Annotated in this window: 53 protein-coding genes, 2 tRNA genes and 3 pseudogenes (2 of these 58 running past the window's edge); 26 read left to right on the forward strand and 32 right to left on the reverse strand. The window is 49.8% G+C overall.

What is annotated here, in order from left to right; genetic code table 11:
- From M1D91_RS08675 to M1D91_RS08690, 4 genes are all read left to right on the forward strand, one after another.
- Positions 1–676: the 3' portion of a fimbrial biogenesis chaperone gene (locus tag M1D91_RS08675; protein ID WP_437434561.1), read on the forward strand. It extends 29 nt beyond the left edge of the window; 676 of the gene's 705 nt are visible here — the last part of the coding sequence; its start codon lies off the left edge, out of view; it ends in the stop codon at positions 674–676.
- A 22-nt stretch (positions 677–698) separates the two neighbouring features.
- Positions 699–1,751: a fimbrial protein gene (locus tag M1D91_RS08680; protein ID WP_437434560.1), complete on the forward strand. Its 1,053-nt coding sequence runs from the start codon at positions 699–701 to the stop codon at positions 1,749–1,751.
- Positions 1,752–1,994: 243 nt separating this feature from the next.
- The gene (locus M1D91_RS08685; RefSeq protein WP_457976167.1) at positions 1,995–2,723 is read left to right on the forward strand and encodes a fimbrial biogenesis chaperone; all 729 of its coding nucleotides are present in this window, start codon (positions 1,995–1,997) and stop codon (positions 2,721–2,723) included.
- A gap of 36 nt (positions 2,724–2,759) precedes the next feature.
- Complete coding sequence (locus tag M1D91_RS08690) at positions 2,760–3,803, forward strand: fimbrial protein (protein ID WP_457976169.1); 1,044 nt, start codon at positions 2,760–2,762, stop codon at positions 3,801–3,803.
- A 24-nt stretch (positions 3,804–3,827) separates the two neighbouring features.
- On the opposite strand, the gene M1D91_RS08695 is transcribed toward M1D91_RS08690, so the two are convergent.
- The gene (locus M1D91_RS08695; protein WP_437434459.1) at positions 3,828–4,064 is read right to left on the reverse strand and encodes a hypothetical protein; all 237 of its coding nucleotides are present in this window, start codon (positions 4,062–4,064) and stop codon (positions 3,828–3,830) included.
- 137 nt (positions 4,065–4,201) lie between these two features.
- On the opposite strand from M1D91_RS08695, the gene M1D91_RS08700 reads away from it, so the two are divergent.
- From M1D91_RS08700 to M1D91_RS08710, 3 genes are all read left to right on the forward strand, one after another.
- Entirely contained in the window at positions 4,202–4,852 is a 651-nt protein-coding gene (locus M1D91_RS08700) for a fimbrial biogenesis chaperone (RefSeq protein WP_437434458.1), read from the forward strand.
- Positions 4,853–4,879: 27 nt separating this feature from the next.
- Positions 4,880–5,917 (forward strand): fimbrial protein, encoded by a 1,038-nt coding sequence (locus M1D91_RS08705; RefSeq protein ID WP_437434457.1) that lies wholly within the window; start codon positions 4,880–4,882, stop codon positions 5,915–5,917.
- Between the two features lie 93 nt (positions 5,918–6,010).
- Positions 6,011–6,439 carry a DUF3574 domain-containing protein gene (locus M1D91_RS08710; RefSeq protein WP_437434456.1) on the forward strand — a complete coding sequence of 143 codons (429 nt, stop codon included), beginning with the start codon at positions 6,011–6,013 and terminating at the stop codon, positions 6,437–6,439.
- 35 nt (positions 6,440–6,474) lie between these two features.
- Here M1D91_RS08710 and M1D91_RS08715 read toward each other — a convergent pair whose 3' ends face one another.
- Positions 6,475–7,659, reverse strand: a complete 1,185-nt coding sequence (locus tag M1D91_RS08715) for a NupC/NupG family nucleoside CNT transporter (RefSeq protein WP_437434455.1) — start codon at positions 7,657–7,659, stop codon at positions 6,475–6,477.
- Between the two features lie 276 nt (positions 7,660–7,935).
- Here M1D91_RS08715 and efeU point away from each other — a divergent pair, with 276 nt between their 5' ends.
- The 4 genes from efeU (at position 7,936) to phoH (ending at position 12,579) form a co-directional block, all read left to right on the forward strand.
- Positions 7,936–8,769 carry an iron uptake transporter permease EfeU gene (efeU, locus tag M1D91_RS08720; protein WP_437434454.1) on the forward strand — a complete coding sequence of 278 codons (834 nt, stop codon included), beginning with the start codon at positions 7,936–7,938 and terminating at the stop codon, positions 8,767–8,769.
- Between the two features lie 53 nt (positions 8,770–8,822).
- Positions 8,823–9,950 (forward strand): iron uptake system protein EfeO, encoded by a 1,128-nt coding sequence (gene efeO, locus M1D91_RS08725; protein WP_437434453.1) that lies wholly within the window; start codon positions 8,823–8,825, stop codon positions 9,948–9,950.
- Between the two features lie 5 nt (positions 9,951–9,955).
- A complete protein-coding gene (gene efeB, locus M1D91_RS08730; RefSeq protein WP_437434452.1) occupies positions 9,956–11,242 on the forward strand; it encodes an iron uptake transporter deferrochelatase/peroxidase subunit in 1,287 nt (428 codons plus the stop codon).
- A 548-nt stretch (positions 11,243–11,790) separates the two neighbouring features.
- Positions 11,791–12,579, forward strand: a complete 789-nt coding sequence (gene phoH, locus M1D91_RS08735) for a phosphate starvation-inducible protein PhoH (RefSeq protein ID WP_437434451.1) — start codon at positions 11,791–11,793, stop codon at positions 12,577–12,579.
- Positions 12,580–12,870: 291 nt separating this feature from the next.
- Here phoH and M1D91_RS08740 read toward each other — a convergent pair.
- The 11 genes and pseudogenes from M1D91_RS08740 to M1D91_RS08790 form a co-directional block, all read right to left on the reverse strand.
- Positions 12,871–13,116: pseudogene (locus M1D91_RS08740) on the reverse strand (RHS repeat-associated core domain-containing protein); the annotation flags it as partial.
- A 160-nt stretch (positions 13,117–13,276) separates the two neighbouring features.
- Entirely contained in the window at positions 13,277–13,732 is a 456-nt protein-coding gene (locus M1D91_RS08745) for a hypothetical protein (RefSeq protein ID WP_437434450.1), read from the reverse strand.
- A gap of 143 nt (positions 13,733–13,875) precedes the next feature.
- Complete coding sequence (locus M1D91_RS08750; protein ID WP_457976173.1) at positions 13,876–18,120, reverse strand: RHS repeat-associated core domain-containing protein; 4,245 nt, start codon at positions 18,118–18,120, stop codon at positions 13,876–13,878.
- 32 nt (positions 18,121–18,152) lie between these two features.
- Entirely contained in the window at positions 18,153–18,437 is a 285-nt protein-coding gene (locus M1D91_RS08755; RefSeq protein ID WP_437434572.1) for a type VI secretion system PAAR protein, read from the reverse strand.
- Between the two features lie 707 nt (positions 18,438–19,144).
- Positions 19,145–19,591, reverse strand: coding sequence for a hypothetical protein (locus M1D91_RS08760; protein ID WP_457976175.1), 447 nt, complete (start codon positions 19,589–19,591; stop codon positions 19,145–19,147).
- Positions 19,592–19,940: 349 nt separating this feature from the next.
- The gene (locus M1D91_RS08765) at positions 19,941–20,942 is read right to left on the reverse strand and encodes a hypothetical protein (RefSeq protein ID WP_457976177.1); all 1,002 of its coding nucleotides are present in this window, start codon (positions 20,940–20,942) and stop codon (positions 19,941–19,943) included.
- Positions 20,943–21,072: 130 nt separating this feature from the next.
- Positions 21,073–22,026 carry a hypothetical protein gene (locus tag M1D91_RS08770; protein WP_437434569.1) on the reverse strand — a complete coding sequence of 318 codons (954 nt, stop codon included), beginning with the start codon at positions 22,024–22,026 and terminating at the stop codon, positions 21,073–21,075.
- A gap of 96 nt (positions 22,027–22,122) precedes the next feature.
- Entirely contained in the window at positions 22,123–23,709 is a 1,587-nt protein-coding gene (locus M1D91_RS08775) for a hypothetical protein (protein WP_457976179.1), read from the reverse strand.
- Between the two features lie 10 nt (positions 23,710–23,719).
- A complete protein-coding gene (locus M1D91_RS08780) occupies positions 23,720–24,547 on the reverse strand; it encodes a DUF4123 domain-containing protein (RefSeq protein ID WP_437434559.1) in 828 nt (275 codons plus the stop codon).
- Positions 24,547–26,504, reverse strand: a pseudogene (locus tag M1D91_RS08785) (type VI secretion system Vgr family protein). Before M1D91_RS08785 ends, M1D91_RS08780 begins: the two are co-directional and overlap by 1 nt.
- A 211-nt stretch (positions 26,505–26,715) precedes the next feature.
- Positions 26,716–27,081: pseudogene (locus tag M1D91_RS08790) on the reverse strand (type VI secretion system tube protein Hcp).
- 437 nt (positions 27,082–27,518) lie between these two features.
- Here M1D91_RS08790 and M1D91_RS08795 point away from each other — a divergent pair.
- Positions 27,519–27,986: a type VI secretion system contractile sheath domain-containing protein gene (locus M1D91_RS08795; RefSeq protein WP_437430229.1), complete on the forward strand. Its 468-nt coding sequence runs from the start codon at positions 27,519–27,521 to the stop codon at positions 27,984–27,986.
- A gap of 219 nt (positions 27,987–28,205) precedes the next feature.
- Complete coding sequence (gene tssF / locus M1D91_RS08800) at positions 28,206–30,038, forward strand: type VI secretion system baseplate subunit TssF (RefSeq protein ID WP_437430230.1); 1,833 nt, start codon at positions 28,206–28,208, stop codon at positions 30,036–30,038.
- Positions 30,039–30,487: 449 nt separating this feature from the next.
- Here the strand turns inward: tssF and M1D91_RS08805 are convergent, their stop codons facing one another.
- From M1D91_RS08805 to M1D91_RS08815, 3 genes are all read right to left on the reverse strand, one after another.
- On the reverse strand, positions 30,488–31,246 hold the full coding sequence (locus M1D91_RS08805; RefSeq protein ID WP_437430231.1) for a hypothetical protein: 759 nt from the start codon (positions 31,244–31,246) through the stop codon (positions 30,488–30,490).
- A gap of 435 nt (positions 31,247–31,681) precedes the next feature.
- Positions 31,682–31,769 (reverse strand) — tRNA-Ser (locus tag M1D91_RS08810).
- Positions 31,770–32,324: 555 nt separating this feature from the next.
- Positions 32,325–32,412, reverse strand: a tRNA-Ser gene (locus M1D91_RS08815).
- A gap of 271 nt (positions 32,413–32,683) precedes the next feature.
- Between M1D91_RS08815 and ghrA the strand changes: the two genes are divergently transcribed.
- From ghrA to M1D91_RS08835, 4 genes are all read left to right on the forward strand, one after another.
- Positions 32,684–33,622, forward strand: coding sequence for a glyoxylate/hydroxypyruvate reductase GhrA (ghrA, locus tag M1D91_RS08820; RefSeq protein ID WP_437430232.1), 939 nt, complete (start codon positions 32,684–32,686; stop codon positions 33,620–33,622).
- Between the two features lie 82 nt (positions 33,623–33,704).
- Positions 33,705–34,442, forward strand: a complete 738-nt coding sequence (locus M1D91_RS08825; RefSeq protein ID WP_437430233.1) for a phosphatase — start codon at positions 33,705–33,707, stop codon at positions 34,440–34,442.
- A 23-nt stretch (positions 34,443–34,465) separates the two neighbouring features.
- Positions 34,466–35,020 (forward strand): TorD/DmsD family molecular chaperone, encoded by a 555-nt coding sequence (locus M1D91_RS08830; protein WP_437430234.1) that lies wholly within the window; start codon positions 34,466–34,468, stop codon positions 35,018–35,020.
- A gap of 103 nt (positions 35,021–35,123) precedes the next feature.
- Positions 35,124–35,591, forward strand: a complete 468-nt coding sequence (locus M1D91_RS08835) for a DUF1097 domain-containing protein (RefSeq protein WP_437430235.1) — start codon at positions 35,124–35,126, stop codon at positions 35,589–35,591.
- 49 nt (positions 35,592–35,640) lie between these two features.
- On the opposite strand, the gene csgG is transcribed toward M1D91_RS08835, so the two are convergent.
- Genes csgG through csgD form a run of 4 tightly spaced genes read right to left on the reverse strand, consistent with a single transcriptional unit; the run spans position 35,641 to position 37,990 of the window.
- A complete protein-coding gene (csgG, locus tag M1D91_RS08840) occupies positions 35,641–36,474 on the reverse strand; it encodes a curli production assembly/transport protein CsgG (protein ID WP_437430236.1) in 834 nt (277 codons plus the stop codon).
- A 26-nt stretch (positions 36,475–36,500) separates the two neighbouring features.
- Positions 36,501–36,917 carry a curli production assembly/transport protein CsgF gene (gene csgF / locus M1D91_RS08845; protein WP_437430237.1) on the reverse strand — a complete coding sequence of 139 codons (417 nt, stop codon included), beginning with the start codon at positions 36,915–36,917 and terminating at the stop codon, positions 36,501–36,503.
- A gap of 28 nt (positions 36,918–36,945) precedes the next feature.
- A complete protein-coding gene (gene csgE, locus M1D91_RS08850) occupies positions 36,946–37,335 on the reverse strand; it encodes a curli production assembly/transport protein CsgE (protein ID WP_437430238.1) in 390 nt (129 codons plus the stop codon).
- Between the two features lie 4 nt (positions 37,336–37,339).
- Positions 37,340–37,990 (reverse strand): biofilm master transcriptional regulator CsgD, encoded by a 651-nt coding sequence (csgD, locus tag M1D91_RS08855; protein WP_437430239.1) that lies wholly within the window; start codon positions 37,988–37,990, stop codon positions 37,340–37,342.
- Positions 37,991–38,749: 759 nt separating this feature from the next.
- On the opposite strand from csgD, the gene csgB reads away from it, so the two are divergent.
- The 5 genes from csgB to M1D91_RS08880 all read left to right on the forward strand — a co-directional run bounded on the left by csgB (position 38,750) and on the right by M1D91_RS08880 (position 42,802).
- Positions 38,750–39,205 (forward strand): curli minor subunit CsgB, encoded by a 456-nt coding sequence (gene csgB, locus M1D91_RS08860; RefSeq protein WP_437430240.1) that lies wholly within the window; start codon positions 38,750–38,752, stop codon positions 39,203–39,205.
- 40 nt (positions 39,206–39,245) lie between these two features.
- Positions 39,246–39,686, forward strand: a complete 441-nt coding sequence (gene csgA / locus M1D91_RS08865; RefSeq protein ID WP_437430241.1) for a curli major subunit CsgA — start codon at positions 39,246–39,248, stop codon at positions 39,684–39,686.
- A 57-nt stretch (positions 39,687–39,743) separates the two neighbouring features.
- Complete coding sequence (gene csgC / locus M1D91_RS08870; RefSeq protein WP_437430242.1) at positions 39,744–40,073, forward strand: curli assembly chaperone CsgC; 330 nt, start codon at positions 39,744–39,746, stop codon at positions 40,071–40,073.
- 575 nt (positions 40,074–40,648) lie between these two features.
- Positions 40,649–41,191 carry an O-acetyl-ADP-ribose deacetylase gene (gene ymdB / locus M1D91_RS08875; RefSeq protein WP_437430243.1) on the forward strand — a complete coding sequence of 181 codons (543 nt, stop codon included), beginning with the start codon at positions 40,649–40,651 and terminating at the stop codon, positions 41,189–41,191.
- A 129-nt stretch (positions 41,192–41,320) separates the two neighbouring features.
- Positions 41,321–42,802, forward strand: a complete 1,482-nt coding sequence (locus M1D91_RS08880; RefSeq protein WP_437430244.1) for a phospholipase D family protein — start codon at positions 41,321–41,323, stop codon at positions 42,800–42,802.
- 20 nt (positions 42,803–42,822) lie between these two features.
- On the opposite strand, the gene mdoC is transcribed toward M1D91_RS08880, so the two are convergent.
- Positions 42,823–43,971 carry a glucans biosynthesis protein MdoC gene (mdoC, locus tag M1D91_RS08885; protein ID WP_437430245.1) on the reverse strand — a complete coding sequence of 383 codons (1,149 nt, stop codon included), beginning with the start codon at positions 43,969–43,971 and terminating at the stop codon, positions 42,823–42,825.
- A 275-nt stretch (positions 43,972–44,246) separates the two neighbouring features.
- Here mdoC and mdoG point away from each other — a divergent pair, with 275 nt between their 5' ends.
- The 3 genes from mdoG to M1D91_RS08900 all read left to right on the forward strand — a co-directional run bounded on the left by mdoG (position 44,247) and on the right by M1D91_RS08900 (position 48,600).
- Entirely contained in the window at positions 44,247–45,782 is a 1,536-nt protein-coding gene (mdoG, locus tag M1D91_RS08890; protein ID WP_437430543.1) for a glucans biosynthesis protein MdoG, read from the forward strand.
- Positions 45,775–48,303 carry a glucans biosynthesis glucosyltransferase MdoH gene (gene mdoH / locus M1D91_RS08895; RefSeq protein ID WP_437430246.1) on the forward strand — a complete coding sequence of 843 codons (2,529 nt, stop codon included), beginning with the start codon at positions 45,775–45,777 and terminating at the stop codon, positions 48,301–48,303. Before mdoG ends, mdoH begins: the two co-directional genes overlap by 8 nt.
- A 69-nt stretch (positions 48,304–48,372) precedes the next feature.
- Entirely contained in the window at positions 48,373–48,600 is a 228-nt protein-coding gene (locus tag M1D91_RS08900; protein WP_437430247.1) for a YceK/YidQ family lipoprotein, read from the forward strand.
- A gap of 1 nt (position 48,601) precedes the next feature.
- Here the strand turns inward: M1D91_RS08900 and M1D91_RS08905 are convergent, their stop codons facing one another.
- From M1D91_RS08905 to M1D91_RS08915, 3 genes are all read right to left on the reverse strand, one after another.
- Positions 48,602–48,976, reverse strand: a complete 375-nt coding sequence (locus M1D91_RS08905) for a MysB family protein (RefSeq protein ID WP_437430248.1) — start codon at positions 48,974–48,976, stop codon at positions 48,602–48,604.
- A gap of 81 nt (positions 48,977–49,057) precedes the next feature.
- On the reverse strand, positions 49,058–50,314 hold the full coding sequence (gene mdtG, locus M1D91_RS08910) for a multidrug efflux MFS transporter MdtG (protein ID WP_437430249.1): 1,257 nt from the start codon (positions 50,312–50,314) through the stop codon (positions 49,058–49,060).
- 148 nt (positions 50,315–50,462) lie between these two features.
- The gene (locus M1D91_RS08915) at positions 50,463–51,383 is read right to left on the reverse strand and encodes a Kdo(2)-lipid IV(A) acyltransferase (RefSeq protein WP_437430250.1); all 921 of its coding nucleotides are present in this window, start codon (positions 51,381–51,383) and stop codon (positions 50,463–50,465) included.
- A 214-nt stretch (positions 51,384–51,597) separates the two neighbouring features.
- Here M1D91_RS08915 and trhO point away from each other — a divergent pair, with 214 nt between their 5' ends.
- Positions 51,598–52,647 carry an oxygen-dependent tRNA uridine(34) hydroxylase TrhO gene (gene trhO / locus M1D91_RS08920; RefSeq protein WP_437430251.1) on the forward strand — a complete coding sequence of 350 codons (1,050 nt, stop codon included), beginning with the start codon at positions 51,598–51,600 and terminating at the stop codon, positions 52,645–52,647.
- A gap of 34 nt (positions 52,648–52,681) precedes the next feature.
- Here the strand turns inward: trhO and M1D91_RS08925 are convergent, their stop codons facing one another.
- The 8 genes from M1D91_RS08925 to M1D91_RS08960 form a co-directional block, all read right to left on the reverse strand.
- Complete coding sequence (locus M1D91_RS08925) at positions 52,682–53,257, reverse strand: YceI family protein (RefSeq protein WP_437430252.1); 576 nt, start codon at positions 53,255–53,257, stop codon at positions 52,682–52,684.
- A gap of 1 nt (position 53,258) precedes the next feature.
- A complete protein-coding gene (locus tag M1D91_RS08930; RefSeq protein ID WP_437430253.1) occupies positions 53,259–53,825 on the reverse strand; it encodes a cytochrome b in 567 nt (188 codons plus the stop codon).
- A 269-nt stretch (positions 53,826–54,094) separates the two neighbouring features.
- The gene (locus M1D91_RS08935; protein WP_437430254.1) at positions 54,095–54,211 is read right to left on the reverse strand and encodes a YceO family protein; all 117 of its coding nucleotides are present in this window, start codon (positions 54,209–54,211) and stop codon (positions 54,095–54,097) included.
- A gap of 53 nt (positions 54,212–54,264) precedes the next feature.
- Complete coding sequence (gene solA, locus M1D91_RS08940; protein WP_437430255.1) at positions 54,265–55,383, reverse strand: N-methyl-L-tryptophan oxidase; 1,119 nt, start codon at positions 55,381–55,383, stop codon at positions 54,265–54,267.
- 116 nt (positions 55,384–55,499) lie between these two features.
- A complete protein-coding gene (gene bssS / locus M1D91_RS08945; protein ID WP_437430544.1) occupies positions 55,500–55,754 on the reverse strand; it encodes a biofilm formation regulator BssS in 255 nt (84 codons plus the stop codon).
- 270 nt (positions 55,755–56,024) lie between these two features.
- Positions 56,025–56,270: a DNA damage-inducible protein I gene (gene dinI / locus M1D91_RS08950; protein ID WP_437430256.1), complete on the reverse strand. Its 246-nt coding sequence runs from the start codon at positions 56,268–56,270 to the stop codon at positions 56,025–56,027.
- 74 nt (positions 56,271–56,344) lie between these two features.
- Positions 56,345–57,391, reverse strand: coding sequence for a dihydroorotase (gene pyrC, locus M1D91_RS08955; RefSeq protein ID WP_437430257.1), 1,047 nt, complete (start codon positions 57,389–57,391; stop codon positions 56,345–56,347).
- Positions 57,392–57,503: 112 nt separating this feature from the next.
- Positions 57,504–57,671: the 3' portion of a lipoprotein gene (locus M1D91_RS08960; RefSeq protein WP_437430258.1), read on the reverse strand. 393 nt of this gene lie beyond the right edge of the window; only the last 168 of its 561 coding nucleotides appear in the window; the start codon falls outside the window, past its right edge — the gene reads right to left on this strand; it ends in the stop codon at positions 57,504–57,506.

Raw genomic sequence — 57,671 nt, forward strand, 5'->3', positions numbered from 1 at the left:
CTTTACCGTTTTTACCGTTCTTCATTTAGCCACCGCTCAGGCAGGCATTACGCTAAATGCCACCCGTGTGATTTACCCGGAAGGGAAAAAAGAGGTGACGCTCGGAATTAAAAATGATTCCTCCGCGCCGCGTCTTATTCAGGCGTGGATGGATGCGGGGGAAGGCAATAATGCTAAAACACCGTTTATTATTATCCCGCCGATTTTCCGTATCGACCCTGGCAAAGGGCAGTCGCTGCGTATTAGCTTTATTGGCGGCGAGATTCCCCGTGATCGGGAGTCGGTGTTCTGGATAAACGTGCTGGAGGTCAGCCCCACACCGCCGGGTAAGAAGGCCGGGACGCAGAACGTGATGCAGTTCCCGGTGCGCTCCCGGCTGAATCTGTTCTATCGGCCAGAGGGGTTGCCGGGGTCGCCAGAGGAGGCCGTTTCTATGCTGAAGTGGCGAATGCTAAAAAATAATAAAATTGAATGTGAAAACCCTACGGCATTTAACGTTTCTTTTCACAATGTAAGCTTCACAGGTGCCAGCAATCTTAAGCAAGGAGGGATGTGCCCATCCAGAGGAAGACTTGATTTTTCACTGGAAAATTACACCCCCACGGGAAAAATTTTTTTCACAGCGATTGATGATGAAGGTGGCTTTCACTTCCATCAGAAAAATTATTTGAATTAATAATTATGCTTTGGAGGGGAGTATGTTTTATTTTAATATGTGCTTAAGAACGGCCATCACCTTCTCATTATTTATGCTAATGACTCCGCAAATAATGGCTAAATGTTCTTTTGTAATTGGCAATAATGTGGTGAATAGTACAGCCACAGTATTGGAGGAATTTTCATTGCCAAGCAATACTACACCTGGTACAAAAGTGGGTAGCTTTGTTCTGATTCCTGCTGGTGGTAAAACTAAAATAACATGTAGCTCTTATGGACAGTATCACCGATATGATGGTGGTACTTCACAAGTGATCAACGGTATTCCTGTATTTACTACAAATATTAAAGGTCTTGGGGTGGCAATATCAACGACCGTATACGGGTTTTATGGAACACCGCAAGTCCGTTATGTCTCACACAATCCAGCCGATATTTACGCATCATCACCAGGCGCACCTACATATGATGCATTTATACCCGAGTATTCTCTCCAGTTTTATGTCATTGGCCCTATGCAATCTGGGGATGCATCTCTTAATCCTATAACTGTTGGTGAGTATGTGACAGAGAATATGGCACCTCTCAAGCTGGGAACCGATCAGTTAGAATTCGCCACTATTACCATTTCTGGTAATGTGAAGCTCAGGGCGTTTGCTTGTACTACACCGGATATCACCGTTGATCTTGGCAAACATGCCGCTGGCGATTTTGTTTCAATTGGGGCTACCAGCACCCCAGTGTCATTTGAATTCCGAATTAATAATTGCGATCCAGGGATAAATTCTGTGAACTACACTTTCAAGCCTGCCTCTGGGGTAACATTAGTCGGAACTGGTAACACTCAATACTTGACGCTTGACAGCAGTTCGACGGCAAGCGGGGTGGGGGTTCAACTGCTGAAAAACGACGGCATCACCGCCGTGCCGTTTAATACAAAAATCGTTGCACCGAATACTGGCGGCCCGAATGGTTATAACAAAACGACTGGCGGAAGTTTTTCTATCCCGATGAAAGCCCGCTACGTGCGCACCGGCACCATCATCGCCGGAACGGCCAATTCGGCGGCGGAATTTGTGATGACATATGAATAAGTGATTATTGCCGGGTAGAGATTTCTGAAAAATGGTTTCAGGCGATTTCTACCCGACATGTTATCCCTCTGATTTATTTTAGCTAAATAATCCTTCGGGTCCTCCTGCCAGTATGAATCTCAGGCCAGCAGGCTGGCCCGCCATCTCTTCTTTCGGTAAAATTCCCGGATACAAGATATTCTTATTGAAAGCTGCGTCCTCTATAACTGCGCGCCAGCGGCACGTTTTTCCAGGGAGGAAATCATGTCAGGACGCGCGCTCCGCTTTTTCTGCTTTACCGTTTTTACCGTTATTCATTTAGCCACCGCTCAGGCGGGCATTACGCCTGATGCCACCCGTGTGATTTATCCGGAAATCAGAAAAGAGGTGACCCTCGGAATTAAAAATGATTCCGCAGCGCCGCGCCTTATTCAGGCCTGGATGGACGCGGGCGAAGGTAATGATTCGACGCCACCTTTTATTATCATGCCGCCCATTTTCCGCCTGGATCCGGGTAAAGGGCAGTCGCTGCGTATTCGTTTTACCGGCGGCGCGGTTCCCCGCGACCGGGAGTCGGTGTTCTGGATAAACGTACTGGAAGTGAGCCCCACACCGCCGGGTAAAAAGGCCGGGACGCAGAACGTGATGCAGTTCCCGGTGCGTTCCCGACTGAAGCTGTTTTACCGGCCAGAGGGGTTGCCGGGTTCGCCAGAGGAAGCCGTTAAAACATTGCAATGGCGTCTGATGCCGGGCAAAAAGGGTGCAGAGCTTGAGTGCACTAACCCTTCGGCATTTAACGTTTCGTTTCATGACATCCGGCTGACACCACCCTCTGATGTGGATAAAACAAAACTGAACGGTATGTGCCCGGCGAAAGGGCGGGTGCTATTTACTCCGCCACACACCGGCCAGCAGGCGCAGGACACAGTCTTTTTCTCAGTTATTGGTGATTCAGGGCTTTTCCATTATCAGCAGGCGCGATATATAAATTAAAGCCAGCGGCAGATTATTCTTGTTGGGGTGTTAAATATGGTTTATTACAGGTTTTTACTAAAAGCAGCTGTGTTATTTTTACTTCTTCTCGTCAGCCGGACGGCGCTGGCTGGGTGTACCGCTAATGCGAAAGATTATACGTTAACGCTGCCGGCAAACTCGTTTACGGTGGGGAGCAATGTGCAGCCCAATACAGCACTTGGCCCTGTCATCACTTTTAATCCTGGTGCGGCGGATGCTGGTTATTTTGTTTGTACCGGTTCTCGGCTGGCTTACTTTGTAAAGTATGCATCGGTGATGGAACCTTCTGGTTTTGAAGGGATCTATAAAACTAAAATTCCCGGGATTGGTGTAAAAATAACAACAACGCTTAGCTATATTCGTACAGTGACTGAATCCGTTGGTAATATTGAAAAAAGATTAATAATAGTCTTGGGTCAGACATATAACACCATAACATTTCGTCAGATTACCGTTCAGTTTTATGTTATTGGGCCTGTGACTCAGTATGGTAAAATGGATTTATCGGATTTTGTGGTTCAGGGATGGATTAATAACGATCAATATAGCCCAGTTATTACTGATGGCGCAGTTTTCAATAATATAACTTTTGCAGCAAGCGCCATTGAAATTAAACCCGGCGCCTGTACCACCCCGGATATTACCGTTGACCTCGGCAAACATGCCGCTTCGGATTTCCCCGCAGCGGGGGCAACCAGTACGCCTGTCTCGTTTAATTTTGAAATCAACAACTGCGATCCGGGCCTCAATTCGGTCAGCTATACCTTCAAACCCGCCTCGGGAATAACGCTTCAGGGCTCCGGTAATAATCAGTATCTGACGCTCGACAGCAGTTCGACGGCGATCGGCGTGGGGGTACAACTGCTGAAAAACGACGGCATCACCGCCGTGCCGTTTAATACAAAAATCGTTGCACCGAATACGGGCGGCCCGAATGGTTATAACAAAACGACGGGCGGTAGTTTTTCTATCCCCATGAAAGCCCGCTATGTGCGCACCGGCACCATTAGCGCGGGAACGGCAAACTCGGCGGCGGAATTTGTGATGGCGTATGAATAAAAGGGTGTATATCCACCATGAAAATTATTTCGTGGTGGATAATATCGGCTGGCAAGCGGAGCAATAATCTGGTGAAATTAAGTAACATTCTTTCCTGAATTGTAACGTATCTATCTCTTGAATGAGGTTAAATGGTTTAAAGCCTTTGTTTCTTAAGGTGTTAGAAGTTTGCCCTTGTGAGCCGTTGGTGGAGTTATTATCAGCGTTACGTTGCAAACCGAGTGTCATTAAATGTAAACTTCCGCGATGTAATTTATTCATAGTGACAACTCCGCTTTTTATCATTGTAAGTCGAAAGATAATATTTCTTGAGGGTAAGAAATATAATGAGACTTACGATTAAAAGTTGTTTTTTGTTCAGTCTATGTACACTCATGCCCCCTGTTCAGGCCGGTATTATGCTTGATGCGACACGCATAATTTACCCACAAGGCAAAAAAGAAGTGACGCTGGGGGTGAGCAACAAATCCACTGAGCCACGTTTGATTCAGACATGGATTGATGCTGGCGAAGAGAATAATACTAAAGCACCTTTTATTGTGTTGCCGCCTGTTTTCCGACTGGATCCAGGTAAAGGAAATTCACTCAGAATTCAGTTTACGGGTGGTGATCTCCCCCATGACCAGGAAACCGTTTACTGGATTAACGTGCTGGAAATTAGTCCTCCTCCTAAGGCTAAGATAGCCGGCACGCAAAACTTTATACAGTTTCCTGTTCGTTCCCGGTTAAAAATATTTTTCCGCCCAACTCATTTGCAGGGCAATCCAGGGAAAGCTATTTCTGGACTCCGCTGGCGATTGATATCGGGTGAAAAAAAAGACAGAGTCGAGTGTTATAACCCGTCACCCTTCACTGTTTCTGTCCGTCATATTCAACTCGCGCCGCCATCCGAAATGATTGCGATTAAACAAAGTGGCATGTGCCCGGCGAAAGGCACCGGAACATTTCATGTGAGCAAAGTAATACCCCCATCAAAAGGGAAACTTTATTTTACCACTATTAATGATAATGGCGGCTTTGATAACCATGAGGCGCAATTTCACCATTGATGTTGAGCATCTTTCAGGAGAGTAAAGATGAAATTTACCAGGGTGTTGCATTTAATTTTGTCAGTGTTGCTTATCAGCTATAGTCATATTAGCCTGGCAGCGTGTACGGTAAGTAGTACCGCGGTTTATACAGCTAATTTTTCACAAAAACAGTTTACTGTTGGAAAAGATCATGTCCCTGGTACGCCGATTGGTGATGCAATCATCCTGAACTCTACTTCTCGTATCAATGAGGGAATAAGTTGTGGGGGAAGTACATTATACTTTTTCCAGCAATATGCTAACCCCATGCAGCCCACCATCTATCCTGGCATTTTCAAAACTGATGTCGAAGGTATTGGGATGAAATTAACCCCTTACGCCCCGACCGATCCACGTGTCTATCACAACGATGTAGGTAATGATCCTAACTTATGGTTCGCACCTTACTATGCTCCAGGCCTTAATGTATTTGGTCCTGCTCCTGATCAGTACACGCTACAGTTTTATGCTATCGGGCCAATTTCAACCGGAGATGTTGTGATGAGTGGACCCTGGGTCAAGGGGTCGGTGAATGATGTCAATTCTCCAGGGGTATTCGTCGGGACCTTTAATATCAATGGAACCGTAAAGTTTACGGCAGCATCCTGCACTACACCGGATATACCGCCGGTACAACTTGGTAAACATGCGGCTACTGATTTTCCTGCAGTGAACGCAACCAGCGAAGCGGTTTCCTTTAATCTCCAGGTTAATAATTGCAATCCTGGGATGGCTTCGGTCAATTATACCTTCCGACCTGCTGCTGGCGTGACGCTGGTAGGTTCCGGCAATACACAATACCTGACGCTAAATGGAGCTTCACTGGCAACCGGCGTCGGTGTTCAGGTTCTCTTTGATGACGGTGTGACTACCGTACCCTTCAATACGAAGATTGCCGTACCGAATACCGGGGGAACTCAGGGTTACGATAAAATCAATGGTGGTAGCTTCGTCATTCCCATGAAGGCCCGCTATATACGCACTGGAACAATGACCGGCGGCACGGCCAATTCTGCACTGGAATTTGTTATGTCATATGAATGACGATAAGGGATGACGGGTCTTGCTTATCTTTTTGTTGATAAAGCAGTTTATTTACGTTTTTATCACTGCTCTTATAACAACGAGGATAGCCTGATGAAAATTAAGACAGGGGTCACTGCACTAATAATCGCAGCAGCATTAACCGGGTGCGTGGCACCTTCTCAACGCCAGGCGGCGCCGGAGCAAACCTGTAAAGCAGACAACCAGATGCAGCAAACGACCCTCTACTTTGGTTTAAATCGCCCGGCGGGAAAGGAGATTACCGGGGCGGAGTGGCAGCAGTTTGTGGACGGTGACGTCACGCCGCGTTTTCGCGAGGGGTTGACGGTGTTTGACGCACGCGGGCAGTGGCTGGGCAATGACGGCAAAATAGCGCGTGAGTCGAGCAAAGCGCTGATGCTAATCCACCCTAAAGACGTCGGAAGCGAAAAGAATATCGAAGCATTACGGGGTATTTATACATCCCGCTTTGCCCAGGAGTCAGTAATGCGTGTTGACCAGCCGGTGTGCGTGCAGTTCTGATATAAAAACGGCGGGTGTTAAGCCCGCCGCGAGTGTTAGAGCACTACGCCCGCAAAGGCGGCGGAGAGCAAACTCACCAGCGTTGCGCCATAGACCAGGCGCAGACCAAAGCGAGAGACCACGTTGCCTTGCTTCTCATTCAGCCCCTTTATTGCCCCCGCCACAATGCCGATAGACGCAAAGTTAGCAAACGACACCAGGAACACCGACAAAATACCCAGGCCACGCGGCGTCATCCCGGCGGCAATCTTCTGCAACTCGATCATTGCCACAAATTCGTTAGCCACCAGCTTGGTCGCCATTATGCTGCCCGCGTGTAATGCGTCAGACAGAGGAATGCCGATAAGCCAGGCCAGCGGGTAGAAAACATAACCCAGAATCTGCTGGAAGCTGATGCCGAACAGCGAAGAGAAGAGGGCGTTAACGGCGCTGATAAGCGCGATAAAGCCAATCAGCATCGCCAGAATAATCATTGCCACTTTGAAGCCTGCCAGAATGTATTCACCCAGCATCTCAAAAAAACTCTGCGACTCGTGCAGCTTCTCCAGCTTGACCTCTGCTTCGGCATCCGCCCGTGTGGGGTTAATGACGGTTAAAATAATAAACGTGCTGAACATATTCAGCACCAGCGCCGCCACCACATACTTTGCGTCCAGCATGGTCATATACGCGCCCACAATGGAAAGCGAGACTGTCGACATCGCGGTGGCCGCCATCGTAAACAGACGGCGTGAAGAGAGGTCGCCCAGAATGCCTTTATACGCGATAAAGTTTTCCGACTGACCGAGGATCAGCGAACTGACAGCGTTGAAAGACTCCAGTTTGCCCATGCCGTTCAGTTTTGAAAGCCCGGTGCCAATTACCCGGATGAACAGGGGCAGAATTCGCCAGTGCTGCAAAATGCCAATCAGCGCTGAAATAAAGATAATCGGACAGAGCACACCGAGGAAAATAAAGGCCAGCCCTTTTTCACCCATTCCACCAAAGACGAAGTTGCTGCCTTCGCCTGCAAATTTCAGCAGAACGTCGAAAAAGCCGGAAACATATTTAACAAGCGTCAGGCCGCTCTCGGCATGGAGAAAGAACCAGGCCAGGGCCAGTTCAATGACCACCAGTTGCAAAATAAAGCGCAGGCGAAGCACGCGTCTATCAAAGCTCACCAGCCAGGCGAGCGCGAGGATCACTACCAGCGCCAGCAGAAAATGTAGAAAGTTAATCATATCGGGAATGTTTGCAGGTAAATGGGCGCTTATTTAGCCACACTGTCAGAAGTCAGTAAACAGAAAGTTAAAGTTTTGTAAGCAAAAATACTTCACTATTTCAAACACTTCTGCATAACGTCATCAGGCCTGATGGTTAGCCTGCTAGCCATTTACATCCAGTTATCATTCTCTGCATTTTTCGCTTGAGTTTCCGCTTTTCGTAATGATAATCACTATCAAAGAAGTTTACTTTTCTTTTCAGTAATTGACCTTATATGACGCAGGGGCGTTCTCATGTTTGTGCCATTTCTCATTATGTTACGTGAAGGCCTCGAAGCGGCGCTGATCGTCAGCCTCATTGCCAGTTATCTCAAACGTACCCAGCGTGGCCGCTGGATAGGCGTGATGTGGATTGGTGTATTTCTTGCCGCCGCCCTCTGCCTGGCGCTCGGCATCTTCATTAACGAAACCACGGGCGAGTTTCCACAAAAAGAGCAGGAGCTGTTTGAGGGGATCGTGGCGGGGATTGCGGTAGCGATCCTTACCTGGATGGTGTTCTGGATGCGTAAGGTGTCGCGTAACGTCAAAGTGCAGCTTGAGCAGGCGGTAGACAACGCGCTGGCGCGCAGTCATCACCACGGCTGGGCGCTGATCCTGATGGTGTTTTTTGCGGTCGCACGTGAAGGGCTGGAATCGGTCTTCTTTCTTCTGGCGGCATTTCAACAGGATGTGGGACTCTGGCCACCGGTTGGCGCCATGCTGGGGCTGGCGACTGCCGTGGTATTAGGTTTCCTGCTCTACTGGGGTGGCATCAGACTGAATCTGGGCGCGTTTTTCAAATGGACCAGTTTGTTCATTTTGCTGGTGGCGGCAGGGCTTGCCGCGGGTGCGATTCGTGCCTTTCACGAGGCGGGACTGTGGAACCATTTTCAGGATGTGGCGTTTGATTTGAGCAATGTGCTGACAACCCACTCTCTGACCGGCACGCTGCTGGAGGGTATTTTCGGTTATCAGGAAACCCCGAGCGTCAGTGAAGTGTTTGTATATTTCCTTTATCTCATCCCGGCGCTGGTGCTGTTTATGTTGCCGTCGCGTGCGGGTGTACAGCCGTCCAGCGCCTCGCGCTGAACATCGTGCCCGGTTTAATTTTAGTTACAACATACTTATTTAAGGGAAGGGTCATGGCAATTCATTTTCGTCGTAGTGCGTTACAGGTCAGTGTTGCAGCGTTGATCGCCTGCGCGTTCAGCGCCCAGGCGGCGGACATCCCACAGGTCAAAGTCACCGTGACGGATAAACAGTGTGAGCCGATGAACCTGACGGTAAACGCAGGTAAAACTCAGTTCATCATTCTTAACCACAGCCAGAAAGCACTGGAGTGGGAGATCCTTAAAGGGGTCATGGTGGTTGAAGAACGTGAAAACATTGCCCCCGGTTTCAGCCAGAAACTGACGGCAAATCTGCAGCCTGGCGAGTATGAAATGACCTGCGGGTTGCTCACTAACCCGAAAGGCAAACTGGTGGTGAAAGGTGACGCGACGGCGGATGCGGCGAAGAGCGAAGCACTCTTGGGTCTGGGCGAGGCAATTACGGCCTATAAAGCCTATGTAACCACCGAAACAGCGGCCCTTGTCACGGGTACTAAAGCGTTTACCGACGCGGTAAAAGCAGGGGATATCGAAAAAGCCAAATCCCTGTACGCCTCCACCCGTCAACATTATGAGCGTATTGAGCCCATTGCTGAACTCTTCGCCGATCTTGATGGCAGCATTGACGCCCGCGAAGATGACTACGAGCAGAAAGCCGCTGACCCGAAATTCACTGGTTTTCACCGCTTAGAGAAAGCGCTGTTTGGTGACAACGCGGTAAAAGGTATGGATACCTATGCTGATAAGCTCTACACCGACGTACTGGAGCTGCAAAAACGCATCAGTGAACTGGCCTTCCCACCGTCAAAAGTGGTGGGCGGGGCGGCTGGCCTGATCGAAGAAGTGGCGGCGACCAAAATCAGTGGTGAAGAAGATCGCTACAGCCATACTGACCTGTGGGACTTCCAGGCGAACGTTGATGGCGCACAGAAAATTGTCGACCTGCTGCGTCCGCAGTTGCAGAAAAACAACGCCGAACTGCTGGCAAAAGTGGATGCTAACTTCAGTAAAGTTGACGCTATTCTGAAGAAATACCGCACCAACGATGGATTCGAAACCTACGATAAGCTGACCGATGCCGACCGTAACGCCCTGAAAGGCCCGATTACCACGCTGGCTGAAGATCTGGCGCAACTGCGTGGTGTGCTGGGTCTGGATTAAGCATCATGACTGAAAAACAACACAATGACGCCGTCCGTGAACCTTCACGACGTCGTCTGTTAAAAAGTATGGGCGCGCTGGGCGGCGCGCTTGCCTTTGCCGGAGGCTGTCCTGTGGCGCATGCGGCCAAACCGCAGAGTGCGCCCGGCACACTTTCCCCCGATGCACGCATGGAAAAACAGCCGTTTTACGGCGTGCATCAGGCCGGGATCCTCACACCTCAACAGGCGTCGATGATGCTGGTGGCGTTTGATGTACTGGCAGCAGATAAGACGGATGTCGAGCGTCTCTTCCGCTTGTTAACTCAGCGTATTGCCTTTTTGACCGAGGGCGGGCCTGCGCCCGCTACCCCTAATCCGCGCCTTCCGCCAATGGATTCCGGTATTCTTGGCCCTTATATCGCGCCGGATAACCTCACCATTACGGTTTCGCTGGGGGCGTCGCTGTTCGATGAGCGCTTTGGACTTGCCGCTCAGAAGCCGAAGAAGCTGCAAAAAATGGCGCGTTTTCCTAATGATTCGCTGGATGCGGCACTCTGTCACGGTGACCTGTTAGTGCAGATCTGCGCAAATACTCAGGATACGGTCATTCATGCACTGCGCGACCTCATCAAGCACACACCGGATCTGCTGAGTGTGCGCTGGAAGCGGGAAGGTTTTATCTCTGACCATGCAGCACGCAGTAAAGGCAAGGAGACGCCGGTTAATTTGCTGGGCTTTAAAGATGGTACGGCTAACCCGGACAGCAGTAACAACGCACTGATGGATAGCGTGGTGTGGGTCACCGGAGAGCAGGACGAGCCTGCCTGGTCGGTGGGCGGGAGTTATCAGGCGGTGCGCATCATTCAGTTCCATGTCGAATTCTGGGATCGCACCCCGTTAAAAGAGCAGCAGACCATCTTTGGTCGCGATAAGCACTCAGGCGCGCCGCTGGGGGGGAAAAACGAGCACGATGAACCTGATTACGCGAGCGATCCTGATGGTGAAGTGATTGCCCTCGACAGTCACATTCGTCTGGCCAATCCGCGTACTGCCGAAAGCCGCTCCAGCCTGATGATGCGTCGGGGTTATAGCTATTCCCTCGGTGTGACCAACTCAGGGCAACTGGATATGGGACTGCTGTTCGTCTGTTATCAGCATGACCTGGAGAAAGGGTTTTTGACCGTTCAGCAGCGTCTCAATGGTGAAGCGCTGGAAGAGTACATCAAGCCGATTGGCGGCGGATTCTTCTTTGCACTACCCGGCGTGAAGGACACGTCGCACTATCTGGGGCAAGCATTGCTCGAAGCCTGAACAATATCCTGCCCGAATCCGGGCAGGATAATCTCTTATCTGTTGCGGCTGCTCGCACTTTTTCTGCCATCAAAACATCTTTTTTTCGTATGAGAAAGTATCTGTTATTTTTCTGTAATATTGATAAACGACACTTTTACCCAGTGCAGAGAGGTTAAAGTTCGTTATATTTAAGTAAAAATAATGTTGCAATTTTGATTTCTTCTGGTGTACTTAAACAAGAGCGGTAGTTCCCGGTAGTCAGTGAAAAGCCTTCACTATGGAGATCGCGGATGGTCAGGTCCGGTACTGGACATAAAGACAAAAGTTCTCGTAAAACCCGGCACGGGGAGGCATTCTCCGGCAGCGATCTTCTCGCCCCTAATTTTTATTCAGCAGTGATAATCCCTCTTTCTACCGACATGACAGGCGATGATGGCTGTCGTTCTGCTATGTCGATTTTAAAGGCAAGCCAAGGCTTACAAGGAAGCCAACCCTCAGACGTTTGTGCGCATAATCGCGTCAGTAACGACGCGTGTGATGTAAACCAACAACTCAAGGTGCTATCCATGGGAAGACAAAAAGCAGTGATCAAAGTTCGTCGTGAAGCGAAACGTGTGCTGAGACGGGATTCACGTAGTCATAAACAGCGTGAAGAAGAATCGATCACCTCGCTTGTGCAGATGAGTGGCGTAGAAGCAATTGGCATGGCACGGGACTGCCGTGATAATTCCCCGATTGCTGCCCGGAACGAGGCTCAGGCGCACTACCTGAATGCTATTGAGAATAAGCAACTGATATTCGCAACCGGTGAAGCAGGTTGCGGTAAAACATGGATCAGCGCAGCGAAAGCGGCGGAAGCCCTGATTCATAAGGATGTGGACAGGATCATTGTGACCCGACCGGTTCTGCAGGCCGATGAAGATCTCGGCTTCTTGCCCGGTGATATCTCAGAGAAGTTCGCACCCTATTTCCGACCCGTTTACGATATTCTGGTTAAACGTCTGGGCGCGTCCTTTATGCAATACTGCCTGCGACCAGAGATTGGCAAGGTAGAAATCGCGCCGTTCGCCTATATGCGCGGACGTACATTTGAAAATGCGGTCGTTATTCTCGACGAGGCTCAGAATGTGACCGCTGCGCAAATGAAGATGTTTTTAACGCGCCTCGGGGAGAACGTGACGGTCATTGTCAACGGTGATGTTACTCAGTGTGATCTGCCCGCTGGAGTAAAATCTGGCCTGAGCGATGCGCTGGCACGTTTTGAGGAAGATGAAATGGTAGGGGTGGTGCGTTTCACTAAAGACGACTGCGTCCGCTCCGCGCTCTGCCAGAGAACGCTCAAAGCATACGATTAACCTGTTTGCTGACGATAAAGCCCGGGAAACCGGGCTTTATTTTTTGTATCGATGAATCCCGACAGTGCTGTCGTCTGTGCGAACTATTATATATTCAAACTCATGTATGCTGGATAGCGTTATTGCCGAAAAAGAATATCCATTATCAAATCCGCAATATCGAGCCAGAATAAATAGCTTTTCAGCATTTTTTGTTTTGACGAAAATTGTAGGCAGGGGAATTGCATGATGGACTTTTCTCATTATCACTGAAAATTTCATTACATCCTTTTGTTAAGGCTCTTGCTGCTTCTCATTTAAAGTTTGTGAAGCTCTCCGGATACCACCAGATGGAGAAGCGTAGGACAACGGTTCACACGATAACCTCAGCGGTTCTATTTCTGACACAGGATTCAGGGGATACCTATACGGATTCAAACCACCCGCCAGCCTAATTGGATCCGGCGTGATATACCGTTCCTGATGCGGGTCGTAATAGCGGTGGCGGTAGTAGTGCAGGCCGGTTTCCTCGTCAGACTGCTGGCCCGGCAGGCGCAGGTGTTATACCACCACTCTGTTAGTTCATATAATTTATAATTTCAATCAAAGCCATTGCTTATTTTTTCTTAGGAGTGATGAAATTGATTTCGAATATATTCCTAATAAGCATTGGGAACATTCTAGATTTAGATAATAAATTTAATTTTTATTTAAAAATCTAATCTTGATTGAATTGGGATGTGATCCATCCCTTTAATTTTATGTTTTTTTCTTTACTAATAATTAATGAGAAATCTTTTGCATAAAAGTCAATATACCCAACATCATCGCAGAAGATCATTTTAAAATAAGTTCTTTCTTTATTCATTATTTCCTTTTCTAACCTATAAATATATAGGCAGTCTGCACGATAGTTATTTTCGCTCTCTCGGCCAGAAGATATATTGAAATTGAAGCTGCTGACAAAATTAAAAATCAGCTTGGCGGGGCTAATGTAAAATATTATATTATTGTCGATGGCTGAGAATTCACTACCCACCTCGTAATCGATATCAACTATAAGATGAGGTGGAATTAAAAGTTGACTACTATCAAAATTGAACCTCACACCCCATACTTTATTATCATGAAGATTGATTGTAGAACCTTCGCATCTGCAGTTCAAATTTTTCATTTATCTATACCCAGTTTTAAAAGTATATCATCTTTAAATTTAGTCTATTCTTGATTTATCAAGACTAGACTTGCTCTTTCAAAAGCTCAATGTTTGAATTGATCAGATTTCAAACATTTCTAATATGCAATAGGCTCTATTTTTCATGGAGTTGCTATACCACATCCTCCAAATGCATGTTTTTGAAGATGACATTTACATGATGGATAAGGTTCCTGATTATTAGTCTGAAAGTGCCAGTGGATTTGTGAGCCAGTCCTTGCTTTACAATTACCATGATCGTGATCGTGATCGTAATGCGTAGTCTTATTAAATTTTTCCCCGGCCGGAGGCTCACATGATGGGCAATCCTCTTTATCATTAAAAGTTTCATTTAACCATTTTGTTAAGGCTCTTGCCGCTCTGTCATTTAAGGCTTGTGAAGCATTCCAGACACCAAAAGATGGAGAAGGTTGAGATAACGGTTCATCCGATAACCCCAGCGGATCCACCCCCATAACCGGATCCAGTGGATACGCATACGCATTCCATCCCCCCGCCAGTCCAATCGGATCCGGCGTGATATACCGTCCCTGATGCGGGTCGTAATAACGGTGTCGGTTGTAGTGCAGGCCGGTTTCCTCGTCATACTGCTGGCCCGGCAGGCGCAGAGCCTGCACCAGACCGTGCGGGTTATTTTCACTGAGCACATTCCCCCAGGCGTCGTATTCCGCTGACCAGTCTGTTTTTCCGTCATGGCTGATGAGCGCCAGCGGCAGGCCGCGGTGGTCGCAGTGGTACAGGTGGAGAGTGCGCTGCGGGGTGTGCACCGGCTCCAGCTGGTTCTGCATCCGCTCTGCCATCAGACCACACTGTGCCAGCCACTGCTGACTCTGTTCGCTGAGGTGGCCACTTCGCAGTTCGCCTTCAAGTCTGTCCAGCAGGGTGACCAGTTCTGACGGGAAGGTGACCCCGCCGTCCTGCTGCAGCTTTTCGGCCAGGCTGCGGCGCAGGGATTTGTTCAGCTCATCCGTGGTGGTTGTGATGCGCAGCAGGGGTGTGAAGCTGCCCGGAAGGTACACCGTCTGCATACGGGTGGTGTCCGTCTGCGTGGTGGTGAGGCGGTTGCCGTCCCAGCCGTACCAGACGCGGGTGGCCCGCTCAGGGCGGCCGTCACGGGGTGTTTCCCGCACCACTTTGCCGGTGCGACGGCCCAGCGGGTCGTACAGGTAGCGGGCGCTGGTCAGGGTGTGGTCCTGCTGACTGCGGGTGTACTGTACCAGCCGGTGCTGGGGGTCATAGTGATACCGGTGACAGTGGCTGCCGCCGTCGCGGATAAGGCGCTCGTCCCGCCCGGTGAATCTGCCATGGTCGTCATGATGGTAAAAATTTTCCGCATCCCCGCTGATACGGTTGTCCGGCCACACGGCGGGCAGGGCGGGGTATGCGACCCGGTCAGCCAGACGGTTGCCGGCCGGGTCGGTGGCGTAATACCGTAACAGGTCGTTGTGCTGTGCGCTGATGAGCCGCCCCGTGTCGTCATACTGGTAGTGCTGGTCCGCGTTTGCCTGGCTGATGCGCACCAGCTGACCGTTGTCGTTATAGCCGTATTCCCGGTTCAGCACCGGGTCACTGAACGTGTGACTCAGCAGCTGCCCGCCGGCGCTGTAGCGCGTGCTCTGCTCATACGCACCAAACTCACGCTGCGTTTCCCGGTGCAGGTGGTCGCGGGTAAAGCTGATGAGCGGGGTCTCCCCGAGCTTCATCCCGGCCAGATGGCCGCTGCCGTAGGTGAGCCATTCCACGGGTGGCAGACGGTCCGGGGTGGTCCGGTTCGCCAGCCCGTGGTGGTGGGCGTGTTTTGTGACGTGCTGCCAGAGCAGGGCGTCTGTCTGCGGGGCATGGACGGTCTGACGCTCGCGGCACAGGCGACCGTTTTCATGATAGTCGTAGTGCACGGCAACGCGGTGGCCTTCACTGAGGTGGCTGATTTCTGTCAGCCAGCCCAGGTCGTTGTACTGCCACTGCTCTGCCGGTTCACCCGCCACGGTGCGGTGGCTGAGCCGGTCCGACGCATCATAGTGCCACCGGGTCACAAGGCCCTCATCCTCGCTGCGGATAAGCTGACCAGTGGCGCTGTAGTGGTAACGCTGCGTCCGGCCGTCAAAACCGGTCTCCTGCACCCGCCTGTCCAGCGCATCATACGTGAAGGTTGTGCGGCTGCCGTTCTCGTTGACCAGCCCGCTGACGCGCCCGGCCGCATCGTATTCCATCCGCCGCGTCAGCCCGCCCTGCGTGGTGCTGACCGGGCGTCCGGCGGCGTCGTACTCCGTGGTCTGTGTGCTGCCGTCCGGGTGAATCACGGTGGTGAGGTCGCCCGCCGCGTTGTAGTCATACTGCGTCTTATGGCCTGCGGCACCGGTATGGCAGACAAGCCGGCCCCGCGCATCATACTGCCAGTGAAGGCTGAGCCCTTCCTCCTGGTGCAGCGCGGTGAGCTGACCGAAGCGGTCGTATTCATAGCGGGTGACACAGCCCGAGCAGTCGGTGAGGGTGAGCAGCTGCCCGTAGCGGTTCCGGGTCATCTCCCGGCGGCTGCCGGTGGGGCCTTCGGTGGCACAGGGCCATTCGCTCTGCGGATTGTCATAAAAATAACCGGTGATATCGCCACTGCGGGAGGTTTCCTGTATCAGGCGACCCGCGTCGTCAAATTTTTGCAGGCTGCGCAGGCCGTCCGGTCCGGTGGTGCAGATAAGCTGACGCTGGCTGTTGTAGCTGAAGCGTACTGACCTGCCGTCCGGCATGACGATGTCCGTCACGTTACCGGAGCCCACATTCAGCCGGTATTCAGTTCTGCGCCCGGCGGCATCGGTCACTGCCAGCAGTCGCCCGGCATTATCAAATTCACGGGTCAGCGTGCTGCCGTCGGCCTTTTCTTCTTTAATTACCCGTTTCAGACCGTGTTCGCCTTCGGTGTGCAGCACCTCCCGGCGGTGCAGGGAGTCGGTGATGACGACAGCATTTTTTTCATAGCCATAGGTGTAGCTCAGCCCGGCGGGGTTGTGCTGCTCCGTCACGCGCCCGGCGGCATCGTAGCGGTAGGTGACGGGTGGTCGTCCGGCATGCCGGTGCGCGGTCATGCGCCCCGGATGGGTATGGTCATACGTGAAATGGCGCACCGCGGTACCGCTGCGGTCATACACCGCCGCCAGTTCGCCGCGCGGGGAATAGGTGTAGCGGACCAGCGGCAGCGCGGGAAGATTGTCGGGGTATACCGGGTCATGGGTCAGCCACACCGCCGCCAGGCGAACGCCGCTGTCGGTGCCGGGCAGCGTCTGCGGATATTCAGATACCCTGATATCTGACGCGGTCGTCTGTTTACGCGCCGCTTCCGCCCGCTGCGCCTGCGTGGAGAGTTCAAGCCGGAAGCGACGTCCCGCACCGTCGGTGACGGCGGTGATATGCCCGGCATAGTCTCCGTCGGCATCCCGGTGAAAGCGCAGTGTACGCCCGAAGCGGTCCGCCAGCCCGGTCAGCACCCGGGACGGGGGCAGCGGCGCGGGTAACACGTCCTCCACGCCCGGAACACGCTCCGGCCAGCCGAGCAGCCACCACGGCCCCTGGGCACTGTTGGTTGCCAGATAAAGATGCGGGCTTATCCGCAGGGCTTCCGGCAGGGTCTGCCAGAGCACATGCAGCACGTTGCTCTCGTGCAGTTTCAGCGCCCCGCCACGGGCGAGCCACAGGGATTCGCTGCGGCTGAAGGCGGTCTCGCCGGGCATCAGCGGGTCAAAGTGAAGACTTCTGCCGCCGTTGTCATTAAGGATCAGTGCATCATCATGCAACTGCAGGCGGATATCGAACGGGGCTTTCCAGCCGGGGCCAAAGAGACTGACTGGCGCAGGGGTTCGGGTCTGATAACTGCTGTAGGCACGGGTGAGCACCAGCCGGGCCTGACCGCAGTGCAGTTCGAGATGTTCACCTGCGGAATAGACGGCCACCTTACCGGTGGCTTCGGTTTTGCTTTTACCCACCGTAAAGGTGACGTTTTCTCCCAGGCTGACGTCATACCCTTTGCCGACAAGCAGGGATTTATGTATGCCTACCTGTGAGGACTGCAGCAGGGCAACGGATGTGTTCATCACGCCCCCGACTGTGGTCTGGAAGGCCATACCCACCGACAGGGCGCGTATGACGCCAACGGTTTCTGCCTGGTTCAGCCCGACGGTAATGGACTGGTTAAGACCGACAGTTTCCTGCTGATTAAGCCCTATAGCCTGGACCTGATTCTGCCCGACGCTAATCCGCTGGTTATGACCAATGGTCTCGGTGTGGTCCACCTTCACGTCCGTGGTGCGGTCCGGGTGAAAACGCACCCGCACGCGGCCGTATGCCCGCCGGGTAAACATTTAGTCGCATCACAAGTTCTGGACTAAGAAAGTTAACCAATAGTGACTGTACCGCTGCCGATAATCACACCGCCGCAGTTAACAGCATCACCCGTTCTGGCCGCGGGCAGACCATCAATAAAAACCGTACCAGAACCACTGGCTATTTTTCTTGGATGGGGAGGGTGTTTGGGTTTGGCATGGGGTTCGAGTGGATCTCCTTTTCGGGCTGCAGGGAGACCATCGATAAATACGCTGCCTGAACCGGCAGTAATGACAGTTTCACGATAACCATCATGCTGAGTACCTTTGTCTAAAATTTTTGCAGCCAGTGGCATATTTTTCTCCAGTAAGTGTTATTAGTCGATACTGTTTTTTTTTAATCAATCCCAGTGATCTTTTCGTGGCCATTTCACTTAAAGGTGTTTAGCAAATTTTACTCCTAATGATCGTTTTCTGATTGACCACCCAATGCGGGATTATGGGGTTCTGAAGACAATAATGTCATAAATCTTAGTGGCGCAATAAGCCTGTTGAATATCCAGCAGGCAGTGCAGTTCCTGGGGGAAGTGGTTAGTAGATATAGTGAATACCATCATGATTGATGATAGCGAGATAGCCAAAAAAAATAAAAATCTTGAAAGGATATATGACTCTTTTGCTATCGGCCTTTAAATATAAAATCTGACATTGCGTGTTATATTACAGGGATAAACTCCCCATCAATTAATAAAAAGACATGTGCATAAAAACCCATAAACTCCTTGCCATCTTTATCCGTATATTTATATGTCAGTGGAGAATAGGTCGGTTTCGATTTATTATACATTCGAACCATGCGCCCCTTATTCATGACTCGAATATCGTAGTCCTCCACTTAATAGGAAGCAGCGTTGCTCTTCCACCCTCTAAGCCATCTTTTGCAAACTGTGATAAAAATATCTCATCTTCGCTGTCACCGGTTGTTCTGGACCATGCCTCCAATGCTGTCTTGCCGTATATTTTCAAGCGATTTCGATCCCGGCTATTGATAATAGTCGCCATCTCACTGTAAGCAGTCCGTAACTTTTGAATCTGCTCCCTGCTCCCTGCTGCCTGTGAACGGTTCAGCTTTAAACCATGCCCATTCTGGAATGCCGCTTATCATTACTTTCTGTTTAAAACGGTAGATTTCCATTCTTTGTGGGAAAAAGGTATTATGGAAATAATAAAGGTCAAAGTGTCCAGGAATGACTTGCTCTGCCAGAACTTTTTCCCGAGTGATAGTACGTGAACTGTCAGGCTGTGCTTCCGGTAAACCTTGTGTGTTGATGGTCACTTTTATTGATGAAAGCGTTTGTTTTTCCTGTCCGTTAAAACGCACCAGTTCCAGACTACAGGCTGACTGTGGTTCGAAATGATCTCTCTCTTCTGTAGCTAATGACTTATCAGAAAACCAACCCAGAGCGCCAATCTCCAGGCTGATTTCATTCTCACCGTTTTCCATCAGCATTAAAGCGTTGGTGCTGGAAATCCCACCTCCTCGTCCCCGCCATGCAGATTTGCGGTTGTCAAAACCGATGACATCATTAGTTTTGATTGCACAGTAGGCTTGCTGGATATTAAATAGACTTCATATTTTATGTGGCTCATTACTTGAATATACTGCTAACGACATAATACCTCCTGCTAGTATCATTGCTGGGGTGATATATTTTAGTTTCATATGCTTTTTCGGATTTGTGTCATTCCAGCATGCCGTGTATTATTATCATTGTTTACCCCCCCCCCAAAAAAAATTAGAGGGAGTGCAGTAAATACCTTTTCAGTATTGATATAATACCGTAACCGTATTTGTTATTTTAGATAACAGGAATGAACTTACCATCAATTAGTGAGAAAATCGGTGCATAATAGTTCATGGCTTCATCCCCGTCCTCATCGATATACTTATATGTAAGGGGTGAATAATTAGGTTTTGATTTATTATAGAATTGTACCATACGTCCTTTGTTCATAATCCGTACTTCATAATCCTCCCATTTAATGGGAAGAATCTTAGCTTCTCCACCTTCAAGTTTATCTTTATTATACTGCGATAATAGTATTTCATCTTCACTGTCACCGGTTGTTGCAGACCATGCTATCAGCGCTGTCTTGTCATATGCTTTAAGACGGTTTCGATCCCGGCTGTTAATAATTATCGCCATCTCACTGTAGGCACTCCGCAACTTTTGAATCTGCTCACTGCTGCCCGTAATAGTTTTGGCTTTAACCCATGCCCATTCTGGAATGCCGCTTATCATTACTTTCTGTTTAAAACGGTAGATTTCCATTCTCTGTGGGAAAAAGGTATTATGGAAATAATCAAGGTCAAAGTGTCCAGGAATGACTTGCTCTGCCAGAACTTTTTCCCGAGTGATAGTACGTGAACTGTCAGGCTGTGCTTCCGGTAAACCTTGTGTGTTGATGGTCACTTTTATTGATGAAAGCGTTTGTTTTTCCTGTCCGTTAAAACGCACCAGTTCCAGACTACAGGCTGAATGTGGATCGAAATGACCTCTCTCTTCCTGTGATAGTTGCTCATCAGAAAACCAGCCTAGTGCGCCAATCTCCAGGCTAATTTCATTCTCGCCGTTCTCCATCAGCATCATTGCATTGGTGCTGGAAATGCCTCCCCCTTGCCCTCTCCATGCAGACTTACGGTTGCTGAACCCGGTAACGTCATTAGTCTTAATGGCGCAATAAGCCTGCTGGATATTAAATAGACCTCGTATTTTATGTGGTTCATTGTTTGAAAGTATTGCTAATGACATAATTCCCCCTGTTAATATCATTGCTGAGGACATGTATTCTAGTTTCATATTCTTTCTCGAATCCGTGTCACTCCGGTATAACATACATTATTATCATTGTTTTACTTCTCCTCAATTAGAGGGAGTGCTGCAAATACAATTCCAATGTTGATGTAATACCTTAATAACATTGGTTATGTCAGATAACAGGAATGAACTTGCCATCAATGAGTGAGAATACGGGAGCGTAAAAACCCATGAAATCTTTTCCTTTTTTGTCTATATATTTATATGTTAATGGAGAGTAATTAAGTTCTGACTTATTGTACAATTGCACCATTCGTCCTTTATTCATAACCCTGATGTTATAATTTTCCCATTTGATTGGAAGTATCATCGCTTGCCCTTCTTCCAACTCATTCTTTGTATATTGAGATAATAATATTTCATCTTCGCTGTCACCGGTTGTTCTGGACCATGCCTCCAGTGCTGTTTTGTCGTATATTTTCAAGCGATTTCGATCCCGGCTGTTGATAATTTCCGCCATCTCACTGTAGGCCGCCCGTAGCTTTTGAATCTGCTCCCTGCTGCCTGTGAACGGTTCAGCTTTGACCCATGCCCATTCCGGGATGCCACTCACCGTCACTTTTTGCGTAAATTGATAGAGTTCCATTCCTTGTGGAAAATAGTTCTTATCAAAATAATCGGGATCGATATGTCCAGGTATGACCTGCTCCGCCAGAACTTTGGTCCGGGTAATGGGATGCGTGATGTCAGGCAATGCCTCAGGTAGTCCTTGCAGGCTAATGGTCACTTTTATTGATGAAAGTGTTTGCTTTTCCTGTCCATTATAACGCACCAGTTCCAGACTACAGGCTGACTGTGGTTCGAAATGTCCTCTCTCTTCCGGGGATAGTTGCTTATTAGAAAACCAGCCTAGTGCGCCAATCTCCAGGCTGATTTCATTCTCACCGTTTTCCATCAACATTAAAGCGTTGGTACTGGAAATTCCACCACCTCGTCCACGCCAGGCAGAATCACGATTATGATATCCGGTAACGCCATTGGTCTTAATGGCGCAATAAGCCTGCTGGATATTAAAAAGACTGCGCACTTTATTGGGTTTTCCATTGGCGAATACTGTCAATGTCATAATGACTCCTATTAATATTATTGCTGAAATGATATATCTCAATTTCATAATTTTCTCTTAATCTTGTGGGGTTTCATTATATCCCGTTTTGTTCTCTTAATTTGTATTCCAACTCGGGTTGGAACCCATTGCCCACGGTTCATAATGAGCAGGAGGAGTAATGGCAGGGCGAGGGATAATACGTGCTTTTCCATATAAATTAATACGTAAAGTTGAGTCTTCAGTTTTTAAAGACGAAGATAATTGCCACTCTTCCTCAGCATAATTATTTGTTTCAGGTGGTGATTCATCTTTAGTATTACTACCATTTTTATAAACTATATCAGCAGTAAACTTAAATGTCCCCTTAATTCCGTCATGGTATGCAACCAGATCCAGGCCATTATCATGCTCATCCAGAGCAAAGCCTGCTGCTGCACCGATAGTGGCTTCAGCCTCAGCCCTGAGTTCTACGACAAAAACTTCGGCCTCAAAGGTGGCGCTGACCACACCTTTTATACCCAGGTATAACTGATTCTCTGTGAGGGTATTGAATGTCCATTTATCATCTTTTTGGCTGTATGCTGCCCCGATGTTTAGATTTATGCCAGATGCTACCTCTATATAACACTCCACACTGGTACCGTGTTTTCTGAGATAGTCACGACATCTGCCGACTAATGTATCAATTTTACAGTAGGCGCAGATAAACTGAATAATGTCAAATTTTAGCGTTGCCTCCAGAAAAGGCTTTCCATATAATCCGAAATAATGACATGGGCCTTCTTTTATATCAGTGTACTGATAAGCGTAAGAAACGCCGATTTTCAGTGGCTCTGCTTTAAATGAAAATACAGCATATTCTCGTGTCTTGTTTCCATTTTCTGGATCAGGAGCAAAATAAGTGTTGAGGTTATCAACTAACTGATCTGCCCGATTTAACTGCTCAAGTGCTTTAGTTCTGCGCAGTTTTTTTATTTCTTCCTCATACTCATGTGTAAATTCTTTATTGCAAATTTTCAATCCGAAATCCACGTTCAGTGCAGTTTTATTCATCAACTCAAACTGAGCCGTTTTATACGTCCAGCCGTTACGTAATTTATTCTTATTTTTTGGCTGCGTATTATCCATGGTTTGTCGGGATTTTATTTGCTCGTCACGGCGTTCTTTGATAGTTCGCTCTCTGCGTGATGAAATAAGGTCATAGCTTAACCCAACCGTAAAACGTATTTCAATCGTCGGATAGACATCAATTTCAACATATCTGCCACACTCGTGACAGCCATTTACCACAACTGCATAATGAGCTGGTTCATCAAAAATTTTTCCGGGGTGGGTAACTGAACTGAGATATTCCCACGGACTTCTGAATGAATCGACTATACTTAATTCTTTTTTCTTTCCTCCGTAATACAGTATGACTTTTTCTGGCTTTTCATCAGCACTTAACGATTCAGACGCCCCCGCTTTATACTCTTCCAGCCATGCTTCCGGACACCCACTTTTGTCGCATTTACTCTCGATAGTGATGGTTCCATCACATCCGTCTCCTTCATCCAGCAGTTCAAAATGAACTTTTCCCTCTTTCGACCAGATATGATGTTCTTTATTTTCAGGAAAATCAGTAATCACATCCATCAGGCATGGGTCAGGTATACCGCACTCGACACAGGCTTGTCCGGCAGTCGATGATGGTTTTGACATAATAGCTTCCTTATTGAGGGAAAAAACCGAGTTCCTTTAGAAGCAACATTTCAACCTGTCGGTGTGCTGCCACTTCATTATTATTTAACATGTCAGTCCATTCATGTGGAATGTCAGCTTTGTGATAGATTTTATTTTCCAGTAATAAATAAATCATACCTCTAATAGATCTGTCATCATTTATGTTCAATGAATGGCAGAAATCAAAATAACGCTCAGCGCAATCGTTGTCGCGCCCGCTCGGATAAGGAGAGCCTTTCTCTGTATGATAGTTTTTTATATATATCTCAAGATTTTTGATGTAGTTTTTTTGTGCCTGTCTGTTCAATAGCTCATATTGTCGCTGAGAGAAGGTCAGTGTCGCATCACTTTCTCCGGTAATTTTCCTTTTTCCTGACTGGCGGAATACCGAAAAATCATCCTCCCGCCTTTCTTCTGAATAATGAGTAATTATTTTAGTAACTGGTTCAATAAATTTGTACAGTTCAAATGGAGTCAGTACATTAACCAGTGTCCAGATGTTACGTGGATCATAAAAGCGAAATAATGCGGGCTTGCTTTGTTCTGGTATCTTAGCCCACAGATAATGGCGGAAGTGCTGTACTAACAAATGAATTTTATTGCACGAATAAAAATATATTCCCCAGGGGGTTTCTTTTTCCGTCAGCCACCCGGCTACTTCCGGTGTAACTTCCATCAGGTAAGGCGCTATCTCAGTCAGGTCTGGCTGGACAGGAGGAGAAAACAGGCAACAATGTGGGGGACTGGTTTTCTGTAGAAATTCCAGCAACCCTTCTTCAACGGCACCATCGACAATGGCATAGCGTACGGCTTCCATTACTGATCCTCCTTCGGGCAATGTGCAACAAACATTGTGCCGCTTCCTGCGGCAGCTTTGAGAATGACGGGGCGCATCGGCAGTATTACTTCTCCCGGACTGCCGCCACTATTCAGATTAATTTTTGGCCCCTTAATATCGACGCCGCCTGCATGTATCACGACAAACGAACCTCCCACGCGGAGGCTGATTTTACTGTTACTTTGCAGAACAATATCGCCCTGAACGTCGATCCCCAGTGCACCGGCTATCTTCCGCGCCAGGTCGCCTTTGACTTCCAGACCATGATTGCCCTCCACCAGACTCACATGGTCTCTGGTCGTCTTGTGGTCCTGCCTGCCGTCCACCGTGACTTTACGGTCATTGGCTACCACCAGTGATTCATCATGGCCAATGCTCACTGTCCGATCGTAATCTATTCGTACGTCCTTGCTGTTGAGCACCTTCACCTGCATGTTTTTCTGCGCATGCACATAAATTTCTTCATTATCCGTCGCATCCTCAAAGCGCAGTTCGTTAAACCCGTCACCCCGGTAGGTTTTTGAGCGGATGGTCATCTGCGTCTTCGTGTCCGGCAGACGGCCGGGGGCGCGGTTCACGTCATGGTACAGACGCCCCGTGATGACAGGCTGGTCCGGGTCGCCGTGCAGAAAGTCGACAATCCCTCCTGGCCGACGCGGGGCAGGGCCAGGCTGCCGAACCCGGCGCCCGCCCACCCCTGGGAGACCCGTATCCAGCAGGAGCTGTCTTCACTGTTGCCGTGGTAACGGTCCTGGTGAAAGCGCACCCGCACGCGGCCGTATTTGTCGCAGAAGATTTCCTCACCCGGCGGGCCCGTGACCACGGCACTCTGCGGGCCGTCCACCCGCGGCTTCGACAGCGGGGTGACACGCCAGGTGCGGTCTGCCGGGATAACCTCCAGGCGGTTGCTCAGCGTGGTGCCTTCCCCCGGACTGCCGTGCTGCGCCTGCGGCTGCCGGCCCTCCATGACACTGCCGGTGACCTGCCATTCCCGGTTCAGCAGGGAGGCGGGGTGACCGGTCAGGGTGAACCGCCGGCCGGGCCACAGTACCGGGCTGTTGCTCTCGCAGGTGGCGGTCTCCGCATCCCGGCGCCAGCCCTCTGCCTGATAACGGGCAAAATCCCGCCCGTGCTGCTCATCCTTGAAGCGCCCGGGGTAGTCGAAGATTTCGTACTGCGTGCGCTGGCCGTTGAGCTCACGGGGGTGGTGACTGAAGCTGCCCTGCCAGTGTGGCGCTTTGAAAGTGTAATCCCGGGTCTGTACCGAGGAGGGACGTATCTGCGCCTGGTAGCGGAACAGGCTGATGCAGTCCGTGGAGACCTCCGTGCGGGTGTTGGGGTTAAAGGGCAGCTCACCCGCGCTGCCGGTGCCCGCGACATCATCGGTGAGCACCAGTTTCTGCTCCGCTGCGCCGCAGGCGAACCAGTCGAAGAAGAAGATACCCTCCTCGGCCCACAGACGGCGCAGGAAACCGAGGTCAGTCTCGCCGTACTGGACGCAGAATTCGCGTGGCGGATGGGGGTCGTACAGGCAGGGCACCTGGCCGGTGACACCGTGCTCCGTGAGGAGGGTGGCGGTGATGGCCTCAGTGTCCAGCTGCTGGAAGATGCGGAAGTTCCGGCGCAGGCCGCAGCGCCAGAGGGCAGGCGAGACCGTCAGGGCAAAGTTCATCTGACCGTGGGCGCTGTGCGCGAGGGCGAAGCCGGTCACGATGCCGCTGAGGACGAACCGGGAAACGCTGCCCTGCCAGACGGTGAAGGTGGCATTTTTCTCCAGAAAACGGGCGGCGTCCCAGCCTGAGAATCTGCCGGTGACCTCCGCGTCAAGCCGGAAGGGTGTGGAGAGGTGCTGCTGAAGGGAAAAGGTGACGACGGCGATGGCACGCGGGGGGAGCCCCTCCACGTCAAGGGTAAAGCGAAGGCCTTCCTGAGACATAAACTTCTCCCGGTCCAGATAGTTAATTATGGAGCCACGATTTTCCGTGGCAGACTTACAGGCGTAATGGCAATTCCAGGCACGCTACCGCCAGAGTGTCCGGCATCTGCCATCTCCCATATGCAAAGGGTATTGCCGGGGGGCTGACCTGGTCATTCCGCCCCTGGTAAAAAATGCCACTCTTCTTGCAGTCGCAGTGGCATGGGTTGGATTATGCTTTCAGTGGTATGCGCAAGGCGTCCACCTCAGAGGGGCAGCGAAGAGGTGCTCCCACTCGACCTTGCAATAAGCCAGAGAGGCATTAACCAGTTGAGCGAATTCACGCTTTTCCACGTCCTGACAGTGCGGCAGATGGCAGTCGATAACCACGATCGTGGAGTCGGTAAGACAGGTGGTTAAGAGAGGCTCCTGTTTTGCCTTTAACAGAAAGACGATGCCAGTGCAGTTCAGTAGCCGGCAGCATTTCGTCTTCCTGAACCTGGCCATAGATGTTGCCCACAGACTCCACCGTAAATGCACGATGGGCGCTCAGCCCCTGAGTTTGTCCTTTAACTAAGAGGGAACACGGTATTGGCACGGGGAGTACTCCTTGTAGGGCATCGTAGTCATTTTGTAACGGCCTCCCTTCATCAAAATAATGATTTGATCTGATAATCTTTTATTTAATTTTGGGTGGATTCATTATTTATTTTTTAACCTATAACTTTATCAAAAAAGGTGTTTATCCCATTTTGCGTTGATGTTACCAGGGCGATTGCTTATTGAGCTTTAATAGCGCGAATGTATTCATCCATCGAATGATTGTTATGTATCCTATAGTGTATTGGATGCATTTGTGGTTCGGTTCTCTTGTTTATGTGCATTAATCTATTTATAGCATGTGTTTTTGCAGGAGTTATGTGCGAGTTGCCACAGTTTAATGTGTTTATTTTTAAAATGGTTTTAAAGGTAGAGTGATTAAAGGTATATATGACGATATCTTTTGTGTTCTGTTTTATATCATCAGGACGATTTATGAGTATTCTCTTAATAATTAAGAAAAGTCTTTTTCAACTCGACACTGAAATCCATGATACTTCGCGTCAGGAGATGGCAGCCGTTATCGACGCGTTATTGTACAATACAGCTGCATCTGTTGATATTCTTGTAGTAAATGCGATGATTGCACATATAAACGCCGGTGCTGGCCAACAGTGGGACCCTATTTTTTATACTCATGAGTTTCAAGAACGTAAAGCACAGCTTCGTTCACTAATCTTGCTGGTTGATCGCATTAAAATGCGTGAAAAAATTAGAATTCATCTGAGACATCTTATGAAAGAGAAAGTAGTTGACGATAGAGTGTTTGCGTCGGGCATCACGCGGGCAGGAGTTTACAAACACGTCTGTTCCAGCAAATATGGTGAATCTGGCGGTGAGTCTGTCACGGCCGCCATCGGTAATTATGCCTTGAAAAAACTGCTGTGGATTTTACGTTGCTAAATACGTTAATACGGGCAATGCAATGGTTTACACGACGTTCTTATCTTCGGTTGCGCCAGAATTGTTCGGCCTAGCTTCATGGTCGAAACGACAGGGTAAAAGGATAGAGCATCAATATTTGAAGGCCCGGCATATATCCAGTGACGATGGCTGCGTGAACTGTCCTAAATTTGGTATTTTGCTGGACTATTGCCAGCGCTAACGGGTGGTGTGAACAATATGGATGTTGAAGAGCGTTATTATCGAGAGGAACTGGACTACCTGCGTCAGTTGGGAAAATTACTGGCTAAAGAAAAACCCTTTTTAGCCCATTTTCTTAAGGAAAAACAGGGAGATACTGATGTTGAGCGCCTGATGGAATCTTTCGCTTTTTTATCGGGGAGATTACGGCAAAAGCTTGAAGATGAGTTTCCCGAGTTTACTCATGGTATCATCCGTATGTTATGGCCTAATTACCTTCGTCCGGTTCCGGCTATGACGGTCATTAAGTACGAACCTGAAAAGACGCTAAAAATACCCGTGCAGATTTTACGTAATGAATTGATTAGCACAGGTACGTTGCGGATTATTCGCCCAGAGGGGAACGTTCTGGGAAGCGATACGGCATCGTCTCCTCCAGCTTGCCATTTCACGCTGGCACGGAATATCTGGTTGCAGCCCTTAGCGATAAAAAACGTTCGCAACGCAAGCAGCCTTGATGAAGGTATTATTGATATTGAATTTTACACTGACAAAGGTATCACTGCTGACACACTGGATTTAAATAAAATCAGTTTCTGGCTGGGTAATCACGACGATAATACCCGCTATCAGCTCTATTTATGGTTAAGTGAGCGTTTGATGGACGCAGAAATAATTATGGGAAACATTAGCATGCCCTTGCCCAACTTATGGCTGGACCCTGCAGGGTTTGAGCGAGAGGATGCGCTACTGTCATGGCCTAAAAATATCCACAATGGATACCGGATACTGCACGAGTATTTTTGCTACCCAGAGAGTTTCTTCTTTTTTCATCTTCGTGATGCTGAACCGTTAATGGAGGATTTCCGCGGCGGCGAGTTCACGTTGCGTTTGCGTTTCAATCAACCGCTGCCCACCGATATAAAGTTGCGTAAGGATTCATTGCACGTGAGCTGTACGCCTGCGGTGAACCTTTTTTTACATCATGCTGAACCAATACGCCCAAATGGTGACTTACAGCAATATCCGTTACAGGCTAGCCACCAAGATCCGTATGCTTACGATATTTTTCGGGTCAAGTCCGTCACAAATAAAATTCCCAGTGCAAATGATGGGCCTGAACAACGATCGAATTCCGTCATTCACTGGCCAGAATTTGAAAGTTTCAAGCATCAGGTTGAATACAGAAACCAACGTGAGGTAATTTACTGGCATCATCGCACCAGGACGTCTTTATTTCATCGCGGTCTGGATCACAGTATTGCTTTTGTTCATGCTAATGGGGATGTACCAAATCCCGCTCGACTGAAGGGGGCGGTGATTAACCCCTTGCTGGTTTGCACAAACCGAATGCTTCCTATTGAACTTAATACGGGCGATATCAGTGTTGCTGTTAGCAAAAATCCGGCTGTCGCCTCATTCAGCAATATCACTTGTCCCACACGTCCTCTCGATCCGGTGATGGATGGAGATATGCACTGGTCGCTTATTTCCAGTATGAATTTGAATTATCTCTCTCTTTTGGACAGAGATGCGTTGGTGAACATTCTGCGTACCTTTGATATTCCCGGTATTCATCATCCCCAACGAGCTCGCTTATCTCAGCCAAAACTGGATGCAATTGAGAAGATGGAAACACATCCGGTGGATCGGCTTTTTAAAGGGATACCGGTAAGGGGACTTGCCACCACGCTATGGATCAATCCAGCACCTTTTATCTGTGAGGGGGAGATTTACCTGTTGGGTGCGGTTTTGTCTCATTTTTTCGCGCTATACGCCAGTATCGTCTCGTTCCACCTACTGAAAATTATCAATGCGGAAAGTCAGGAGGTCTGGGAATGGGAGAGTACTGGTCAGCATGCCCTGATGTAATCTTTTCGCAAGATGCGAATAATCACAATTTTTATGTGCTTCTGGCGTCACTGTAGCGCCAGGCTCGTTGTCGGTCGCTCTGTTCTGATTGTCAATTTTGCCCTCGGTGGGTAAAAATCTTATGGTCATTTTTTATTTTAAGTGACATGGACAATTACAAGGAGTGATTTTTGCAGGGTTTTCTCCACTGGACTCAGTTGGGAATACAAGAATATCAGGCGTACAGAACGGTGTTCCTCACGCTATTACCGATAGTGCAGTGCAAGCAGTATCATTTAATTATGAAAGTATTAACTATTGATGGCAAACATAGCCAATAACACTCTCTTAAATCTAAAAGTCTGGTTGCTGGAAAAAGGTATATCACCGCTTTTGTTTACCATTATTATGCAACACTGCCTGCCGCCACATCATACTGGCGGCAGGTGAGTAGACGGTGTATTCAGTGGTTATTGATAGCGTTTTACCAAATCTTTTACCACTGCGGCGATCGTTTTTTGTTTTAACTGACTCATCGTTTGTTGTGACAATGGTATTTTTTCGTTAAGTCGTAAGGAAAGATTTTCTTCATAGTTAATCGGAGACCAGGTTGCCCACGTGCCTGTTGCCACATCGACCAGAGCAAAACGTATCAGATAGCGTAGCGAACCCGAACTGGTGACTGTTTCATTTTGATAATCTGTCCATATGGTCGTTTTAGTTGCGTTTTGATAATGACCTGTTTGCAGTGCGTCCCAATAAACGAGTACCGTTCTTTGCTGCCCTTTTGCAGCGATATAACGCAGTGACTGCATATAGTTCATGTTTTCGCTGAAGGCGGCCTGGCCCTCGTCATTTTTCAGTTTATTGCAGGACAGGTTTCTTTGTCTGTCCGGGATACCTGAAAATGTCGTTACTCTGTAATATTTACTTAATTCCTGCTGCATAGCCGTCTCCGGCGCTCGACTGCCCGACTGAATGAGAATAATAGCTGAGCCCGGCGGCACACTGAGCTTTTCGTCATCAAGCGCAGCCTGAATATCCTCTTCTGAAACGGCGAGTGTAGTCTCGTTTCCAAATACATCTTTATCTGTCAGTTGGAGTGGGATGTTTTTACTCTTCCTTGCTTCAGTTTCGGGTGCGCTTTTTTTTCTGGCATCAATTGAAGATTGGGTGCAACCATTCGTCAGTAATGCTGCAGCGAATACAAGTAATAAAGGCGTTCTCATGAAGTATCTCGTGTAGGGATGGGTGGGTTATTTTACCCTGGCTGGGCGAAGTATCTTTGTTTTATTTTGATTATAAATAATTAAGGGGGGCTTTATATTTATTGCATCAATAAGTAAGTAGATTTAATAACTTTCAATATTAGGACTCTGATAGCGCGTAATTATAACCGGGCAACGTTCGCTATCTCCTGGCAAATACCTTAAGCGCAAATGCCGGAAGGCTGCGCAGATTTCCTTCCTCATGCTTATAAAGGAAGAGGGAGGGGGGATTGACTCGCTGCGCTCGCCCTGCGGGCAGCTTCCTCGCGGGCTCGTCAGCTGTCCACCCGGCTGTCGCCGGTTGTCGAACCCCGGTCGGGGGTTCTCATCCCCCCCGGGGGAGTGCAACATGCGAAAAAAAAGCCCGCATTTGCATGCGAGCTCTTCTTAAAATAATGGCGGTGAGGGGGGGATTCGAACCCCCGATACGTTGCCGTATACACACTTTCCAGGCGTGCTCCTTCAGCCACTCGGACACCTCACCACATTTTTTAGCGTTACACCACCAGGGGGCAACGGGGCGCTACTATAGGGAGTTGCATGAAAACGGTCAAGCTTATTTTCGGAGATGATGATTGTTCGCTTAAGCTGTGAGCAACGGACATTATTAAAAAGGATTGAAATGCTGAAATGTCGGAAGGCTGCGCAGATTTTCTTCCTCATGCTTATAAAGGAAGAGGGAGGGGGGATTGACTCGCTGCGCTCGCCCTGCGGGCAGCCTCCTCGCGGGCTCGTCAGCTGTCCACCCGGCTGTCGCCGGTTGTCGAACCCCGGTCGGGGGGTCTCATCCCCCCTGATGCGGGAGAATATAAAAGAAAAAAGCCCGTACTTACGTACAGGCTCTCATCTGAAATAATGGCGGTGAGGGGGGGACTGACTCGCTGCGCTCGCCCTGCGGGCAGCTTCCTCGCGGGCTCGTCAGCTGTCCACCCGGCTGTCGCCGATTGTCGAACCCCGGTCGGGGGTTCTCGTCCCCCCCGGGGGAGTGCAACATGCGAAAAAAAAGCCCGCATTTGCATGCGAGCTCTTCTTAAAATAATGGCGGTGAGGGGGGGATTCGAACCCCCGATACGTTGCCGTATACACACTTTCCAGGCGTGCTCCTTCAGCCACTCGGACACCTCACCATATTGTTATCCCGACGCTGCCGGGACGGGCGCTAATGTAGGGGAGTCTGGTACTCCCGTCAATCAACTTTTTCAATTAAGTCGCGCGATTATACAAACTTCAAACAACCTGCTTCTAAAATGCTCTGAAACTGACTTTTTTCTCAGCAGCACGCTTTTTTCACCGTGTTATCAATGATCTTTGCTATGTTGATGTGCCTGTTCGCGGACGTAACTTACGCCAACATATTGACGGATGTCCGGGACATCACAAACCATAACGGGAGCAGAGATGGACATTATCTTTTATCACCCCTCATTCGACAGTGAGCACTGGACCCAGGAACTGAGCAACGCACTGCCTGATGCGAGGATAAGGGTCTGGCAGCCAGGAGATGATAAACCAGCCGATTATGCACTGGTCTGGCATCCACCCGTTGAGATGCTGCGTGGACGAAACCTGAAAGGTGTGATCAGTCTGGGCGCCGGTGTGGATGCAATCCTGACGACATTAAAAGCGCATCCGGAAATGCTGGCACCGGATATTCCGCTTTATCGACTCGAAGACACAGGGATGGGACGGCAGATGCAGGAATATGCCGTCAGCCAGGTACTGCACTGGTTCCGGCGTTTCGATGATTATCAGCGGCTTAAGCAACAGGCGCGGTGGCAGGAGCTTGAGGAATACCGACCTGAAGAGTTTACCATTGGGATCCTTGGCGCAGGCGTACTCGGCACGCAGGTCGCAGAAAGTTTACAGGTTTGGGGTTTTCCACTGCGCTGCTGGAGCCGTTCGCGAAAGCATATTCCGGGGGTAACAAGTTTTGCTGGTAAAGAAGAGATGCGCGATTTCCTGCGCGATACACGTGTTCTTATCAACCTTTTACCGCACACGCCGGTGACCGCTGGCATCATTGACCACGCGTTGCTCAACCAGCTTGCCGATGAGAGCTATGTAATGAATCTCGCCCGCGGAGCTCATCTGGTCGAAAGTGATTTGCTGGCTGCGCTGGCATCCGGCAAGATCAAAGGCGCGATGCTGGATGTGTTTAATCAGGAGCCTTTGCCAGCTGATAACCCGCTCTGGTTACATCCGCGTGTAACTATCACTCCGCACATCGCAGCGGTTACCCGTCCCGATCAAGCCATTGTTTATATCGCCAGAACGATTCATAACCTGGAGCGTGGAGAGACAACAAGCGGGCAGGTGGACAGAACGCTGGGCTATTGAGTAAAACGCGATCGCCGGGGTTTTCATTAAAAATAGCGATGATAACTGCTATCCTTGCAAAAAACATTTACAGGAGAGTTTCATGTATCCCGTTGACCTGCATATGCATACCGTCGCCAGCACCCACGCCTACAGTACCCTCCAGGACTATATCTCTCAGGCTAAGCGCAAAGGAATCAAGCTTTTTGCGATTACCGATCACGGGCCAGACATGGCCGATGCCCCGCACTACTGGCACTTTGTGAATATGCGTATCTGGCCCCGTCTGGTTGATGGCGTAGGCATTTTGCGTGGCATTGAAGCGAATATTAAAAATACCGACGGCGAAATTGATTGCAGCGGACCGATGCTGCCGTCGCTTGACCTGATTATTGCCGGTTTCCATGAACCGGTGTTTGCACCACAGGATGAAGCGACCAACACCCAGGCGATGATTGCCACTATCGCGGGCGGCATTGCCCATATTATCAGCCACCCGGGAAATCCTAAGTACCCTATTAATATTAAGGCAGTTGCTGAAGCCGCAGCGAAGTATGATGTAGCGCTGGAAATTAACAACTCTTCTTTCCTGCACTCACGTAAAGGTAGCGAGGCCAATTGCCGCGCCATTGCCGCTGCCGTTCGCGATGCAGGCGGGTGGGTCGCGTTGGGATCCGACTCCCATACTGCTTTTACCCTCGGCGATTTTGACGAATGCCGTAAGGTCCTCGATGATGTGGGCTTCCCGGAAGAAAAGATCCTTAACGTCTCACCACGCCGTTTACTCTCTTTCCTTGAATCTCGCGGGATGGCGCCCATTAGCGAATTCGCTGAACTTTAATCTGTCATTTACTGGAACCTTGCATGAACGAATTTTCCATCCTTTGCCGTGTACTCGGCTCTCTTTTTTATCGCCAGCCGCAGGATCCCCTTCTGGTGCCGCTGTATACCCTGATTCGCGACGGCAAACTCGCTGAAAACTGGCCGCTTGAGCAGGATGAGCTGCTCACCCGATTGCAAAAGAACTGCGATGCACAAAGCCTGGCGGCAGATTACAACGCGCTGTTCGTTGGCGATGAGTGCCGTGTCTCGCCCTACCGTAGCGCATGGGTGGAAGGGGGGACGGAAGCTGAAGTGCATGCGTTTCTCGCTTCGCGTGGGATGCCGTTAACCCAGACGCCAGCGGATCATTTTGGCACTTTATTACTGGCTGCCTCCTGGCTGGAAGATCAGTCGGCAGATGATGAAAGTGAGGCGCTGGAAACCCTGTTCGCAGACTATTTATTGCCCTGGTGCGGTACTTTCCTGGGAAAAGTCGAAGCGCATGCCACCACACCTTTCTGGCGTACGCTGGCGCTACTTACCCGTGAAGCTCTCTCTGCCATGTGGGATGAGCTGCAGGAAGCAGAAGAGGAGTAACGTGTGATACTGATCACATTAACAATGTAACGGTTATTTTCTTGTTGCATTTATTGTGGTGTAAATCACATACGAAGAACGCGTATCTGCTAAGATGCGCGCCATGAACATACTTCTCTCTCTCGCATTAACAACAGGGCTACTGTCCGGTCTTTGGGGCTGGGTTGCTGTCTCACTTGGCCTTATCAGCTGGGCAGGTTTTCTCGGTTGTACGGCTTATTTCGCCTGCCCCCAGGGCGGCGTAAAAGGTCTCCTTATTTCGCTGTGTACCTTACTGAGCGGTGCGGCATGGGCGCAGGTGATCATTCACGGTAGCGCGCTTGCCCCTCATCTGGAAATCGTTGGCTATGTGGTTACCGGCCTGGTGGCGTTTTTGATGTGCGTGCAGGCAAAAAGCCTGCTGCTTTCATTTGTACCAGGGACTTTTATTGGTGCCTGCGCCACCTTTGCCGGACAGGGTGACTGGCGTCTGGTCGTCCCTTCGCTGGTGGTGGGGTTACTGTTTGGTTTTGCAATGAAAAACAGTGGCCTTTGGCTTGCGTCACGTCACACCCGTGCACTGACGAAATAACAGAAAAAAGCGTGAAGGAATAACCCGACACGCTTTTTTTATAGGGAAATCAGGATTCCGGTGGTACTGCCATTTCACGGTATTTCACTAAAACTTCATTTTTGGTTTCCGCTTTATTTTGCAGATCCCATAATCCACGATCGATACCATCATTAATAAGTAAAATAACACCGGTTTCGATAGCGGACATCAGGCAAAGCATTACTGGTTCGTTAGCGGTATAACCCACTTCTCCTTCCAGCAGACGCTGGTAATCAACGAAGCGGAAAACCCCGGCCTGAACCTCATACGACAGGATAGTCTTGCTGGTGTTCACCGAGGAAAGTATTTCCCCCGTGCTCACATTCACTACGCGCAAATTAACGGCTATCTGGTCGAGTTGATATTGCGTATCTGCGCCGATACCAAAATAGCGTGCTCCCGCACCACCGGATTTCACATTGCTTTCATAGCCAATGATCGATCCCTCAACCATGACGTTTGCTGCCGTCAATGACTGAAGAGGAAACCGGTTATTTACCGCAACGGTGCCATTCTCCTGTGCAGCACGGATAATTTTGCGCTCATTGAGTAAATTCTGCAGCCCCTGACGCTCCAGAGGAACAAACCAGCGTGAATCTTTCAGTGCCGTGACCAGCATTGACGTCGCGCTTTGCGGCACGGCAGTCGAGAAGTTGCTGGCAGGATAAGGTTTGAACTGCCCGGTTTCATCCTGAATGTTATAAACGGAAACGAAAATCTTGCCTGTCGGTAACGGCAGATGGGTTAAATCCTGATAGCTCTGAGCCCGGGGTAATAACGTAGGTTTAGCGGCCTGTTTTGGCGGCGCAGTTAAGCACCCGCTTAATAAACATACGGCCAAAATAAGTAAAAAGCGCTGCATGAGTATAGTCCTGTAAAGGCGATGCCTTAAAAATCAGTTGAACCGCTTTGCAGACCTGAAACTTCGATGGTTGAGGTTCTGCCTGTTTTTCTGTCGGTTACGTTTAATTGCAGTTGCCCGTCCCGGTTGGCAATATCAACGATATAATCGCTGGTAACCATTCTGCCCGGTTTTCCACTATTAATATTGGTTAATAACCCCCCCAGTATTTGTGACTGAATGGATTGGGTGAAATTATCCAGGGCGGAAGTGGACTCTATTCCGTAGTCATCCTTATAAGCAGGATCTTTATATGAATTTTGCGCTTGCGCGCTGTTTAATAGAAACGAGCCATTATTCGGATTGCCGCCAAAGTTAGGATTGCGGAACTGAAAGGTCATATTGCCGGCCCAGCTTAATGGTGCGACAAGCATTAACAAAGTTATGGCAGATGCGATACGCATTTGTGCCTCCGTAGAGGGTTATTGTGTGTCAGAACTCGTCTTTCGCTAAATCACCGGTGCTGAGTAGCACCTGGTTAATCTGCAGATGGTCGAGCGCTTCCTGTGTTTGTGCCAGGGCGAGATCGATGTTTTTATCGAAGTCGCGTTTTGTTGGGAAAAGAAATGTCTGGTAAACCACATTCTGATTAACCGCAATGGTTATCCAGCTTCCCCAGCGGGCACTGGGCCGTTCATTAATAGTGAGGTTTCCTGTCCAGGTACTTTCCCATTTATCACTGAACGCACGGTAAAAATCGTGGCCGATTGAAGAAACGGTATGATCGGTTAGCAGTCCGGGAATCTCCACCTCGACAGCGTGTGACGTCCCGGCGGCAAACGCTAAACTCATTGCCGCGAGATAACTCAGGTAACGTTTCATGATGCTAACGCCTGAGATTATCGTTTGCCCAGGAGACGGCCTGAGTACGGTTTTTTACCGATATCTTTTTAAAAAGGTTATAGAGATGGGTTTTAACTGTGTTTTCGCTTATAAACAGTGAGCGGGCGATTTCTATGTTTGATGCGCCGATACGCAGCTTATTTAAAATCTCCTTTTCCCGGTGGGTCAGCAGGGCCGATTCCGAACTGTTATAACGATAATTTCCTGAGTGGGTAATTAAATAGCTTGCCAGTTTTTGTGAGAAATAACACTCGCCACGCTGTATCCCTTGTAACCCTTCAATCATGCTGGTTTCATCTTCGGAGACATAAAAGACCCCGTTAATATGAGGCCAGTTCTCAATCTCACGGAAAGGGTATTCATCAGGTGTGTTCATTAACAATAATTTCAAGTTATTGTTTCTGCGAGATAAAATATCCTGCCAGTAATGAATCATTTTTTTATCTGCTTCCATCATATCAAATAACACCACACTGCCGCTGGAGATATCGTCCAGAGACCGTTGAATGTTATGGATTTTTCCCGTCAATGACAGAGAGTGTTTTAGATGCTGCAACAAGGCTGTTGCCTGCAAGGAAGGTTTGGTGATTAACAGTAATACCTGATTCTGAACATTTTGGACTTCACTATACATGATGAACCCCGCTTTTTGCACATCCGCAGTCTTCCCCATAGCAATGGGGAAGCCAGAGGTACTGACAGATGCAGTTTTGCTGTGTGTAGTAATAAAAGCTCAGCCCACAAAGGGGAAATTAATAAAATTACATGAGTACTGCTGATTTCAATCTAGTCCCAGCCAATCTTAAATCAAGTGTTAAACGTGTAACATAATGTAAAAATCAATATTAATTTGTTAAAATCGATTCATCTAAGGTTTGTTATTGATACATAAGTTGTACATTTTTTGGATTTTGCATAAATTTTAGGTTGCGAGATTTAATATACAATTCATTGTAATTTATAGCTATTTTTAATATAGAAACTTTCTTAAGGTTTTGTAAAAAAGAAAAACCCTTCAACCTTTTAGCCATTCTTTTTTCGTACAGAAAAAGTCGTGCCGTGACGTAAGGGATGCGAGAAAATGCAAAGCTGATCGCATCATCGGTACGTATTTAGGCCAAAGGAGCAGGCGGTTATAAGCAAAGGGATCATGGTGAAATACTGCGACCATTCTTTATGTGTGATTTTAAAAATTATCTGGCAGTCATACTTTGGGGTGAATAATATTTTTCAAAATACAACGTGCGGCGTAGTTATTTAAAATTTGTGCCTGCGCATACTGATTTTCGTAACGCAGCGTTAACAAATATGTCGAGTTTGTCTGCAGCGATACTGGCGAAACAAAATAATTATCCTTTTGCTTCGTGAACGTTAACCAGACCAGGGTGATAACATGAAAAACAAATTGTTGTTTATGGTGTTAACTGTGCTGGGTATGCCTGGGTTTGCAAGCGCAACAGGTTATGATTTAGCTGGCTCTGAATTTAACCAGGCGGTGAATGAATTAAGTGCAGCGTCTTATAACAAGTCAGCTATTATTGGTCAAAACGGTTCCAATAATAATGCACAGATTAACCAGGGTGGTTCCAGATTATTGTCGGCAATTTCCCAGGATGGTGCCAGAAATTCCGCAAGAATAGACCAGTCAGGTTCATACAACCTTGCTTATATCGATCAGTCAGGTAATTCCAATGACGCGAACATATCGCAAGGAGCTTACGGCAATACAGCGATGATTATCCAGAGAGGTTCAGGTAACAAAGCGAGTATTGCCCAGTACGGTACGCAGAAAACAGCAGTTGTTGTTCAAAGACAGTCGCAAATGTCGATTCGCGTTATTCAACGCTGAACGCAGAGCGACGTTTAATTCAATCCGATGGGGGTTTACCATGAAACTTTTCAAAGTGGCAGTTGTAGCAGCTCTCGTAGTGTCAGCCAGCGCATTTGCAGGTTCTGTTCCTCAGTATGGTCATGGCAACCATGACAATAGTGGCCCTGATTCCGATCTGAGCATTTACCAGAGCGGTAGCGGTAACTCTGCACTGGCGCTGCAGACCAATGCACGCGGTTCAGAAACCACCATCCGTCAGAACGGCGCAAGCAATGGTGCTGACGTTGGTCAGGGCTCTGATCGCAGCGAAATCAGTCTGTCACAAAATGGTTTCCGTAACAGCGCAACCATCGATCAGTGGAATAGCCACAACTCTGATATTACTGTCAGCCAGTATGGTGGCCGTAACGGTGCGCTGGTTAATCAGACCGCATCTGATTCAAGCGTCCTTGTACACCAGGTCGGTTTTGGCAACAACGCCACGGCAAACCAGTACTAATCAGCAATTATCAACAAGAACAGGGCTCAGGCCCTGTTTTTGTTTTTGCGGGGTTCTATGCACACTTTATTACTGCTGGCTGCCCTTTCCAGCCAGATAACATTCAACGCGACTCAACAAGGGGACCTGTACACCATCGTGCCGCAGGTCGTGTTAAGCGAAGACTGCCTATGTCAGGTTCAGATTCAGGCTATCCGGCAGGGGGATGGGGGGGAAAGCCGGACACAGCAGCGAAAAACCCTGAAGCTTAAAGCCGGTCGATCTACCGCACTAATGACATTGCGCATGTCAATCACGCCGCAGGATAACGTCACTATTACCGTAACGGTGACGGACGGAGAGAGACTGCACATGTCTCAGCAGTGGTCACCGGTAAATCGCACTTAAGTTATTCATTTCATGAATGAATATAGGAAAAAATATTTGGTTAATAATCTGTTAAAAATGTTTATTTAATGTATATATGAGGCTGGCATTCTGCATGAGCAGAGATTCAGAGGGGAAAGCTTTCTCCTCTGCCTAACAACATATTATTGAGGTCAATATGTCAGCGTCGCGAAAGCTTTTACTTTCCTTGTTTTTCCTGCTGTCCGGCAGCGGCATTCAGGTTGCTGTTGCCGGGACGGGAGGCATGGTTCAGTTTGAAGGGATGATTGTTGAGCCCCCCTGTGAAATGAATGTTCATCAAAACAGTTAATTTTTTCCTGTGCAAGGGAAGGTCGGGTTTATACCCGAACCATTACTTTCAGGCAGTTAACGGACGAACCACAGGGGGTTAAGAATATTGCTACAGTGCAAATGCACTATCTTAATCCCGGGCATACGCTTGCGGTTATGGATATCGTCTATAACTGAAGGGGTTTTATCCGGTGCACGTCAGGTTGTGCCGTCGCTTTTTTCATACTTCCCGCTCCTGCCTGCGATACACTATTAAAAAGAAAATGTTGATGAGAGGCGTCAATATGCAACCACGTTTACAGGTTTTGCAGGGCGACATCACCACCGTGAAGGTGGATGTCATAGTCAATGCCGCGAATGCGTCTCTGCTGGGCGGCGGAGGGGTAGACGGTGCAATTCATCGCGCCGCGGGTCCCGCACTGCTGGAGGCATGTAAAAAAGTTCGCCAGCAAGAGGGTGAGTGCTCACCGGGCCATGCCGTCATAACGACCGCTGGGAATTTGCCGGTAAAAGCGGTTATCCATACCGTTGGCCCGGTCTGGCGTGGCGGTAATGAACACGAAGCGCGTCTGCTGGAAGATGCCTACCGCAACAGCCTTAAACTGGCGGAAGCAAACGGCTACGAAACTATTGCTTTCCCTGCTATCAGTACTGGTGTGTATGGCTATCCGAAACCTGCGGCGGCTGAGATAGCCGTCAACAGCGTGTGGAGTTACCTGGCAACCCACTCGTTTATCAAACAGGTGATTTTTGTCTGCTTTGATGAAGAAAACAGGGCGCTTTATCAGCGCCTGTTAACTCAGCACGGTTTTCTGCCTGAATCCTGATATTTCCCCGTCGCCTGAGAGAGCCTGTCAGGCGATTTTCCCTCTTCTTTCATTATGTCCGGACCGGGACCTCCTGTTTCGGATTTCTCACCAACCTAACGGCAGAAGGGCAGATATAATTATACTGCCATGACAATAACAATCTCTGAGAGTGAGCCTTTTACGGTGGAAAACCATCCTGCCCGGCCCGATACGCGCCTGGGGCGTGCCGTTACACCTTTATGCGCCCGACATCAGGGGCTTTGCGGCCTGGTGGCCCTTGACGACAGTATGGATGCCTTCGTCGCCCGGCATCGGCTTGCGGAAATGGCTCAGTCGACGCTGGATGTGCAGTACTACATCTGGGATGACGATATGTCAGGGCGTTTACTCTTTCTGGCGCTGCTGGCTGCGGCTGACAGGGGCGTTCAGGTACGTATTTTGCTGGATGACAATAATACCTCGGGTATGGATGACGCATTACGTCAGCTTAATGCTCACCCACGCATAGAAGTCCGCCTCTTTAATCCTTTTTCATTTCGCACCCTGCGAGCACTGGGATATTTAACGGATTTCGCGCGTCTTAACCGCCGGATGCACAATAAAAGTTTTACCGCGGATGGTGTGGTCACCATCGTGGGCGGTCGCAATATTGGCGATGCTTATTTCGGTGTCGGGGAAGAGCCACTGTTTACCGACCTGGATGTGCTGGCGATAGGGCCGGTAGTGGCCGATGTTGAAAAAGATTTCGAACGGTACTGGCAGTCGGCGTCCGTCTCCTCGTTACGGGAAGTGCTTGATATTGATAACGATAATATCGCAGCGCGCATCCGAATGCCCGATGTCTGGTATGAGGACCCGACAGCGACACGCTACCTCAGGACGCTGGAAACAACGCAGTTTGCCAGCCAGCTCGAACAGGGCAGTTTACCGCTTATCTGGGCGAAAACGCGTCTACTTAGCGACGATCCGCGAAAAGGAGAAGGAAAAGCGTCGCCACGAACGCTTTTACCCCAGCGTTTGCTCAATGTGATGGGTAAACCCGAACAGCAGATTGACATCATCTCAGCTTACTTCGTCCCCGGTCGAGCGGGAGTGGCGCAGCTGCTACAAATGGTGCGCAAAGGCGTCCGTGTTGCCATCCTGACCAACTCACTTGCGGCCAATGACGTGAGTGTGGTCCATGCCGGTTACGCCCGCTGGCGTAAGAAACTTTTGCGACATGGGATTGAGCTCTATGAGCTTAAACCCACCCGCGAAAACGTCCACCCGCTGCATGACCGCGGCTTAACCGGCAATTCCGGCTCCAGTTTGCACGCCAAAACTTTCAGCATCGACGGCAGCAAAGTTTTTATCGGTTCGTTTAATTTCGATCCTCGCTCGGCGATGCTCAATACAGAGATGGGTTTTGTTATCGAGAGTGAGACTCTGGCGCGGCAGATCCACCACCGCTTCATACGTAGTCAAAAAGCCGCTGCCTGGCAGCTACGCCTTGATCGGTGGGGAAGAATTAATTGGATCGAAAGACGACATGGCGAAGATGTCATTCTGACCAAAGAGCCGAAGACCCGATTCTGGCAGCGGGTAATGGTGAAACTGGCTTACTGGTTGCCGGTTGAATGGCTGCTCTGACCCTGAGCAGCCCGTAGCTATTAGCCAGCGGTTGCCCGTGAGGCATCCGCTTTGCTCTGGGGTTTTCCGGAAAAAAGGAATTTCAGCACCGGAATGCGCAAATGCGCTTCATACAGCACCAGTGCACAGCCGTTCACAAACACCAGTCCGGTCAGAAAACCCAAAAGATTAGAGTGAATTAGAGGCGTTATCCAGGCTCCGAAAAAGAGCGTTAACGGATGATGGACCAGATAAATAAACAGTGATGCATTCACGAAGTAGCTCACGCGAGCAGACTGGAAATTGAGCAAGCGGTATCCCAGGGAAAAGACCACGTTAACCATCCATACGCCAAGCAGCATTGTGATCACCGACTCCGTTTCATACATCCAGCCATCACCGCTCCCGTACCGCTGATTGAGCAGGTAAGCAATGAAAGCGAGAAGGGAACCCACCATGCAGGCAGGGGAGGGGGTGAGGAACAGCGCTTTCAGTCGTGGACTGATAAAAGCCAGGGCCCCAAGCATGAAAAAGGGAATATAGAACAGAGACTGCATGACGGTAAAATTGAATAAACCATCCCGTAAAATATCCGGATAAACCATAAATATCAGTCGGCGAAGGGCGGCGTAGAGCAGACCAAACAGCAAGAATGCCACTGAGAGCTTTGTCCAGCTAATGTCACTGAGAAGTCGGCTGGCGTTATTTTTTACCTTTCTGAAGAGCCACAGGCTAATTGTGGTGAGGACAACCAGCACCAGTAAAAACCACAGGTGCGAAACCAGTTCCCACACAAGCGTATTGAATTTGTCGTAGGTTGACAACGTATGCCAGTTTTCGGCACGGGCGTTGACGTACTGCAGCATTAAAAATTGTGGCAGGGTCAGCAGCGGGATGGCCGTGAGCATAGGGATGCCCACGCGTTCGACGCGTACCGTCCACCAGCGTTTAACCGGGTAACGCAGGTAAAGCATGTAAGAGAAGTAACCGGAGATGACAAAAAACACCTGCATTCGAAACGCGTGAATCGCATCATTAAACAGCGTCAACCACCATGAGGGGTGAGCGCTATTCACATGCCATATGTGGCTTGAGTAGATAAGCGAAATGTGAAAAGGGATACCCAGCAGCATTAACCACGCGCGGATGGAGTCCAGAAAATATTCACGTTGTACAGGAGGATTGCTCACATATAACTCCATTGATTCTCAGACTTTTCGTCTTATCCATAAGACAAATAATGATTACATTCGAAAGTAACCCTACACTATGTCCCACGGACAGTCTCCAGGATAAGCACCTAAAACCCTAAAGGGTTAGTTTCAATTGCTTATTCACTGAGCCGGCATAGAGAACAAAGAGGGGATTCAGTTGTCGGATTGCTTGTATTTCCATTAAAATGGATCGGATCGATTTAAGCACACAAAGGGGGAAGTGCTTAGTTATTATGAAACCTAAATTACGAATGATGAAAATGCGTTGGCTGGGTGCCGCAGTTCTGTTGTCTCTTTATACGTCATCAGGCTGGGCTTTTTCTATTGACGATGTCGCAAAACAGGCTCAATCCCTCGCGGGTAAAGGTTATGAAGCGCCAAAAAGTAACCTGCCTTCTGCATTCCGTGAGATGAAATACGCGGATTATCAGCAGATTCAATTCAACCACGATAAGGCCTGGTGGAACACTGCTAAAACCCCGTTCAAACTCGAATTTTATCATCAGGGCATGTACTTCGACACGCCAGTGACCCTCAACGAAGTGACCGCCACTGCTGTTCGTGAAATCAAGTACAACCCCGATTATTTCAACTTCGGCAACGTGCAGCACGATAAAGACACGGTAAAAGATCTCGGATACGCCGGTTTCAAAGTCCTCTACCCCATTAATAATAAAGATAAAAACGATGAAATCGTCAGTATGCTGGGTGCCAGCTACTTCCGTGTGATTGGCGCAGGGCAGGTCTACGGTCTGTCCGCGCGTGGCCTGGCCATTGATACCGCCTTACCCTCAGGTGAAGAATTCCCGCATTTCAAAGAGTTCTGGATTGAACGCCCCAAACCGACTGACAAGCGTCTGACCATCTATGCTCTGCTCGATTCACCACGTGCAACGGGTGCTTATCGCTTTGTCATCATCCCGGGCCGTGACACGGTCATTGATGTGCAGTCTAAAGTCTATCTGCGTGACAAAGTAGGTAAGCTGGGCGTGGCACCGCTTACCAGTATGTTCCTGTTTGGGCCGTCTCAGCCTTCACCTGCGACCAATTACCGACCTGAACTGCATGACTCCAATGGCCTGTCCATACATGCGGGGAACGGCGAGTGGATTTGGCGTCCGCTGAATAACCCGAAACACCTTGCTGTCAGCAGTTACGCGATGGAAAACCCACAGGGCTTCGGCTTATTACAGCGCGGTCGCGAGTTTTCTCGTTTCGAGGACATTGACGATCGTTACGATCTGCGTCCGAGCGCCTGGGTGACGCCACAAGGTGAGTGGGGCAAAGGTAAAATCGAGTTGGTAGAAATTCCGACGAACGATGAAACCAATGACAACATTGTGGCCTACTGGACGCCGGATCAGTTGCCAGAAGCTGGCAAAGAGATGAACTTCAAGTACACCATCACCTTTAGCCGCGATGAAGACAAACTGCATGCGCCCGACAACGCCTGGGTTACTCAGACCCGCCGTTCGACCGGGGATGTGAAGCAGTCTAACCTGATCCGCCAGCCTGATGGCACCCTCGCGTTCGTGGTTGATTTTACGGGCCAGGATATGAAACAGCTGCCGCAGGATACTCCTGTCACAGCCCAGGCCAGCATTGGTGATAACGGTGAAATTGTTGAAAACAGCGTTCGCTATAATCCTGTGACGCAAGGCTGGCGCCTGATGTTGCGTGTGAAAGTGAAAGATCCGAAGAAAACAACGGATATGCGCGCTGCACTCGTCAATGCCGATCAGACCCTGAGTGAAACCTGGAGCTATCAGCTACCTGCCAATGAATAAGATAACTGAGTATATCGACGCGCTGCCGCTTCCGGAGTCGGAGAAGGCAGCGCTGCCGACTGAAAGTATTGCTGCCGTACACAGGGCATTGGGTGGTGGCCGTTCAGCGTGGGAGCGTGATGACGATACGCCACTCGGTTCCGTGAAATCACGTCTTGAACACAGCTGGCCGGACTCGTTAGCTGAAGGGCAATTGCTTAAGGACGACGAAGGCCGCGACCAGCTTCAGGCAATGCCTAAAGCGACGCGCTCCTCCATGTTCCCTGACCCCTGGCGTACTAACCCTATCGGTCGATTCTGGGACAGACTGCGCGGTCGTGATGTTCAGCCACGCTACATGTCTCGATTAACGGAGGATCAGCAGGCCAGCGAGCAGAAGTGGCGCATGGTCGGCTCTCTTCGTCGTTACATTTTGCTGCTGCTGACGCTGGCGCAAACGGTGGTGGCGACCTGGTATATGAAAACGATCCTACCTTATCAGGGATGGGCGTTAATTAACCCGGCCGACATGATGGGGCAGGACATCTGGGTCTCCCTGATGCAGCTCCTGCCGTATGTGCTGCAGACGGGTATCCTTATCCTGTTCGCCATTTTGTTCTGTTGGGTTTCAGCCGGGTTCTGGACCGCCCTGATGGGCTTCCTGCAACTGCTGATAGGCCGTGACAAGTACAGTATTTCGCACTCCACGGTGGGGGATGAACCTCTAAACCCCGAACACCGTACTGCGCTTATCATGCCGATTTGTAACGAAGACGTAGACCGTGTCTTCGCAGGGTTGCGTGCCACCTGGGAGTCCGTCAAAGCCACCGGCAACGGTGCGCATTTTGACGTCTATATCCTGAGCGACAGTTACAATCCGGATATCTGTGTGGCCGAACAAAAGGCCTGGATGGAGCTGATTGCAGAAGTGCAGGGCGAAGGCCAGATTTTCTACCGCCGTCGCCGTCGTCGTGTGAAGCGTAAAAGCGGCAACATTGACGATTTCTGCCGTCGCTGGGGGAATCAGTACAGCTATATGGTGGTGCTGGATGCAGACTCCGTAATGACCGGTGACTGTCTCTCAGGGCTGGTGCGTCTGATGGAGGCCAACCCGAATGCCGGTATCATTCAGTCTTCGCCGAAAGCCTCCGGCATGGATACGCTGTATGCGCGTTGCCAGCAGTTTGCTACCCGCGTTTATGGTCCTCTGTTCACTGCGGGTTTGCATTTCTGGCAGTTAGGTGAGTCGCACTACTGGGGTCACAATGCCATTATCCGTGTGAAGCCTTTTATTGAACACTGTGCGCTGGCGCCATTGCCGGGCGAAGGTTCATTCGCGGGTTCCATTCTCTCTCATGACTTCGTAGAAGCCGCGCTGATGCGCCGCGCTGGTTGGGGCGTCTGGATAGCCTACGATCTGCCGGGTTCTTATGAAGAGTTGCCACCTAACCTGCTCGATGAACTCAAGCGTGACCGTCGCTGGTGCCACGGTAACCTGATGAACTTCCGTCTGTTCCTGGTAAAAGGGATGCACCCGGTCCACCGTGCCGTCTTCCTGACAGGGGTTATGTCTTACCTCTCTGCGCCGCTGTGGTTTATGTTTCTGGTGCTCTCAACCGCGTTACAGGTAGTACATGCGCTCACCGAGCCGCAATACTTCCTGCAACCACGCCAGCTTTTCCCGGTCTGGCCGCAGTGGCGACCGGAACTGGCGATCGCGCTCTTTGCCTCGACAATGGTGCTGCTGTTCCTGCCAAAGCTGCTGAGTATTATTCTGGTCTGGTGTAAAGGGCCAAAAGAGTACGGTGGTTTCTTCCGCGTTACAGCCTCCCTGTTGTTGGAGGTGCTGTTCTCGGTCCTGCTGGCACCGGTTCGTATGCTGTTCCACACCGTGTTCGTGGTCAGTGCGTTTCTCGGATGGGAAGTGGTCTGGAACTCACCGCAACGTGATGATGACTCTACGCCGTGGGGAGAAGCCTTCATGCGTCATGGCTCTCAGCTACTGCTGGGGTTAGTGTGGGCGGTTGGTATGGCGTGGCTGGATCTGCGTTTCCTGTTCTGGCTGGCACCTATTGTCTTCTCGCTTATCCTCTCGCCGTTTGTGTCGGTTATCTCCAGCCGCTCAACGATAGGATTGCGTACAAAGCGCTGGAAGCTTTTCCTGATCCCTGAAGAGTATTCACCACCGCAGGTGCTGGTTGATACCGACAGATATCTGGAGCTTAACCGCAGTCGTTCGCTGGAACAGGGCTTTATGCACGCGGTGTTTAACCCGTCATTTAATGCGCTGGCAGTAGCGATGGCGACGGCGCGTCACCGTGCGAGTCACATCCTTGAAATAGCCCGCGATCGTCATGTTGAGCAGGCGCTCAATGAGACGCCTGATAAACTTAACCGTGACCGCCGTCTGGTGCTACTCAGCGATCCGGTGACCATGGCACGCCTGCATTACCGTGTATGGGCTGCCCCGGAGAAGTATCTCTCCTGGGTTAATTATTATCAGGATTTGAAGGTGAATCCACGGGCGCTTAAGGCGAAGTAGCCCGACATCAGCAAAAATACCGGCCAGCGTGCCGGTATTTTTTTTATCACAATCAGGACGAGGTATTTAATGAGAATTCTGGTGGTCTTACTCATGGCACTCCTGCTGACCGGATGCGGCAGTATCATCAGCCGCACTATCCCCGGTCAGGGTCACGGAAACCAGTACTATCCCGGCGTTCAGTGGGACGTCCGGGATTCGGCCTGGCGTTACGTCACCGTGCTGGATTTGCCTTTCTCACTGGTGTTCGACACGCTGTTATTGCCGCTGGATGCGCATCACGGACCCTATGAGTGAGTTAACGCTCGTCCCACTCATCGGCCGCTGCACGTCCTTCTTCAGTGTCGAGCGGAGGTTCAAGCTGAAACTCGCCTTCGTCCCATTCATGCAGTGTATTTTCTTCCAGCCACTCCTGACGTATTTCAATTTCGTCGAAATCGTTATCAAACACACTCTGCGCCGCTTCGCCACTTAACATGGGCAGGCACTCGCCATCATCCCCTTCATCGGCGAAGAACTCCGCCTGCCACATGATGTCACCATCCTGCAGCACGTACTTCTGGATATTGAACTGCTGTACGTTTGCCTCTTCTTCATTCACTCCCGGATTATTAGCCAGGAACTCTTCGCGAGCGGCATCAATCGCTTCTTCAAGCGTGGCGTACATAGTCATAGGTGTCTCCCTGTAATTTGACGAAGTGTTCAGGGAAAGAATAGTTGATTATCAGATTTTGCAAGAAGCCCGGATAAAAAATCAGTCATCGGTGTTAAGCGACTTTTGCCTGCGCAGGGGAGGGTCGGCAACAGAAACCCGTGCCGGTTTCTGCCAACTGGCCCAGGAGTAAAGGGCATTAAAAAGCACCACGCCGGCGGTCACTAAAAAGACGGTACGAAAACCATAGCTTGCCGAGACAGCCGCTCCCAGCAAAGGGCCTGTAACGTTACCGATGTCGCGAAAGGATTGATTGTAACTGAAAATGCGACCCGCAACCTGGTTGGTCGAGTTGTAAACCAGCAGCGTTTGTACGGCCGGAAGCAACGCGCCGTCTGCCGCACCCAGCAGGAAACGCAATAACCCGAGCTGCCACGGGCTCTGCACCCAGGCCATCGGAATGAGTAACAAAACCGAAATGAGCAGGGCGACAACAAGGATCTTTTCCGGACCAATGCGGTCACCGAGTCGCCCGAGGCGCGGCGCGCTCAACAGGGCGGCAACACCTGGAACCGAGGCGATCATACCGCTGATAAAAGCAATGTTACCCACATTACCGGCCAGTTCACGAACATACAGCGTCAGGATAGGAGCAATAGAGCCCGTCGCGACCTGAATTATCATGGTGGTAATAAACAGGCCCAACACCAGGCGAGGATTTTTCAGCGAGGCAAAGACCTCTCTGGCATGAAGCATCTCTTTCTTCGGTACAGGGACAAAATTTTCTCTGATACAGACCAGCGTGAGTAAAAAACAGAGAAAAAGGACGGTGGCCGTTATAAAAAAGACCATCCTCAGACCGTAAGTGTCCGCAAGAAGCCCGCCTGCAAGGGGCCCCAGCAGCGCGCCAGCCACCCCACCCGTTGAGAGGGTGCCCATGGCCCATCCACTGCGGTTACGTGGCATCTGGGTCGCAATCAGGGCGTTCGCGTTAGGTATGAAGCCGCCGAGCAGCCCCAACAGCGCCCTCAGTGCCAGTAACTGCCAGATGTTTTGCGCTAATCCCATTAAGGCCATCACGCAAGCCATGCCGAGCGCTGAGCGCAGCAGCATGATCTTTCTTCCCTTGCGGTCCGCAAGCCCACCCCAGAATGGCGACGCGATAGCTGAAAAGAGAAACGTGATACTGAAGACCAGGCCGGACCACATATTGAGAGCGCTATGGCCGGTAACGCCGAGCTGTTCGACATAGAGGGGAAGAAAGGGCATAACCAGACTGAAGGCCGCACCTGTTAAAAAACAGCCTATCCAGGCGACGGCGAGATTACGCTTCCAGTTTATGGGGGCAGACGATGTCATTACGCTTCACGTTACGCGCAGCAGGCGCGGATCAATGGGAAAGGGAATTAATAAGCAGGCTAATTATGCGCCTGGGTGATGATTGCTGCAACGTTCAGAGGGCTTAAAAATGAACCAAAAGGGCGATCCATAACGGATCGCCGGAAGATTAATAGCGGGAGGGCACCCCTTCAGGGCGCGTTTTAAATCTGCGATGCATCCACATATATTGTTCAGGTGCCAACAAAATGCAGCGTTCAATGACCTTGTTCATCCAGGCTGCGGTCTCTTCCGCCGTGTCGAGCGGCGGTGAAGTTTCTCCTTCCAGCATGATGAGCTCATAGCCTTTACCGTCAGGTTTGCGGCGAGGAACAAACGGGACCAGACAGGCTTTAGACATGCGGGCCAGCATCCAGGTACCGGTAGTGGTGGCTGCCTGTTCAACAGCAAAAAACGGTACGAACGCACTGGCTCGCGGGCCGTAGTCATGATCCGGAGCGTACCAGACGACATCCCCATTTTTCAGCGCTCGCACCATCCCTTTGAGATCCTTGCGATCGATCATCGTCTTGTTTGAGCGTAAACGGCCCCAGGTCTGTAGCCAGTCCAGCACCGGGTTATCATTAGGCCGATAAACCCCAATGCCCGGAATGTTCATGCCAAAAACGCGAGCACCCAGCTCCAGCGTCAGAAAGTGGATACCAATGAGCAGAATTCCTTTGCCTTGTTCAAAATGCATCCGGGTATTTTCCATTCCGGTGACATCAACCCAGCGGTTAATACGCTTATCGGACCAGAACCAGGCCATGCCCGTTTCCATCACGCCCATACCGACCGATTCGAAATTCTTTTTGACCCAACGCTCGCGCTCATCGCTGCTCATTTCAGGAAAGCAGAGTTGAAGGTTACGCCGGGCGATGTGAACGCGTCGCTTCATGACTTTTTGCGCCAGCGAGCCGAGCGCACAGCCCAGCCGGTAGATGACCGGATAGGGGAGTTGAACAACTAACCACAGCAAACCGATACCAGACCAGATAAGCCAAAAACGGGGGTGGAGTAAAGAAGCGGAGAATTTGGGTAAATGGGTCATGTCTGTCCTGTATTCCGTAACTATTCCCTATAGTGTCGCATTATTTGAGGCTTATCCAAAATAAACGACGTAATGCCTGTAATGTGAACGCGCGATCGACTTCATCAACGTAATGCCGAAAATGTAGCGCAAAATGTGTGGATGTAAATTGTCAGTAATTGCTTTATGATGCGCCGGTTTTTTATTCACCATGTATCGCAGGAAAACGTACACCATGCCAGTGTTACACAACCGCATCTCTAACGATGAACTTAAAGCCCGCATGCTTGCAGAAACGGAACCGCGTACCACGGTCTCTTTCTACAAATATTTCACCATTGTGAATCCTCAGAGCACGCGCGACTCACTCTATCAGGCCTTCACCAAACTGAATATATTTGGTCGTGTATATTTAGCGCATGAAGGTATCAATGCGCAAATCAGTATTCCTGAAAGCCAGTTACCAGCGCTGCGCGACTGTCTGGACAGCGTCGACCCTGCCCTGAAAGGGCTGCGTCTTAATATCGCTATCGATGATGACGGGAAGTCGTTCTGGGTGCTGCGCATGAAAGTGCGTGACCGCATCGTGGCCGATGGCATCGACGATGAAACTTTTGATGCCAGTAACATCGGTGACTATCTGCAGGCCGCAGAGGTTAATGCCATGCTCGATGATCCTGATTCCGTGTTCATCGATATGCGTAATCACTATGAGTATGAAGTCGGCCATTTTGAAGGGGCGCTTGAGATACCAGCAGACACCTTCCGCGAGCAGTTACCGAAAGCGGTCGAAATGATGCAGGAGCATAAAGACAAAAATATTGTCATGTACTGCACTGGGGGCATTCGCTGCGAAAAAGCCAGCGCCTGGATGAAGCACAACGGGTTTAACAAGGTTTCGCACATTGAAGGCGGTATTATTGAGTACGCTCGCCGTGCGCGCGAACAGGGGCTACCGGTACGTTTCGTAGGCAAAAACTTTGTCTTTGACGAGCGGATGGGCGAGCGGATTTCTGATGATGTGATTGCCCACTGCCATCAGTGCGGCACCTCCTGCGACAGTCACACCAACTGCCGCAATGACGGCTGCCACTTACTGTTTATCCAGTGTCCGGCCTGTGCCGAGAAATATAATGGATGCTGTAGCGAACAGTGCAGTGAAGAGAGCGCCTTGCCAGAGGAAGAACAACGTCGTCGCCGTGCGGGTCGTGAGAATGGCAATAAAATCTTCAACAAATCCCGGGGCCGTTTGAATACTAAACTGGGTATTCCTGACCCGGAATAAAGTTCAAAGCTGGCCCGTAACCGGGCCAGCTGTTTTATTTCTGCTGTACGCCTTCAACGGAAATGATCAGCTCCACGTCCTGAGAAGCAGGGCCAAGGTCGGTCTTGATCCCGAAATCCTTCAGCTTGATTTTACCGCTTGCTTCAAAGCCCGCGCGTTTTCCGCCCCAGGGATCGTCTCCCTGACCCACCAGCTTCGCATCGAGGGTTACCGGTTTGGTTACGCCATTCAGCGTCAGATTACCGGTAATATCCAGCCCGTCACCGTCCTTTTTCACCTCCGTTGAGGTGAAGGTAGCCTGTGGGAATTTTGCGACATTGAGAAACTCGCCGCTGCGCAGGTGCTTATCACGCTCGGCATGGTTGGTGTCCAGACTGTTGGTGTTGATGGTTACGTTAACTTTATCGGCAGCCGGGTTCGCCTCGTCAAAGGTAAATGTGCCGTCGAAATCTTTGAACGTACCGTACAGCCAGCTATAGCCAAGATGCTGAATACGGAAGTTAACGAAAGCGTGCTGACCTTCTTTATCAATTTTATAGTCTGCCGCAACCGCAGAACCGGTGGTAAACAGCAGGGCAGAAAGGGCCAGTCCTGGCAGGATTTTCTTCATATTATGCTCCAGAGTCAGGGGACGATTTACCCAGCATACGTTTGAGGGTGTCGTCTTTATCAATGAAATGGTGTTTAAACGCGGCAAGACCATGCAGCACCGACAACAGCACGACGCTCCAGGCTAACCAGAGATGAATATCGCCCGCAAGATCCGCCTGCGCTCCGGCATCCGCCAGCGTTGCCGGAACCTCGAACAGGCCAAAGACGCTAATGGGTTTCCCGTCGGCTGTCGAAATCAGGTAGCCGCTGAAAATAATGCCGAACAGCAGCAGATAGAGCGCGACATGCGCCACCACCGCGCTGACGCGGGTCAGGCGCGAATAGCTTTTCAGAGGCCGGGGTGGGGGAGAGAGATGACGCCAGGCGAGCCGCACGACCAGCACCAGCATTAACAAAATACCGATGCTTTTGTGGATTTCGGGTGCCTGATGATACCAGCCATCATAATAACTGAGAGTGACCATCCACAGACCCAGCGCGAACATGCCATAGACCACCACCGCCACCAGCCAGTGAAGGGCAACAGAAATAGCGCCATAACGAGATGGAGAGTTTCGCAAATGCATTTTTTCAGCCACGAAAAGGAATTTTGTTAAATCAAAATGGCGTGAGATAACCAATAAATCAACTTAAAAATTACATTCAATAATAATATTTTTCTTTATTCATTTTTTTTGAATTTTTGTGACGGGTTATGTTCAGCGTATTCGAGTGTTCTGGCGGGTGGCGACCATTGGTGGCTGTTTTATGGCGGTTTATTGCACGAGGCTGTTGTTCAAAAAATCTGTCCCAAACTTTTATTTTCTTAAATAAATGTCAATGAGTGTCAGTTTTTTCATTCTGCCCAAATAATATAAATTAAGTCAATTAACGCAATAACAGACCACAGAATGATATAGAGCATCAGATGTTCTCTGACATTATTCACCACAAACTGAAATAAACGGCGCATGACTTCTCCGGGCTGGAAGCAAAAATAAAGGCGACCACGGGGTCGCCCTGAAATTATCCAGCAAAGCGTGCCAGAGAGAATGGCGTTAAATCAAAATTACTGCGCTCACCCCGGGCAAACTGCAATGCAATTTCGCCCAGCACCGGGGCGAATTTGAAGCCATGACCACTGAGTCCGGTGATCACCAGCATGTCCGGTTCGCCCGGCACGTTATCGATAATAAAATCTTCATCCGGCGAGTTATCGTACGTACAGGCAGCGCCGTAAAGACAGCCACCAATACCCGGTAAAAATTGCCGCAGAAAGCCAAAGCATTCAGAGCCATCGGTGGCGATGCTGCCAAAGGGAACCCGCTCGCTGGCCTTTGCAATCAGTTGACCGCCGTTGTGCCTGCCGATTTTGAGTTCATTCTCTTCGGCAGGAAAGCCGTAATAGTGAGTACCGTCGGGCATTTCTCCCGTGAAGGCCGGGAAGTTATTTTTCTTACTGTAACGGCCATCAGCCTGAAACCAGGCAAACACTTTACGTACCGGTTGCACCGGCAGTCCAGGAACGAGTTCAGACACCCAGGTTCCCGCACTGACCAGCAGCTTTTTACCGCTGAACGAGCCTTCGGCGGTTTCAATGGTGACCCCTTCTGTAGAGGAGTGCACAGCCGTAACCGGACAGTTGAACAGTTGCGCACAACCGGCCTCCTGCGCCAGCCGAATCCACGTCTTGATAGCCAGCTCGCTGCGCACGAACCCCGAATCGGCCTCAAATAAACCGATGTAATCTTCCGGCACGGTAATTTCCGGCCAGCGTGCCATCAGCGAGGTCGCGTCCAGTTTTTCAACGGCAAGGTTCCACTGCCGGGCACTTTGCGCCACGTTTGCGAGGAAGGCGGAGTGTGCCGGGCCGAGGTTTATCACCCCACAACGCTCGAAAATGGGTTCGCCGCTCTCGGTCGCCAGTTGGTCCCATAATTCCTGAGCCCGTAGCACCAAAGGAACATATCGTTCGCCCTCACCATACGCATGGCGAATTAAACGGGTATCGCCGTGATGACTTCCCTCCTGGTGAGGGGGTAAATGGGCATCGGTCATCAGAACCTTCAGGCCAGCGCGTGAGGCATAATAACCGGCCGCTGCCCCGACAGAGCCGCTACCGACGATGATCAGATCGTATTTCATGTTGTTCTCCAGCGAATGCGTATTCAGGAGGGTAATTAACCGGGGAGCGTTACACAAGATGAGAAATAAATAAGGCACCCGATGGGTGCCTGTTGAGTGTATATTGCGCACTATGACTAATGCCTGCGATACTCATTTTCCTGGTATTCGCCTGACTCTATTTTGGCGATGCCCGCTTCTAATATGGAGATAAACTGACGGGCAACATCTGTCGTTAACCACAACGTCTGACCGACTTCAGCATCCTCGGAAGCGGGTCTGTTTGGGGTCTGGTAATGCAAGCGCAGCATGAGGGCATCGTAACTGTCCACTGTGCTGATATCCCATCCGACTAAAGGATGGGTTTGAATGACTTCATTATTTTTTTCCATCATAACCCCCGTATGGCGTGTTTAAGGACAACGACTTCTGAGGTTCAATGCATGTTTTTGTGAAGCCTTTTCAGTATACCAATATTTAACGTATTAGCTCTAAGAAATAACACTCTGCAACATATTTTTCGAATGCATAGATTTTTTTGAACAAGAAAGCGGGAAGTTAAACGTGAATTTTATGCAGGTGAGGCAGGAACTACGATTTCTGTACAAAAAAGAGACAAAAAAGCCGGGGCGACCCGGCAAGCACAACACAATGAGAATACATTAATCGTGGATAAACCAGTCGTCAGCGCTCTCCCAGGTTTCCTGCAAAATTTCACTGACGCGCGCTTTATCTTCTTTTGCTCCCCCCAGCACGGAGAGATTATTTGCCGTCGCGTAGCGCACAGAGATGGTGTTATCAGTCTGCGGAAACTGGTTATTTAAACGCCGGGATAGTTCTCCCGCCAGGGCATCAATGGCGCCCGGCGGAAGCGGTGATGTTTTCGCGATAGTGACTTCAATACGCATGGCAGCCCCCTTAAGCAATGACTGTATATATATACAGTCATCACCGCTGTTTTACAACAGGAGGGAGTAAAAATTTACTGTTTAACCGTCCAGTGTACGGTTTCACCTGCCAGGAAAGGAATTAATGTGTCGTCGCTAAGGGCGATGGACTCCATGACCGTTGAGGTTTCCCGCACCAACTCAACATAATCTTCGTTCACCGGCAGACCATAAAAACGCGGGCCGTTGATGGAACAGAACCCTTCGAAATGCGATAAGGCATTCATCTCATCAAAGACGGTGGCGTAGCTGGCGAGCGCGGTTGGCGCGTTAAAGCAGCCCGCGCAACCGCAGCTCGTCTCTTTACGATGGCGGGCATGGGGTGCCGAGTCTGTCCCGAGAAACGCACGCTCAAAGCCACTGGCGACCAGCTCACGCAGCGCCTGTTGATGAGTGTTACGTTTGAGAATGGGCAGGCAATACAGGTGAGGGCGAACCCCACCGACCAGCATATGGTTGCGGTTAAACAGTAAATGCTGGGGGGTAATGGTCGCCGCCAGCAGTTCGTTCCCCTCGCGCACGTAATCGGCAGCGTCTTTCGTCGTGATATGCTCAAAGACCACTTTTAAGCCGGGCAGACGCTGGCGCAACGGTTCCATCACGGTTTCAATAAAGCGCGCTTCACGATCAAAGATATCAATCTCTGCATGGGTGACCTCACCGTGGACCAGCAGCGGCATTCCCAGTTTTTCCATACGCTCAAGCACGGGCATGATGGCGTCGATACTGGTAACACCGTGGCTGGAGTTGGTGGTGGCGTTTGCCGGATAGAGTTTTGCTGCGGTAAATACCCCGTCATGAAAACCACGTTCGACTTCATCGGCGTTGAGGCTGTCGGTGAGATAGCAGGTCATGAGTGGCGTGAAATTATGCCCGGCGGGAACGGCATCAAGAATGCGCTGGCGATAAGCTTTTGCCGCTTCCACGGTAGTGACCGGTGGTGCCAGATTGGGCATGACAATGGCACGGGCATAGGTATTACTGGTCCAGGGCACTACGGTTTTTAGCATGTCGCCGTCGCGTAAATGGACATGCCAGTCATCTGGGCGGCGGATTTTCAAAACCTGGGGTTTAGCTGTCATGATAGTGCTCCGGCTGGGTGAGAATCAGTCATTATTGGCTGGTTTTTGCCGGGCACTAAGCATAAGCGTAATCGTTTCCGTTTGCATCCTTTTCCTGAAGAATGCCTTACGGCTAATCCGTCAGAGGAATGATAATCTCACCGGGTTTAACCTCGATCCCTTTAGCATATTTCCTGGCCAGGGCTTCGCCTTTACTGCTGTCTTCACGCAGTACATAGGCCGGACGCTGGTTGAAATAGTTGCTCAGAGACTGATTGAGATAAGGCATCAGGGTCTGCAG

This window comes from Enterobacter sp. SA197 (genome assembly GCF_054131575.1).

Bases quoted from the DNA above. Each gene is read 5' to 3' on its own strand.
- M1D91_RS08680 (WP_437434560.1), top strand. From the start codon at position 699: ATGTTTTATTTTAATATGTGCTTAAGAACGGCCATCACCTTCTCATTA.
- M1D91_RS08685 (WP_457976167.1), top strand. From the start codon at position 1,995: ATGTCAGGACGCGCGCTCCGCTTTTTCTGCTTTACCGTTTTTACCGTT.
- M1D91_RS08690 (WP_457976169.1), top strand. From the start codon at position 2,760: ATGGTTTATTACAGGTTTTTACTAAAAGCAGCTGTGTTATTTTTACTT.
- M1D91_RS08695 (WP_437434459.1), bottom strand. From the start codon at position 4,064: ATGAATAAATTACATCGCGGAAGTTTACATTTAATGACACTCGGTTTG.
- M1D91_RS08700 (WP_437434458.1), top strand. From the start codon at position 4,202: ATGCTTGATGCGACACGCATAATTTACCCACAAGGCAAAAAAGAAGTG.
- M1D91_RS08705 (WP_437434457.1), top strand. From the start codon at position 4,880: ATGAAATTTACCAGGGTGTTGCATTTAATTTTGTCAGTGTTGCTTATC.
- M1D91_RS08710 (WP_437434456.1), top strand. From the start codon at position 6,011: ATGAAAATTAAGACAGGGGTCACTGCACTAATAATCGCAGCAGCATTA.
- M1D91_RS08715 (WP_437434455.1), bottom strand. From the start codon at position 7,659: ATGATTAACTTTCTACATTTTCTGCTGGCGCTGGTAGTGATCCTCGCG.
- efeU (WP_437434454.1), top strand. From the start codon at position 7,936: ATGTTTGTGCCATTTCTCATTATGTTACGTGAAGGCCTCGAAGCGGCG.
- efeO (WP_437434453.1), top strand. From the start codon at position 8,823: ATGGCAATTCATTTTCGTCGTAGTGCGTTACAGGTCAGTGTTGCAGCG.
- efeB (WP_437434452.1), top strand. From the start codon at position 9,956: ATGACTGAAAAACAACACAATGACGCCGTCCGTGAACCTTCACGACGT.
- phoH (WP_437434451.1), top strand. From the start codon at position 11,791: ATGGGAAGACAAAAAGCAGTGATCAAAGTTCGTCGTGAAGCGAAACGT.
- M1D91_RS08745 (WP_437434450.1), bottom strand. From the start codon at position 13,732: ATGAAAAATTTGAACTGCAGATGCGAAGGTTCTACAATCAATCTTCAT.
- M1D91_RS08750 (WP_457976173.1), bottom strand. From the start codon at position 18,120: ATGTTTACCCGGCGGGCATACGGCCGCGTGCGGGTGCGTTTTCACCCG.
- M1D91_RS08755 (WP_437434572.1), bottom strand. From the start codon at position 18,437: ATGCCACTGGCTGCAAAAATTTTAGACAAAGGTACTCAGCATGATGGT.
- M1D91_RS08760 (WP_457976175.1), bottom strand. From the start codon at position 19,591: ATGCTGATGGAAAACGGTGAGAATGAAATCAGCCTGGAGATTGGCGCT.
- M1D91_RS08765 (WP_457976177.1), bottom strand. From the start codon at position 20,942: ATGAAACTAGAATACATGTCCTCAGCAATGATATTAACAGGGGGAATT.
- M1D91_RS08770 (WP_437434569.1), bottom strand. From the start codon at position 22,026: ATGACATTGACAGTATTCGCCAATGGAAAACCCAATAAAGTGCGCAGT.
- M1D91_RS08775 (WP_457976179.1), bottom strand. From the start codon at position 23,709: ATGTCAAAACCATCATCGACTGCCGGACAAGCCTGTGTCGAGTGCGGT.
- M1D91_RS08780 (WP_437434559.1), bottom strand. From the start codon at position 24,547: ATGGAAGCCGTACGCTATGCCATTGTCGATGGTGCCGTTGAAGAAGGG.
- M1D91_RS08795 (WP_437430229.1), top strand. From the start codon at position 27,519: ATGAGTATTCTCTTAATAATTAAGAAAAGTCTTTTTCAACTCGACACT.
- tssF (WP_437430230.1), top strand. From the start codon at position 28,206: ATGGATGTTGAAGAGCGTTATTATCGAGAGGAACTGGACTACCTGCGT.
- M1D91_RS08805 (WP_437430231.1), bottom strand. From the start codon at position 31,246: ATGAGAACGCCTTTATTACTTGTATTCGCTGCAGCATTACTGACGAAT.
- ghrA (WP_437430232.1), top strand. From the start codon at position 32,684: ATGGACATTATCTTTTATCACCCCTCATTCGACAGTGAGCACTGGACC.
- M1D91_RS08825 (WP_437430233.1), top strand. From the start codon at position 33,705: ATGTATCCCGTTGACCTGCATATGCATACCGTCGCCAGCACCCACGCC.
- M1D91_RS08830 (WP_437430234.1), top strand. From the start codon at position 34,466: ATGAACGAATTTTCCATCCTTTGCCGTGTACTCGGCTCTCTTTTTTAT.
- M1D91_RS08835 (WP_437430235.1), top strand. From the start codon at position 35,124: ATGAACATACTTCTCTCTCTCGCATTAACAACAGGGCTACTGTCCGGT.
- csgG (WP_437430236.1), bottom strand. From the start codon at position 36,474: ATGCAGCGCTTTTTACTTATTTTGGCCGTATGTTTATTAAGCGGGTGC.
- csgF (WP_437430237.1), bottom strand. From the start codon at position 36,917: ATGCGTATCGCATCTGCCATAACTTTGTTAATGCTTGTCGCACCATTA.
- csgE (WP_437430238.1), bottom strand. From the start codon at position 37,335: ATGAAACGTTACCTGAGTTATCTCGCGGCAATGAGTTTAGCGTTTGCC.
- csgD (WP_437430239.1), bottom strand. From the start codon at position 37,990: ATGTATAGTGAAGTCCAAAATGTTCAGAATCAGGTATTACTGTTAATC.
- csgB (WP_437430240.1), top strand. From the start codon at position 38,750: ATGAAAAACAAATTGTTGTTTATGGTGTTAACTGTGCTGGGTATGCCT.
- csgA (WP_437430241.1), top strand. From the start codon at position 39,246: ATGAAACTTTTCAAAGTGGCAGTTGTAGCAGCTCTCGTAGTGTCAGCC.
- csgC (WP_437430242.1), top strand. From the start codon at position 39,744: ATGCACACTTTATTACTGCTGGCTGCCCTTTCCAGCCAGATAACATTC.
- ymdB (WP_437430243.1), top strand. From the start codon at position 40,649: ATGCAACCACGTTTACAGGTTTTGCAGGGCGACATCACCACCGTGAAG.
- M1D91_RS08880 (WP_437430244.1), top strand. From the start codon at position 41,321: ATGACAATAACAATCTCTGAGAGTGAGCCTTTTACGGTGGAAAACCAT.
- mdoG (WP_437430543.1), top strand. From the start codon at position 44,247: ATGATGAAAATGCGTTGGCTGGGTGCCGCAGTTCTGTTGTCTCTTTAT.
- mdoH (WP_437430246.1), top strand. From the start codon at position 45,775: ATGAATAAGATAACTGAGTATATCGACGCGCTGCCGCTTCCGGAGTCG.
- M1D91_RS08900 (WP_437430247.1), top strand. From the start codon at position 48,373: ATGAGAATTCTGGTGGTCTTACTCATGGCACTCCTGCTGACCGGATGC.
- M1D91_RS08905 (WP_437430248.1), bottom strand. From the start codon at position 48,976: ATGACTATGTACGCCACGCTTGAAGAAGCGATTGATGCCGCTCGCGAA.
- mdtG (WP_437430249.1), bottom strand. From the start codon at position 50,314: ATGACATCGTCTGCCCCCATAAACTGGAAGCGTAATCTCGCCGTCGCC.
- M1D91_RS08915 (WP_437430250.1), bottom strand. From the start codon at position 51,383: ATGACCCATTTACCCAAATTCTCCGCTTCTTTACTCCACCCCCGTTTT.
- trhO (WP_437430251.1), top strand. From the start codon at position 51,598: ATGCCAGTGTTACACAACCGCATCTCTAACGATGAACTTAAAGCCCGC.
- M1D91_RS08925 (WP_437430252.1), bottom strand. From the start codon at position 53,257: ATGAAGAAAATCCTGCCAGGACTGGCCCTTTCTGCCCTGCTGTTTACC.
- M1D91_RS08930 (WP_437430253.1), bottom strand. From the start codon at position 53,825: ATGCATTTGCGAAACTCTCCATCTCGTTATGGCGCTATTTCTGTTGCC.
- M1D91_RS08935 (WP_437430254.1), bottom strand. From the start codon at position 54,211: ATGCGCCGTTTATTTCAGTTTGTGGTGAATAATGTCAGAGAACATCTG.
- solA (WP_437430255.1), bottom strand. From the start codon at position 55,383: ATGAAATACGATCTGATCATCGTCGGTAGCGGCTCTGTCGGGGCAGCG.
- bssS (WP_437430544.1), bottom strand. From the start codon at position 55,754: ATGGAAAAAAATAATGAAGTCATTCAAACCCATCCTTTAGTCGGATGG.
- dinI (WP_437430256.1), bottom strand. From the start codon at position 56,270: ATGCGTATTGAAGTCACTATCGCGAAAACATCACCGCTTCCGCCGGGC.
- pyrC (WP_437430257.1), bottom strand. From the start codon at position 57,391: ATGACAGCTAAACCCCAGGTTTTGAAAATCCGCCGCCCAGATGACTGG.